We start from the raw sequence: 56,889 nt of genomic DNA on the forward strand, positions 1-56,889 counted from the left end.
CCGCCGACCGCGCGCCGGGCGCGCGCCGCTCGTCCTCCTCGTCTCGATCTGGCTCGTCTACCTCGTCGAGATCGCCGTCATCCGCCCGGTGCTCAACCGGCGCAGCGACCTCGTCATCGCGGGCGCCGAGGCGCCCGGCACCGACTGGGCGCACTACGCCTACATCGCGGCGGATGTCACGGTGCTGGCGCTCCTCGTCGCACTCGTCGTCGTGACAGCGCGCGAGGTGCTGCCCGTGCGTGAGGAGCTTGCCGCACGCGAGGTGCCCTCGGCGGGCTGAATCGCTGCGCCTTCAGAAGCGACGGCGCCGCAAGCGGCCGCAGTATTCAGGACGAGCCGGAAGACAGGGGCCGGTGAGCGGCCTGTCGGACCGCTCGTCCTGAAAACTGCGGGCGAATGCGGGTGGTCGCTGCCGTCACCGCGAATGCTCCGGCACCCAGCCGTGATCGCGGCGCGAACGACGGCCTCGGGCCCCGTTCATCTCCCGGCCACGCGCCCGCTATGTCGCGCTCCTACGGTTGCGTCCCGTCAGACCCACCCTGAAAGGACCAGCTGCATGGCTTCCGCCTCCCTGCCGGCGAGACGAGCGCTCATCTCGCTCGTCGGCGCCGGTGTCGCACTCACCGCCTTCCTGTACGTGCCGCCGGCGCACGCGGCCGGGGCCTCGCTGAGCCTCGACGTGACGACCATCGCCGCCGACGAGACGGTCGAGATCACCTTCGACGCGGGCGAGGCCGTGCACGACGACAACTGGATCGGCATCTACCGCGACGGCGTGATGCCCGGCGGGCCGGCCTCGCTCGACTGGCGCTACGTGCCCGAGCCGAGCGGCGCGGTCTCGTGGGGGCCGTCCGCACGCGACGGCTGGACGCACAACACCGCGACCATGGGCGCGGGCGACTACGACGTCTACCTGCTCGAAGACGACGGCTACGGCGTGCTCGCGGGTCCGATCGACCTCACCGTGACCGGAGCTCCGACCGAGCCGACGACGCCCCCGGCCGAGCCGAAGCCCGAGGTCGACGGGGTGAGCGAGCTCGACGTGCTCGCGTTCAACGTCTGGCACGGCGGCACGCAGATTCCGAACGGCGCGCAGGAGATCGCGGACATCATCCGCGAGACCGATGCCGACGTCACGTTCATGCCCGAGGTCGGGCAGGCGCCCGCGCAGGTCGCCGAACTGCTCGGCTACGAGCACCTCATCGCGACCGACACCGGCATCGTGTCGCGCTACCCGATCGTCTCGAGCGACACGATCGACCGCTGGTGGACGAAGGCCGTGATCGACGTCAACGGCACCGAGGTCGTCGTCTACGGCGGCCACCTGGAGTACCGCTGGTACACGACCTATCTGCCGCGCGGCTACGGCGGCGAGATCCACGGCGACTGGCCGGCCGGCTGGAACACCTGGAACAAGCTGGATGCCCCGGTGACCGATGTGGAGCAGATCCTCGCCGCCAACCTCCAGTCGGGGCGGCCGGCGACCGCGGCCGCGCTCGTCGACGACATCGCGGCCGAGCGCGAGGCAGGCCGGATCGCGATCGTGGGCGGCGACTTCAACGAGCCGTCGGCGCAGGACTGGACCGCGGCGACGGCCGACCTCCAGGACCACAACGGGGTCGTGATCCCGTGGCAGACGACGCAGACCCTGCTCGACGGCGGCCTCGTCGACGCATACCGCGAGGTGCACCCCGACCCGGTCGCGAACCCCGGCATCACGTGGCCGTCCGACAACGAGCGCTTCCCGACGTCGTCGCTGACCTGGGCGCCGGAGGCCGATGAGCGCGACCGCATCGACTACATCTTCGCGACCCCCGACGAGCGCCTCGCGATCGACGATGCGGCGGTCGTCGGCCCGCAGTCGAGCATCGTGCGCAACGAGCGGGTCGTCGACGACAGCGCCGACGAGATCCTCACGCCCGACGCGGTGTGGCCGAGCGACCACAAAGCGGTGCTCGCCGAGTTCCGCATCTGCGACGAGGGCTGCGGCACGCCGGAACCGGCGACGCCGGCCATCGAGCTCGGCGCTGGCTCCGTGGCCGCGGGCGCGACGGTCGACGTCTCGGGCAGCGGCTTCGGGCCGGCGGCCGAGCTGCGCGTCGAACTGCACTCGACCCCGGTGGTGCTCGGCACGGCGACGGCCGACGAGGCCGGTGCGTTCCGCTCCACGATGACGATTCCCGCCGACACCGCGCCGGGAGCGCACACGCTGGTCGTGATCGGTGCCGACGGCGCCGAGGCCTCTGCGGCACTCACCGTGACCGCCGCAGCCGACGGCGGCGGTGAGACCCCCGGCGACTTGAACGGCACGCCCGGTGAGGGCGACACCGACCCCGGCGCTGAATCCGGCGCGGGCTCGGAGTCGGGCAGCCTCGCCAGCACCGGCGCCGACGTCATCCCCTTTGCGATCGGGGGCGCCGTCCTGCTGGGCCTCGGCGTCGTACTGATGGTCGCGCGGCGTCGCCGCCGCAACCAGGCCGAGTAGGCCGCCGAAGTCGAGACGCCGGCATGGGATGACCTCCATGCCGGCGTCTCGCGCTGCCCTGCAGAAACACAAAAAGCCCGGAACTTTCGTTCCGGGCTTCTGGTAGCGAGGGCGGGACTCGAACCCGCGACACCACGATTATGAGCCGTGTGCTCTAACCACCTGAGCTACCCCGCCGCGAGGCTACCGGCCGATGCTTCGGCCGAGAACCAGAGCCCCGAGTCAGGATTGAACTGACGACCCCTTCCTTACCATGGAAGTGCTCTACCACTGAGCTATCGGGGCGTGTGCCGCATTCGGCAACCGTACGAGGATATCACCTCTCAGAGGGTGCTTCGTACCACCGCCGCGAGCACGCCGGCACGCGCCGTCATCGGCCCGACGAGAGCATGGAACCGCGGAGCACGGACCTGCCGAGCACGACGCCTCGACGCGTCACCACGCCGGTGCGGTGACGCCGGGCAGCAGCCACGCCCCGAACGCGGGCCCGTCGGCGATCGCGGTCACAACGCCGGCCGACGGCGCATCGGATGCCTCGAGCCGCCCCTCTCCGAACGCGACGAGCGGCTCGCCGAGCGCGACGGGCAGTTCGACCGCCGCCGCCGAGCGTGCGGCCACGACGAGCACCGATTCCTCCTCCGACTCCCGCACGAACGCGACGAGCTCGTCGGTGACCGCGAGCCAGCGGATGCCGCCGGTCGCGAGCACCTCGTGCGAGCGCCGCAGCTCGACGAGCCGGCGGTACGCATCGAGCACGGGCGCGACCGAGGCATCCTGTTCGGTGCCCCAGGGCATCGGCGTGCGCGAGGCCTCGCCGTCCTCGCCGGTGAGGCCGAACTCGTCGCCGGCCCACACCACGGGGATGCCGGGCATCGTCACGGCGAGACCGAAGCCGACCGGCACGGTGCCGGGGCGCGCGTTCGTCGCGAAGCGCGGGGTGTCGTGCGTGTCGAGGGCGTTCATGCCGCCGAGGCGGGTGCGCCACGGGTAGCCCGCGGCGAAGCGCAGGTGCGCGTCGACGAACTGGCGGCCGGTGAACACGGGCACCTGCGCGAGCGCGAAGCCGATGCCGCCGGCGGCGGGGCTGCCGGGCGCCTGCAGCCAGCTCCAGAGCGGGCGGGTGAAGGGGGTGTAGCTCATCGCCCCGTGCCACGCGTCGCCCTGGAAGTCTCCGGCGCCGTCGTTCGTCGATTCGCCGAGCAGGATCGTGTCGGGGTTCACCGCGAGCATCGTGCGGCGGATCGCGCGGCGCACCTCGGCGTTCAGGTCGACGCCGCCGAGGCGGCCCGTCATGTTCGCGACGTCGATGCGCCAACCGTCGAGCCCGAAGGGTGCCCGCAGGTACTTCGCGACGATCGAGTCGGGGCCGTCCACGAAGCGGCGGCGCAGCTCCTGCGACGACCAATCGAACTTCGGCAGGCTCGGCACGCCGAGCCACGACTCGTACCCGTTGGGCGCCGCGTCGTCGAAGTAGTAGAAGTCGCGCTCGGCCGACGCCGGGTCGGCCTGCGCGGTGCGGAACCACTCGTGCGCGTCGCCCGAGTGGTTCGAGGTCAGGTCGCCGATGACGCGGATGCCACGGGCGTGCGCCGCCTCGACGAGTCGCACCAGCGCGTCGTCGCCACCGAGCAGCTCGTCGACGTGGTCGAAGGTCGACGCGTCGTAGCGGTGGTTCGACCGCGCCGGGAACACCGGCGTGAGGTACAGCAGGTTGACGCCGAGACCCGACAGGTGGTCGAGATTCTCGCGCACCCCGTCGAGGTCGCCCCCGAAGAACTGTGCCGAACACCCGGGCGGCACGGGGTCGAGCGCATCGCCCCACTGCGCCGGGATCGCCCACTCGGGCGTCTCGCGCTCGTCGGCCGCCGCCGAGCGCGCGAAGCGGTCGGGGAACACCTGGTACAGCACGCTGCCCGAGACCCACTCGGGCACCGGCTCGTGCGCGACGAGCTTGAAGTCGTCGCGGTCGCGCGTCTCGATGCCAGAGAGCCCCACCTGGTTCAGCCAGTGCTGCCGTCCGTCGACGCCGACGAGCAGCCATCGGTAGCCGTGCACGGGGTTCTCGACCTCGACGCGCGCCTCCCACCAGCTCCAGCCGCCCTCCCCCGTCGCCACGCGCACCGCCTCGTCGAAGCGCGGCTCGCGATTCGGGTTCGAGCGCGTGCCGACCCAGGCGAGGGGGCCGAAGGCCTCGGGCACCCGCAGCCGCACGCGCACGGTCTCGCCGAGGGCGGGGCTCTGCGTCGAGACGTGTAGGGGCGATCCGTCGTGGTGGGGGGTCAGCATGGGGTCATCCTCTCGTGGGGCGGTGACACCGCGGCGCGCTGGCGCGTCACGGCGCTGATGCAGAATGGAGCGTCGCCAGCGACCGCGACGCGAAGGGAGTGAGGGTGGCCACCGGATTCGAGCTGATCGAACGCGACGGCGGGCTCGCCGCCTTCGCCGCTGCCAACGGCTGGGCCCACCGCGCGGTCGGCGACCCGCCGGCGCTCGGCGACGGCCTCTGGGAGCAGGTGTCGAACGGCACGGCGCACGACCAGGTCATCGCCGACGGCTGGCAGACGGGGCACCTGCGCGGCGGCACCCGCAGCGCCGAATCGGTGCGCTTCACGAAGTCGGGCGTGAAGGTGACGACGCGCGTGCGGTCGAGCACGTCGCTGAGCGGCATCGACGTCGGCTATCTCGCGATCGAGCTGCCGCGGTACCTGCCGAACCTGATCCTCGACGCCGGCCGAAACGACGGCCTGTTCGGGTCGAGCCTCGCGCGTCCGCCGAAGGAGAACCAGCGGCTCTCGCTCGAGGGCGACTTCGACCGGCACTTCCGCCTGTACGTGCCGAAGGGCTACGAGCGCGACGCGCTCTACGTCTTCACGCCCGACTTGATGGCCCTGCTGATCGACGAGACCGGCGACCTCGACGTCGAGGTGCGCGACGACCTGTTGATCGTGATGAGGCCGGGCGGGTTCGCGTGGGCCGAGCGCACGACCTGGGAGCGATTCGACCGTATCCGCGCGGTCGTCGGTGCGAAGTTCCACGATCGCACCGACCTGTACGTCGACGAGCGGGTGCCGGGTGCCGAGACGCCGGCCTCGCGCCTCGCGGCCGCCGCAGCCGGCGCTCCCGGTGAGATCGGCGCGCCCGGCGTCGCCTCGCCGAACACGGTCGCCCCCGCCGGCCGGCGCCTCCGCCGCAAGATGGACCGCGCGACCGCGATCGGCATCGGCTTCGGCATCGGCGGTGTGGTGATCGCGATCGCCGCGGTCGTCGGCCTCGGCATCGGTCACGAGCTCGGCTACTACTGACGGGCCGAACGGCGACGGCCACGAGGCATCCACCTCGCTTCGACAGGATGAGCCGGCCGGCACCTCGCATGCGGCGGGTGCCGGCCGGCTCATCCTGTCCACGAAGCTCTCCAGGCGCGCGCCCTACTTGACCGCGCCGGCGGTGAGCCCGCCGACGATGTACTTCTGCAGGAAGAGGAACAGCGCGACGACCGGCAGCGCCGACATCACGGCCCCGGCCGAGAAGGCGCTCCAGTCGGCGTAGCGGGGGTTCGACACGAGCTTCGTGAGGCCGACGGCGAGCGTCTGCTTCTCGGTGTCGATGAGCAGCACGGATGCCACGACGAACTCGTTCACCGAGGCGATGAACGACAGCAGCGCGACCACCGCGAGGATCGGGGCGACGAGCCGCAGGATGATCGTGAAGAAGATGCGCGCGTGGCCTGCGCCGTCGATCTTGGCGGCCTCATCGATCGACGCGGGCACGGTGTTGAAGAAGCCGTACATGAGGTACGTGTTCACGCCGAGCGCGCCGCCGAGGTAGACCATGATCAGGCCGAGGTGGGTGTTCAGGCCGATCGCCGGGAACAGGTCGCCGATGGTCGACATGAGCAGGAAGATCGCGACCACGGCCAGCAGCTGCGGGAACATCTGCACCACGACGATCGAGATGAGCCCGAACCGGCGGCCCGTGAACCGCATGCGCGAGAACGAGTACGCGGCGAGCGCCCCGAGGAACACGGTGCACACCGCGGTCGTGCCGGCGATGACCATCGTGTTCGCGAACCACGTCGCGAACGGCACCTGCGGGTCGGAGAGGATCCGCACGTAGCTGTCGAGCCCGATCTTCGAGAACAACGCGTTCGAGCCGGTCAGCGTGCCGTTGGGGTTCAGCGACGACGAGATCACGAAGACGATCGGGAACAGCGAGAACACGACCATCACGACGCCGACGATGTGCCGCCAGCCCGTCGCCGCGAACCAGCGGCCGAAGTTGAACGGGCGCTTCGGCAGCACGATCGGCGCGTCGCCCAGCGAGGAATGGGCCCGCGTCGAGGCATCCGTCATCTCTTCGATCTCGCCGGCGGCGAGACTCACGCCCGTGCCGGGCACCACCTTGCGAGCGGCCATCAGTTCAGCTCCTCGAGGCTCTTGGTACGGCGGAAGGCGATGATCGAGATCACCGCGACCACGATGAAGATGATGATCGAGTAGGCGCTCGCGAGACCGTAGTCACGCGTCTGGCCGGTGAACGCCACCTTGTAGACCATCGTGATCAGGATGTCGGTGAACCCGACCGGGATCGGCGCGTTCGCGTCGCGCGGCCCGCCGTCGGTGAGCATGTAGATCGTGTTGAAGTTGTTGAAGTTGAACGCGAACGACGCGATGAGCAGCGGCGCCACGGTGACGAGCAGCAGCGGCAGCTTGATCAGTCGGAAGATCGCCCACGGCTTCGCGCCGTCGACCTTCGCCGCCTCCTGGATGTCGTCGGGGATCGACTGCAGCGCGCCCATGCACACGAGGAACATGTAGGGGAAGCCGAGCCAGAGGTTCACGATGAGGATCGAGACCTTCGCGAGGAGCGGATCGGTGAGCCACGGTATGGATGCCCCGCCGAGCAGCACCTGGTTGATGAAGCCGAAGCTCTCGTTCATCATGCCCGCCCAGACGAGCGCCGAGAGGAACGACGGGATCGCGTAGGGCAGGATCATCAGCACGCGGTAGATCTTGCGGCCCCGCATGCGCATGTCGTTGAAGACGATCGCGAGGAAGAGGCCGAGGAAGAAGGTCGACGCGACCGAGATGATCGCGAACGCGAAGGTCCAGGCGGTCACATACAGCAGGGGGCCCGCGAGTCGCGTGTCGGTGACGGCGCGAACGAAGTTGTCGAAGCCGACCGTGATCTGCCAGCCGGGCAGCAACTGCTCGCCGTCCTCGGCGGTGAACGCCCCGACGCCGGTGTCGGAGTAGACCGTGCCTGTCGTGAGGTCGGTCATGGTGCCGGCGGCCTCGTCGTACTCGAGCGTCGAGACGTAGAGGTAGCCGGTCGAGCCGTCGGGCGTGCGGATCGCGCCGTCGTTCGGGTCGTCGGAGGCGGGCACCGCGAGCGCGGTGACCTCGTCGGTGCGCTCGAGCACGTCGGCGAACTGCAGCGTGTTCCAGCCGTCGGCCGAGACGGCGACGTCGCCGTCGAACTCGGCCCCGGATGCCTCGGTGAGCGGCTCTTCGTTGGTGCCGACGAGGGCGTCGCCCTCGGGGTCGGTGACGAGCAGGCCCAGCTCGCCGCCGCGCTCGACGACGGTGACGGGGTAGGCGGGCGAGTCCTCGACCCGCTCGAGCGAGGAGGCCATGAGCGAGGAGACGGCCTGCTCCTTCGAGCCGTTGTGGCCCGTGCCGTAGTTCGTGAAGGCGATGTACCCGGTGTAGAGGAGCACGAAGACCTGGAACACGACGAGGAAGATCACCCCGGGCGTGAGGTACTTCGCGGGGAGCTTGCGGCGCGAGAAGTAGATCCAGTTCACGAGCGCCGTCACGGCGGCGACGATGACGAGCACCACCCACTGCTCGTGCAGCGCGAGCACGAACACGGCGTACAGTGCGAGTGCGTCGACGAGGCCGAGCGCCAGCAGCTTGACCAGCAGCACCTTGATGCCGCCGGAGGCCTGTTCGGCGATGCCCGCAGCGCGACGCTGCTGCTTCGTCTGCTTCGGCGGTGCGTCCTCTCGGACGTCCTCCTCGATCACGGTGCCCATGTGCCTGTCTCTCTCATCGTCGTCGCTCGGTGATGCAACGGTGGTCGAGCCGCGAGCGAAGCGAACGCACCGGGACCCGTCGCCGGGCCCCGATACGTTCCTTCGTCGCTACTCGACCACCGGAGGGATCAACCTGCGTCGATCGCGGCCTGCACGTCGGCGGCGAGCTTCTGCCACGTGGCGACCGGGTCGGCACCGTTGATGATGGCGGCCTCGGCGATGCCCCAGTACTGCCACACCTTGCCCATGGCGGGGATGGCCGGCATCGGCACGGCGTCGGCGCCGACGGCGGCGAAGCCCTCGATGATCGGGTCGCTCGAGGCGGTCTCGGCGGCGGCCGAGTTCGCGGGGAGGATGTTGCCGGCCTCGAACAGCTCGAGCTGCGTCTCTTCGCTGCCCAGGTAGTTCACGAGGAAGTCGTTCGCGGCGACCTTGTTCTTCGACTCGGCCGAGACGAAGAAGCCCTTGACGCCGGCGAACGGCTGGGTGGCCTCACCGGTGGGGCTCGGGGTCGGGTCGATCGCGACGTTGATGCCGGCGTCGACCGCCGCGCCGACGTTCCACGGGCCGGTCAGCCAGAAGGCCGACTTGCCGGTGAGGAAGCTGTCCTTCGCGATGTCGCCGTCGATGTCGGTGTTGAACGCCTTGGTGCCGTTCTTGCCCTGCGTGCCGAGCCAGGTGGCGAAGGCCTCGCCGCCGGCGTTGCCGAGCTGGAGGTCGTCGGCGTTGTAGCCGTTCTCGTCGCTGCCGAAGACGGGGGCGCCGAACGCGGTCTGGAAGGGGTAGAGGTGGTACGGGTTGCCCTCGGCGCCCTGCTCGACGACGAACGGCTGCGTGAGGCCGGCCGCGGTGCCCTTGGCGAGCATGTCGTCGAAGCTCGTGGCGGCCTCGGGGACGAGGTCGGCGTTGCGGAGCACTGCGATGTTCTCGACCGCGTAGGGGAGCATGTAGGTCGTGCCGTCGTAGGTCGACGCGTCGACGGCCACCTTGAGGTAGTCGGCGGCCGAGTCGCCGAGCTCGATCGGGGCGACGACGCCGTTGGTCGAGAGCTCGCCGAGCCAGTCGTGGGCGCCCATGGTGATGTCGGGGCCCTTGCCCGTCGGCACCTGCTGGATGAAGTCGTCCTTGATGTCGGCGTTGTCCTTGCCGACGAGCTTGACCTCGACGCCGGTCTCGTCGGAGTAGGCCTTGGCCGCGCCCTTCAGCGCGTCGACGCGCTCGGCGTCGACCCAGACGGTCAGCGTGCTGCTCGCGCTCGACTCCGTGTCGGAGCTGCCATCGGCACCGGCGCAACCGGCGAGACCGAGCGTCGCGACGACCGCGACCGCACCGGCCGCAAGGAGGCTCTTCCTGTTCACCCTCATTGGTGTGTCCTTCTCAGTGTGCGTGAGATCGGCGCCTTCGCCTGGTGGCTCGAACTGCACACCGCCCGAAAGGCCGTTCTTCCCTGTGTCGCTCGCGATTGCAAGCGATTACAGGTATACCCTGCTTTCCCCTCAACGCCAAACCGGCCGAACTCTATCGATACCGGTTCGTGATGATCGAACATCCTGCGATTCCTGTAAGCGTTTCCACGGTGTATCAAGATGTCGTACAGTTTCCGTCATGACTTCCGAATGGTGGCGCACTGCCGCGATCTACCAGATCTACCCCCGCTCCTTCGCCGATGCGAACGGCGACGGCATGGGCGACCTGGCCGGCATCACGGCGCGCCTCGCCGACCTCGCCGAGCTCGGCATCGACGCGATCTGGCTCTCGCCGTTCTTCACCTCGCCCCAGAAGGACGCCGGCTACGACGTCGCCGACTACTGCGACGTCGACCCCCTCTTCGGTTCCCTCGCCGACTTCGACGCGATGGTCGAGGAGGCGCATGCCCGAGGCATCCGCGTCATCGTCGACCTCGTGCCGAACCACTCGAGCGACCAGCACGACTGGTTCCAGGCGGCCCTCGCGGCGCCCGCCGGCAGTGCCGAGCGCGCCCGCTACCTCTTCCGCGACGGTCGCGGCGAGAGCGGCGAGCTCCCCCCGAACAACTGGGAGTCGGTCTTCGGCGGCCCCGCCTGGACTCGCATCACCGAGCCCGACGGCACGCCCGGCCAGTGGTACTTGCACCTCTTCGACTCGTCGCAGCCCGACTTCGACTGGACCAACGAGGAAGTCCGCGAGGAGTTCCGACGCATCCTGCACTTCTGGCTCGACCGCGGGGTCGACGGGTTCAGGGTCGACGTCGCGCACGGCATGATCAAGGCCGACGGCCTGCCCGACTGGACCCCGCCCGCCGAGGGCGGCAGCATGGGCGGCGCGGCCGGCCTCGACGACGTGCCGCCCGTGCCCGCTCCCTACTGGGGACTCGACGGCGTGCACGAGATCTACCGCGACTGGCGCGCGCTGCTCGACACCTACCCGGGCGAGCGCATCCTCGCCGCCGAGGCGTGGGTCGACCCGCTCCCCCGCGTCGCGCAGTGGGTGCGCCCCGACGAGATGCACCAGGCCTTCAACTTCGCCTACCTCGAGACGCCGTGGGAGTCGGGCGCGCTCCGCCAGGTGATCGACGACTCGATCGCCGCCTTCGCGGCCGTCGGCGCCCCCTCGACCTGGGTGCTCTCCAACCACGACGTCGTGCGCCACGCCACCCGGCTCGCGCTCACCGAACCGAACCCGCAGGGCCACGGCGTCGGCCCGCGCACGCCCGGCCTCGGCGACCCCGGGACCGGCCTCCGCCGCGCCCGCGCCGCGACCGCCCTCATGCTCGCCCTGCCCGGCTCGGCCTACCTGTACCAGGGCGAGGAGCTCGGCCTGCCCGAGGTCATCGACCTGCAGGACGACGCCCGCCAGGACCCGACGTGGTTCCGCACGAACGGCGAGCGCTACGGTCGCGACGGATGCCGCGTGCCGCTGCCCTGGTCGGCCTCGGCCCCGTCGTACGGCTTCGGTCCCACGGATGCCGCGTGGCTCCCCCAGCCCGCATCGTGGGCGTCGTTCGCTCGCGATGTGCAGCGCGACGACCCAGCGTCGACGCTCTCGCTCTACCGGTCGCTCCTCGCCGGGCGCCGCACGCACGGCCTCGCCTCGGGCTCGCTCGAGTGGCTGTCGGGCGAGACCCCCGAGGTGCTGTCGTTCCGCAACGGCGACGTGGTCGTCGTGGCGAACACCGGGTCGGCTCCCGTGGCACTGCCGGCGGGCGAGGTGCTCCTCACGAGCGGCCCGCTCGACGAGGCATCCGCCCTGCCCGGCGACACCACCGTCTGGCTGCGCGCCGCCTAGCGGCCGCTGCCGCTGCCTCGAGGCGGGCTTGAGCAGGACCATCCGGCCAGCGCCCCCGTCTCGGGCCGTCCTGACCCGCTCATCCTGCTCAAGCCCCCCGGTCATGCCGCGCACACTCGCGCCAACACACGGCCGCTCATCCGCGAACAGGACCAGCCGGAGGGCCACCTCACCGGGCGTACCGACTCGCTCATCCTGTTCAAGGGGGTCGCAGGCGCTAGTGCGATGATCCGCGGCTGAACGCCCCGACCGGCGGAGCGTCATCATGCCGGTCGAGCCCGCGCAGCGCGACACCGATCCCGGACGAGGGCGCTGATCTTCCACCCCACCGGTGCTCCCCCCGCTCGACGAGCGCGAGAATGCCGCGGCTCGTCGTCGCCCACTCCTCCATGACCATGCGGTAACTCAACCGGAGCACCCGATAGCCCCGCATCGCGAGTTCGAAGTCGCGGCGGCGGTCGTTCTCGAACTCGGCGACGCCTGAGTGGAAGCGGGCGCCGTCGACCTCGACGACTAACCGGTCGCCCACGAGGAGGTCGACGCGGCCGACGCCAGGGATCGAGACCTGTGTGCGATGCCTGATGTTGTAGGCGCGCAGCAGTAGACGGACCCTCGTCTCGAGGCCGGACTCCGACCCGGCGGCGCACCGCGCGAGTGTCCGATGGAAGGCAGGACTCGCGACGGCTCGCACGTCATCGAGGCCGACCAGCCGTCGCGCGAGCGCCGAGTCGATCGTCGCGATCGCAGCTTCGGGTGTCGAGCAGCGCAGCATCTCGGCGAGTGCGAGCGCCAGGCCGTCCCGTCCGCTGACGGCCCGCGGGTCGGAGCGGTAGTGCACACAGACCCCCTCGCCCGCCGCATCGAGCGGCACCTGGGCACGACCGCACGTGCGGGCCCGCGGCGACTTCAGCCGGGAGGCCGTCCGAGGCACCCGCACGTGCAGCTGCGGGTCTTCTTGCACCCAGAGCCCCTCGATTCGGGCGACGGATGCCGCGGTCGCGGCCCCGCCCACGCGAACCGCGCGGACGACCTCGTCGGGTGCATCGGGAACCGAGTACCAGCCCCGTCGAAGGCGCACGACGGCTTCCTCGGCGACAGCGGCCTGGACCTGCTCGCGGCGCAGACCCGCGGCGTCGAGGCTGCGAAGCGGCACGGCGCCGCCGTGTCCGCGGATCCAGAGCGCGACATGTCTCGAGTCGTTCGACATGCGATGAGTCTTCGCGACGAGCGATGAGCCTCACGGTCAGCGGCGTGATCGGTGGAGAGCCGCAACGGTCACCCGCCCGGGGAGGAACGCCTGATCTGTCGCGCGCTCAGCGTGGCGCCGCATCGTCTCGCGGATCGACCAGCTTGAACAGGATCAGCCGGCGAGCTGCGTCGCAGAGCGGGGTACCGAACGGCTGATCCTGCTGACGGCGACACCGACGCCGAATCCGATGCACCGACACCGACTCACCGGCGACCGACGGCCGACCGCCGCGCCCGGTGCCCGCGCGAACCCGGTCAGTTCGTGTTGGCGTAGAGCCACTGGAGCGGGTCGACCCACTCGCCGTCCATGCCGCCGATTCGGATCTCGAAGTGCAGGTGGGGGCCGGTCGACATACCGGTGTTGCCGGTCTCGCCGATGACATCGCCGACCTCGACGGTGTCGCCGATCTCGAAGAGTCGCGAGCCCTCGATCATGTGGGCGTAGACGCTGACGATGGTCTGCCCGTCGATCTCGTGCTGGATCATGATGACGGTGCCGAGCGACCCGCCCGAGTCGGTCGACTCGACGACGACGCCGTCGGCGATCGACTGGATGTCGGCACCGTAGCCCGGGTTGAAGTCCTGGCCGTGGTGGTCGCTCGAGCAGCCCGCGCAGTCGCGGTAGCCGAACTGGTCGCCGATGTGCACGCCGACGGCGAACGGCCACTGCACCGTGCCCGCGGGGTTGTTCGTGAAGGTCGCCTCGGCGCGGATGCCCGCGGCCTCGGCGTACTCCTCGATGGTCTGGGTCTTGTACCCCTCGCTCTGCACGCCCTGGGCGAGCACGCCGTCGTTGATCTGCACGCGCTGACCGTCGATCGTGGTCGTCGACGCGCCCTCGAGGGCCAGGGCCTGCACCTCGGCGGGGGTGAGCAACGACAGCGACGGCACCGAGGTGGCGACGGCGAGCATCGCGGCGAAGCCCATGGCGACGACGCTGGCGATGCTGCGGGTGCGATTACGACGCTGGGCCGGCCGCGCCGGCTGCGAGGCGGATGCCGCGGGGCGGGCGCCGACCGCGGCCTGACGGCCGGTGGCGCGCGACGCGCCGGACGCACGGCGGGCGGATGCCGCGGGGTGCGACTCGGGGCCGTTGTCGCGCGGGCGGCGATCGGCGGTGAAGGCGTCGGCCTCGGCACCGGCGGCGGCGATCATCGCGGCGAGCTCGTCGCTCTGCCCGACGGCGCCGCGGGGGGCGAGGGGGATCTCGGTCGACGCGGCGAGCACGTCGGGCCGGGGAATCTGCACGACGACCGGCTCGGTACGCGGTCCGGCGGCGGCTCCGGCGATGAGCGAGGCGAAGTCGGCCGACGCGGTCGCCGCGGCGGCCGCGGTGGCGGCTCCGCCGGCGAGCGGAGCGGCGGAGGACGCGGGAGCTGCTGCAGCGGCAGGAGCAGCCGCGGAGGCGGCACCGCGGCGCACTCCGTGGACCTCGGGACGCGCCTTGGCGCCGAATCGGCCCTTGCCGGCCTTGGCCTGCTTCTCGGCCTTGCGATCGCCGCGGGCGCTGCGGTCGGCCCGGCCCGATCGGCGGCCGGTGTCGGCGAGGTCGTCGGCGTCGTCATCGCCGAGCCCGGCGAAGAGGTCGTCGAACCCGGCAGGCTCGGATGTCGCGGGCGCGGGCTGGGGCCTCACCGCGACGGGCCGCTCGGCGGGCTCGGCCGCGGCGGACATGACGGAGGCCGAGCGACGGGCGACCGGGTGGTCGATCGGCTCGGCCTCGATGGGCGTTGCGGGGGTGGAGCGGCGACGCGTCGGCTGGGCTTCGGCGACGTGAGACGAGGTCGGGGCGTTCACGCCCGAGAACAACTCGTCGAAGCTGGGATGGACCGGCCGCGAGGTCGCCGCGGGCTGAGCCGACGTGGCCGCGGGCTGAGCCGAGGCGTATCGCGCCGGCGCCGGCTGTGCGACCTGCGGCTGCACGGCAGTCTCGCTCGCGACGGCGGCGGTCGGTTGGGTCGGCCAGGCGGGCCGGCTCTGCGCCTGCGGCATCGGCGCGTGCGACTGCTGCTGCACCCACGGGGCCGGCGCCGCGGCATCCGCCCCGGTGAACTGCGCGGGGGCCTGAATGCCTTCGTTCGCCGACGCTGCCAGCCGTGCCGCCTCGGTCTCGCGTTCGCGCAGCTCACGACGGGTCAGGGGTCGCTCGGGCCGCACTTCAGCGCGGGTGCCTGGCGTTGATCCGTCGGGCACGAGGGGGGACTCGAGCACGTGTAGGGGGCTTTCGGCGTCGGGGGCGAGAGTTCGGTCGAAGGAGGTGCTCATCTCGGCGGCGCGCGACGAGATAACAGGTTGGTAAAGACTACCCGGAATCAGCGGTGAACGCCACGCGAAACCGCGGGATCCGTCGCGCGAACGGTCGAAGAACGGCCGTGTTCCGCGTCATCCCGGGCATCGCGGGTTTCAGGCTCCTGCTCCGGCGGCGGCGAGCGCGGCGACGAGCTCCTCGTAGAGGCCGGGCGCGGCGGCGACGACGAGTTCGTCGCTCTCGCGGCCGCCGCGCGCGCCGCCGACCAGCGCACCGGCCTCACGGGCGATGAGCGCACCGGCGGCGTGATCCCACGGCGCCAGTCCGCGCTCGTAGAAGGCATCGAGCCGACCGGCAGCAAGGGCGCACATCTCGAGTGCCGCCGAGCCGTTGCGTCGGACGTCGCGCACCTGCGGGAGCACCGCGAGCAGCACTTCGGCCTGCTCGCGCCGACGCTCGGCCGCGTACCCGAACCCGGTGCCGACCAGCGCGTGGCCGAGCGGCACACCGGTGTTGACCTGCAGCGCCTGCGATGCGCCGACCGCGCCCGCGCCCTCCCCCGCACGCAGCCGCGCTCCCCCGCCGGCGCTCGCCTCGAACACCTCGCCCGTCGACGCGTTCACGACGACGCCGACGAGGGCGTGCCAACTCGACGGCTCAGCGGGTCCCTCGACGACGGCGATGCTCACGGCCCAGCTCGGCAGCCCGTAGAGGAAGTTCACGGTGCCGTCGATCGGGTCGACGACCCAGGTGAGCGCGCTCGTGCCGATGCGCTCGGCGTCCTCCTCGCCGAGGATGCCGTCGTCTGGGCGCGCGGCGAGGATGCGCTCGCGGATGAGCGCCTCGGTGTCGCGATCGGTCGCCGTGACGATGTCGGTCGGCGTGGACTTGGTCGCGGCGACCTCGACGCCCGCGCGACGGGCCCGGGCCGCGAACTCCGCGGCCTGTACGGCGATGCCGCGCGCGAGCGCGAGCAGTTCAACGAGGTCCACGGATGCCACGTGCCCGGTCATGCCCTCAAGCTAGCGCGGCCCGCCGTCGGCCGCACGACGCCCCGTCCCGATCGCGCCGTGAGCCCCCCGGCTCGTAGCGCACCGGGGCGAAACACCGCGCGACGAGCGCGCGCAGCGACTCGAGGTCGCCTGAGGCGAACCCCTGCGCACGGGCCTGCACGAGCACGTTGCCGATCGCGGTCGCCTCGACCGGGCCGGCGAGCACGGGCAGCCCCGCCCGATCGGCGGTGCGCCGGCACAGCAGCGCGTTGAGCGCCCCGCCACCGACGACGTGGATGGTCGACACGTCCACCCCCGACAGCGTCGACGCCGCGCGGACCGCGTCGGCGAAGGCCTGCGCGAGGCTCTCGATGATCGACCGGGCGAACTCGGCGCGGCTCTGCGGGGCGGCGACGCCGTGCTCGGCGCACCACTCGGCGATGCGCCCGGGCAGGTCGCCCGGAGCCATGAACCGCGGGTCGTTCGCGTCGAACACGGCCACCGGGAACTCGACGGCGGCCGCGGCATCCAGCAGCTCGCCCAGCACCACCTGCGTGCCGTCGCGCTCCCACCACCGCACCGACTCGCTGAGCAGCCACAGCCCCATGACGTTGTGCAGGAACCGCACCCGCCCGTCGACACCGCCCTCGTTCGTGAAGTTCGCGGCACGCGCCGCATCGCTCGTCACCGGTCGTTCGAGCTCGACGCCGACGAGGCCCCACGTGCCGCACGAGATGTACGCGGCCGAGCCGGCATCCATCGGCACGGCGACGATGGCCGACGCGGTGTCGTGCGATCCGACCGCGACGACCGGGGTGTCCCCGGGCGCACCGAGCTCGGCGGCGATGTCGGCGCGCAGTCGCCCGACCGTCTCGCCGGGCGAGACGAGCGGGGGCAGCAGGGATGCCCCGAGCCCGAGCCGCGCGAGGAGCTCGGCGTCCCAGTCGCCGTCGGCGAGACCGACGAGTCCCGTGGTCGAGGCGTTCGTGCGCTCGGCGACCCTCGCGCCGGTGAGCTGGAAGGCGACGAGGTCGGGGATCAGCAGGAGGGTGTCGGCGAGCCCGAGGCATCCCGACGCCTGCTCGGCCGCGAGCTGGTAGAGCGTGTTGAACGGCAGGAACTGCAGCCCGTTGCGGCGGTAGAGCTCTTCGAACGGCACCACCGCGTGCACGCCGTCGACCGCCCGCGCAGTGCGCTCATCGCGGTAGTGGAACGGCTCGCCGAGCAGGCGCCCGTCGCGGAGCAGCCCGTAGTCGACCGCCCAGGCGTCGACGCCGATCGAGGCGATGCCTGGCTCACGGCGGAACGCCTCGGCGAGCCCCTGCGACAGGTCGCGGTACATGCCCGTGAAGTCCCAGTGGAGTCCGGACGCGAGGCGCACCGCCCCGTTCGGGAACCGCGCGAGCTGCTCGAGCTCGAGCCGCCCGGCCGACTGGTCGACGCGCCCGACGACGACCCGCCCGCTCGTCGCCCCGAGGTCGACCGCGGCGACGGCGCCCGCGTGCGACGAGCGCCCGGTCATCGCAGGAACGCGGCGGCGACGCCGGAGTCGACGGGGATGTGCAGTCCGGTGGTGCGGCTGAGTTCGGGGCCGGTGAGCACGTACACCGCGTCGGCGACGTTCTCCGGCACGACCTCGCGCTTGAGGATCGTGCGGTTCGCGTAGAACTGGCCGAGGTCCTGTTCGTCGACGCCGTAGGTGGCGGCGCGGTTCGCACCCCAGCCGGAGGCGAAGATGCCCGAGCCGCGCACGACGCCGTCGGGGTTGATGCCGTTGACCCGCACGCCGTGCTCGCCGAGCTCGACGGCGAGCAACCGCACCTGGTGGGCCTGGTCGGCCTTCGTCGCCGAGTAGGCGATGTTGTTGGGGCCCGCGAACACCGAGTTCTTGGAGGAGATGTAGATGATGTCGCCGCCGAGTCGCTGGTCGATGAGCACCCGCGCGGCGGCCTTCGAGACGAGGAACGAGCCCTTGGCCATGACGTCGTGCTGGAGGTTCCAGTCGGCCTCGGTGGTCTCGAGCAGCGGCTTCGAGAGCGAGAGGCCCGCGTTGTTCACGACGAGGTCGACGCCGCCGAAGGCGAGCACCGCCTCGTCGAGTGCGGCCTGCACGGCGGCGGCGTCCGCGACGTTCGCGGCCACGCCGATCGCGACGTCGGTCGTGCCGAGCTCGGCTGCGGCGACCTGCGCCTTCTCGAGGTCGAGGTCGGCGACGACGACGCAGGCGCCCTCGGCGGCGAGCCGGGTCGCGATGGCCTTGCCGATGCCGCTCGCGGCGCCGGTGACGAAGGCGATGCGGCCCTGGTGGGTCTTGGGCTTCGGCATCCGCTGGAGCTTGGCCTCCTCGAGCGCCCAGTACTCGATGCGGAACTTCTCGGCGTCGGAGATGGGGGCGTACGTCGAGACCGACTCGGCCCCGCGCATGACGTTGATCGCGTTGACGTAGAACTCGCCGGCCACGCGCGCGGTCTGCTTGTTCGCGCCGTACGAGAACATGCCGACGCCGGGCACGAGCACGATGAGGGGGTCGGCGCCGCGGATCGCGGGGCTGTCGGCCGTCGCGTGGGCGTCGTAGTAGGCCTGGTAGTCGGCACGGTACTCGGCGTGCAGCTCGTGCAGGCGGGCGAGCTGCTCGTCGGCCGTCGCCGTCGCCGGCAGGTCGAGGATGAGCGGCTTGACCTTCGTTCGCAGGAAGTGGTCGGGGCAGCTCGTGCCGAGCGCAGCGAGCGCGGGCGCCTTCTCGCTCGCGAGGAAGTCGAGCACGACGTCGGCGTCGGTGAAGTGGCCGACCATCGCCTTGTCGTGCGAGGCGATGCCGCGGATCGTCGCCGCGAGCGCGACGGCGCGCTCGCGGCGCTCTGCCTCGGGCAGTGCTTCGTAGCCGGGCCGAACGCCGCCGAAGGGCTGGGCGTCGCCGTGCTCGGCGAGGTAGGCGGCCGCGGTGTCGATGATCCGGAGCGAGTTCGCCTCGGCCTCGTCGGAGGTGTCGCCCCATGCCGTGATGCCGTGGCCGCCGAGGATGCAGCCGATCGCCTGCGGGTTCGCGGCCTTGATCTCGGCGATGTCGAGCCCGAGCTGGAACCCGGGCCGTCGCCAAGGCACCCACACGACCTTCTGCACGCCCGCGGTGTCGGTGAAGACCTTCGCCGTCAGCGCCTCGCCGTCGGCGGCCGTCGCGATCGCGATGCCCGAGTCGGGATGCAGGTGGTCGACGTGCGCCGCATCGACGAGGCCGTGCATGGCGGTGTCGATCGACGGGGCCGCGCCGCCCTTGCCGTGCAGGCAGTAGTCGAACGCGGCGACCATCTCGTCTTCGCGGTCGACGCCGGGGTGGACGCCGACGAGGGCCCGCATGCGGTCGAGCCGCAGCACCGCGAGGCCCGGTTCGGTGAGGGTGCCGAGGTCGCCTCCCGAGCCCTTGACCCAGAGGAGCTCGACGGGTTCACCGGTGACCGGGTCGGTGTCGGTGCCCTTCGCCGAGGTGTTGCCGCCGGCGTAGTTCGTGTTCCTCGGATCGGCGCCGAGCCGGTTCGACCGCGCGATGAGCTCGGCGGCTACGGGGTTCGTCATGGTGGTTCCTCGGGTCCGACTCGTGGTGAGTCTGATCGGTGTGTCGGTGGTGACGCGGCGGAGGGCTCAGCCCTTGACGGCGCCGCTGGTCATGCCTGCGACGATCTGCCGGTTGAAGAAGATGAACAGCACGAGCGGGGGGATCGTGATCAGCAGGATGTCCATGAACAGGAGGTTCCACTGGCTCGAGAGCTGCGACTGGAAGTTGTACAGCGTGAGCTGGACGGTCGCGTTGTTGTCGCCCGGGAGGAAGTACAGCGGCCCGGCGAAGTCGTTGAAGACGGCGACGGACTGCACGACGATCACGGTGACGACGACGGGCTTGAGGAGCGGCAGGATCACGCCGAAGAAGAGCCGGAGCGGGCTCGCGCCATCGATGATCGCCGCCTCGTCGAGCTCTCGGGGGATCGTCGACACGAAGGCGCGGAAGAGCAGGATGCAGAACGAGAGCCCGAACGTGGCCGTCAGCAGCACGTAGCCGATCATCGTCTTGAACAGCCCGAGGGCCTGCAGCGTCCAGATCGTCGGCACCAGCGCCGGCGGCACGATCAGCCCGGCGAACACGAAGAAGTTGATGAGCCCGTTCCACCGCGACTTGCGCCGCTGCAGGACGTAGCCGACCATCGCCGCGAGCACGACCATGATCGCGACGCTCACGACCGTCAGCAGCGTGCTGTTCACGAACGCGCGCAGCAGCATGAAGTCTCGCTTCTGGATGACCTCCAGGAAGTTCTCGACCGCGAACCAGCCCTCGACCGGCAGTGAGAAGTCGAGCAGCGACGCCTCCTTGGGGCTCTTGACCGCCGTCAGGGCGATGAAGGCGAAGGGGACGATGAACACGACGGTGGCAGCGGCGATCGCGACGAGGCCGCCCAGGTAGGTGCGGACGAAGCGCCGCGGCGTCATGCGCCGGCGGTCGCGGCTGCCCGTGGGCGCGACGATCGCCCTGGTGTCGAGGTCGGTCATGCTTCCACCTGCTTGCGGTTGGCGAGCCAGAACACCGGCACGACGATGAGCGTGACGACGACGAACAGGACGACGTTGCCGGCGGTGGAGAGCCCGTAGAAGCCGGCCTGGTACTGCTTGTAGATCACCGAACCGATGACGTCGCTCGTGAAACCCGGACCGCCCTTGGTCATGGCCCAGATGAGGTCGAACGAACGCAGGCCGCCGATGAGCGACAGCAGGATGACGGTGGCCATCGCGGGTCGGACGAGCGGGAGGGTGATGGCGCGGAACCGCTGCCACGCGGAGGCCCCGTCGACCTTGGCGGCCTCGTAGTACTCCTGCGGGATGGCGACGAGCCCGGCGATGAAGATGAGCGTCGCGATGCCGACGCCCTTCCACACGTCGACCAGGGCGACCGACAGCAACGCCCACTTCGGATCGGTGAGCCATGCGGGCCCATCGATGCCGACCGTCGCGAGCACGTTGTTGATGACCCCGTCGAACGGGTCCATCAGCACCTTGAAGGTGATGCCGATGCCGATCGTCGAGACCAGCACCGGGAAGAAGACGGTCGCGCGCAGGAAGCCGCGCCCGATGATCGGCCCGCTGAGCAGCAGGGCGAGGGCGAGACCGAGGACGACCTTGAGGGCCGAGGTCACGAAGCCGTAGACGAAGGTGTTGGTGAAGCCCTGCAGCAGCATGGGCTCGTTGAAGAAGGTGACGAAGTTCTGCAGCCCGATGAACTCGACGTCGAACAGTGTCCAACGAGTGAGTGCGAAGTAGAACGACGCGAACGTCGGCACGGCGAACAGGACGACGTAGAGCACGCCCGCGGGGACGTAGAACCAGCGCGGGTACATTCCGGCGATGGTGCTTCGGGCCCGCGGAACGGCGCGGGCTGGGAGTCCGGCGACCATCGGCCGGTCCTCCACTCGGGTTGCGGTCATGAGGCTCCTTCGGAGGTGAGGGGGGCGCACGCTCGGCGTGCGCCCCCCTCGTTCAGATCACCAGCCGGACAGGCCGAGCTGCTGTGCTTGCTTGATGACATCCTCGTCGTAGAGGGCGGCACCGTCCTTCGCGGAGCGGATGCCCGAACCGACCTCGACCAGGATGTTCTCGAGGTTCGGGCCCTTGATCGGCGAGAGGAACTCGAGGGCGGGAGCGTTCTCGCCGCTCTCGAAGTACGGCTCCATGTCCTTGATCAGCTGCGGCACGTCGTCGGGAAGCTCGCATCCGTCGATGGCGTAGGGGCCGGCGAGCGATCCCTTGTTCTGCAGTTCGCAGCCGGTCGGGCTGTTGACGAAGGCGACGAGCTTCTTGGCTGCCTCGAGCTCGGCACCCTGGGTGGTCTTCGGGATGTAGACCGCGTTGGGCATCCACACCGCGAGCGAGGTGTCGTCCCCGTCGGCGGCGGGGACGGCGAACAGGCCGACGTCGTCGACGTTCTCGGGGGTGTTCTGCTCCAGGATCGGCGCCGCGCCGGTCAGCATCGGGTAGTGCGCGACCTCGCCGAGCGCGAGTCGGCGCATGCCCTCGTCGAGCTTGGCGGAGGCGAAGTCCTCGTTCCACCAGCCCTTCTCGAAGCCCTCCTCGAGGTGCTCGAATCCGGCGAGTGCCGGCTGGTCGGCGAACTCGCGGTTGCCGGCGGTGAACTCCTCGGCCCAGTCGGGGTCGACCGCCAGCACGTTGGCCGCGTCGCCCAGCACGAAGAGCTGGCTGGAGAACGTGTCACCGTAGGTCTGGACGACCGGGACCTTGCCCGCCGCCTTGATCTTCTCGTTGTTCGCGACGAACTCGTCCCAGCTGACCGGGATCTCCAGGCCGAGCTCCTCGTAGATCGTCTTGCTGTAGAGGATCGCGCCGGACTGGGTGGTGCCCCAGGGTGCGCCGTAGAGGCCGTTCTCGCCCGAGACGACGGTCTTGAACGAGTCCTGCAGCCGGTCGACCCACTCTTCGCCCGTCAGGTCGGTGAGGGTCTCGTCGGGGTTGAGCGCCTGCAGCAGCGCGCCGGAGTTGTAGAGGAACACGTCGGCCATCTCGCCGGTGGACAGCTTGGTCTTGGTGAGGTTGTCGCCCTCGGTGCCGGCCGGCTGCGTCTCGAGCTTGACCGTGATGCCGTCGTTCTCGGCCTCGAAGGCGGCGACGAACTCGTCGATGGCTTCGGTGTTGCCGTCTCCGCTGACCGGGACCAGGAAGCTGATCTCGACCGTTCCGTCGGCGTTGCCGCCCGAAGCGGTGGAACAACCGGTGAGGGCGAGTGGCAGCGCGAGTGCCGCGATCGAGCCGACGAGCCAGGCTCGGGGGGTGTGCTGAGTCATTCGGGGACTACCTCCTTGTAGTGGTGACTGCATGTGGTGCACTCGGGGCAGGCTTCTGGTGGGGTGAACCGACCCGCGAGTTATTACGTTTCAATTCGGGTGCTGTTGAATCGTATCAACGGTGACCCTCCGAGGCAAGTGCTGCTTCACTCGGCCTCTCCCGCGTGCGGCGATCGCTCGCGGGCGTGCGGGCATCGGGGATGCGTGCCGTTCCGGCTGCACTCCCCCGATGCCCGCGACCGCCACGGCTACGCGGCCGCGGCGACGAAACGGTGACGGCCGCCGGTCACGGTGCTGACCCCGCCGTCGGGCAGGACGACGTCCGCCTCGATGCCGTCCGGCACCTCGACCTCGACGACGACGCCCTCGGGCTCCCGCCGCCAGCCGCTCGTCACGCGCCCGTGGCGCGTCTCGAGCGACGCACGCGCCCACGAGAGCCCGGCGCCGGGGAGCGGCTGCAGTCGCAGCCGGGCGTAGCCCGGCTCCGCCGGACGGATCCCCGCGACGACGCGGTAGAGCCAGTCGGCCACCGCGCCCAGCGCGTAATGGTTGAAGCTCGTCATCTCACCTGGGTTGATGCTGCCGTCGGGGAGCATGGAGTCCCAGCGCTCCCAGATCGTGGTCGCGCCCATCGTCACCGGGTACAGCCACGACGGGCACCCGTCTTCGAGCAGCAGCCGGTACGCCTCGTCGACGTGCCCGGTCTCGGTGAGGGCATCCGTGATGTACGGCGTGCCGGCGAAGCCGGTCGTCACACGGTAGCCGCCGTCGCGCACGAGCTCGGCGAGCCGCTCCCCCGCACGCGTGCGCAGCGCACCGTCGACCACGTCGAACGCGATCGCCAGCGCGTACACGGTCGCGCAGTCGGAGTGGATGCGGCCGTCGGCGCCGACGTACGCCTCGACGAAGGCCTGCCGGGTCCGATCCGCGAGGCCCTGCCAGCGCTCGGCGTCCGCCTCCTCGCCGAGCACGCGTGCGGCCTCCGCCGCGAACGACGCCGAGCGCACGAGGCACGCGGTCGCGACGACCGAGGGGTCGGCCTTCGCCCGGGCGGCGTCCTCCGGCGGGGCGTCGGGGTCGAGCCAGTCGCCGTACTGGAATCCCGCCGTCCACAGGCCCTCGGGGGTCAGCACGCCCTCGACCGAGGCGAGGTGCAGGGCCATCGCCGGGTAGTGCGCGGCGAGCCGGTCGCGATCGCCATAGGCCCGCCACAGCGCCTCGGGCACCCAGACCGCGGCATCCCCCCACACCGCCTTCGGCAGGCGCGGCTCGGAGAACGGCCCGCCGTTGGCGGCCCCGATGACGCGGAGGATGTCGGGCACCACGTCGGGAACCCCCTGCGCCCCCGCGGCCCGCGTCTCGACCTCGAGGTCGAGGAGCCACTTGTGCAGGAAGTCGGCGACGTCGAACTGGAAGGCGGCGGTGGACGCGTACGCGGCGATGTCACCGGTCCAGCCGAGTCGCTCGTCGCGCTGCGGGCAGTCGGTGGGCACGTCGAGGAAGTTGCCCATCTGGCTCCACACCGAGTTCGACACGAGCTGGTTCACGCGCTCGTCGGAGCATTCGAACCAGCCGGTTCGTTCGAGGTCGGAATACACGACGACGGCCTCGAGCGCATCGGCTGTGAGGTCGCCGGGGAAGCCCTCGACCTCGAGGAACCGGAACCCGTGGAAGGTGAAGGTCGGCTCGAACTCGTCCACGCCGCCCGAGAGCACGAAGGTGTCGATCGCACGTGCGGACCGCAGCGGGCGCACCCCCAGCTCGTCGTTCTCGAGCACCTCGGCGTGCCGGAGCACGATCTCGTCGCCCCGCGCGCCCTGGGCGCGCAGCCGCACCCAGCCGACGAGGTTCTGCCCGAAGTCGACGAGGGTCCTGCCGCTCGGCGAGCTCCAGATGCGCTTCGGCTCGACCACCTCGTGACGCACGGTCATCGGTCCGGCCTGCGGCACGAGCGTGGAGAGGTCGACCTCCACGGCGCGGACGGACCGGGGCGCCGGAGCGGCGTCGCGGACCCGGGCGTCGATGCGCTGGCCGTGGTACAGGCTGTTGTCGCTCGTGGGCGAGTCGATCGCCTCCCACGTCGTGTCGGTGTGGATCCGGTGGACCCCGCCCGCCCGGTCCCGCACGGTGAGGGTCGCGAGGAAGGCGAGGTCGTCGCCGTACTTGCCGTCGGCGCCCTCCCAGCCGAGCCCGCCGCGCCACCAGCCGTTGCCGAGCGTCACCTCGATCACCGAGTCGGGCTTCACGAGGGGCGTGACGTCGTACTCCTGCACCTGCAGGCGCCATTCGTAGGCGGTCCAGCCGGGCGCGAGCACGGCCTCGCTGATCGGCACGCCGTCGATGCGCACCTCGTAGATGCCATGGGCGGTGGCCTGCAGCACCGCCCCGGCGAGGTCGATCCCGTCGAGCTGCAGCTTCGTGCGCAGGATGACCGCAGCGCGGCCCTCGGTGTCGGCGGTGATGGGGGTGGCGTCGGCGAGCATCATGCGCCCCATCCTGCCTGCACGCCGCCGACCCGATCGGCCGCGATCTGCTGCAGATGGCCGGAGTCGAGGTACGCGGTGAGCGGATCGGCCGCGAGTCCGCGCGCTTCGCGCCAGGCCGCGAGGGCCGGGCGCACATCGGTGTAGAAGGCGTCCATGTAGATGCGGTTGGCTTCGAGCACGTCGCCTGCGCGCTGCGCCGCGGCGAGGGCCTCACGGTCGACGAGCAGGGCCCGGGCGGTCATCTCCTGCACGTTGAGGACGCTTCGGATCTGGCCGGGGATCTTGTCCTCGACGTTGTGGCACTGGTCGAGCATGAAGGCGACGTCGGGATTGTTGAGGCCGCCGCCGCGGATCACCTCGAAGATGATGCGGAACAGCTGGAACGGGTCGGCGGCGCCCACGATCAGGTCGTCGTCGGCGTAGAAGCGCGAGTTGAAGTCGAAGGAGCCGAGCCTGCCGACGCGCAGCAGCTGCATGACGATGAACTCGATGTTCGTGCCGGGCGCGTGGTGGCCCGTGTCGAGGCAGACCATGGCCTTGTCGCCGAGGGCGGTGACCTGGGCGTAGCTCGTGCCCCAGTCGGGAACGTCGGTGTGGTAGAACGCCGGCTCGAAGAACTTGTACTCGAGCACGAGTCGCTGCGCGTCGCCGAGGCGCGCGTAGATCTCGGTGAGCGAGTCGTGCAAGCGGTCCTGCCGGCCGCGCAGGTCGGCCTGGCCGGGGTAGTTCGAGCCCTCGGCGAGCCAGATCTTCAGGTCGCGGCTACCCGTGGCGTGCATGACGTCGATGCACTCGAGGTGATGGTCGATGGCCTTGCGGCGCACCGCGGCGTCCTCGTGGGTGAGCGCACCGAACTTGTAGTCGTCGTCCTGGAAGGTGTTCGAGTTGATCGTGCCCAGTGCGACCCCCTGGTCCTCGGCGAAGCGGCGCAGCTCGTCGTACGAGTCGACTCTGTCCCATGGGATGTGCAGGGCGACCGTCGGGGCGAGGCCCGTGAACCGGTGCACCTGCGCGGCATCCGCGATCTTCTCGAAGGGATCGCGCGGGGTGCCCGGGGTCGCGAAGACCTTGAACCTGGTACCCGAGTTGCCGAACGCCCAGCTCGGCAGCTCGATGGCCTGCGCGGCCAGCTGCGTCTCGATCTCGGCGGTGAGTGTCGTCATTTCGTGTCGCTTTCGTCGGTGGTTCGTCGTTCAGTGAGCCGGATGCGCCGTCAGGCGTCGAGGGCGTCGAGCTGGGCCTCGAGGTTGAACACCTCGGGGAGTCTGGGTGCGCCCTGGTCGGGGCGGGCTCCGTCGAGTGCGACGAAGAACGGGGCCATCTCGGCCTCCCACGCGGCAGTGCGCGGGTCGGCGGCGAGGGCCTGCTGCGCGGCGACGTCGTCGTCGGTCTCGTAGTAGCCGATGAGCATGCCGTCTTCACGGAGGAAGAGCGAATAGTTGCGGCGGCCGCACGCCTCGATGGCGCGGAGCATCTCGGGCCGGACGGCGGCGTGGCGTTCGCGGTACTCGTCGAGCCTCGCGGGGTCGACCTGCAGCTGGAAGCAGACGCGCTGGAGATGGTCGGCACGGCTCATCGTCGAACACTCCCCTTTCCTTCGGACTCCGTTGTGCACCGGGCGGATCGACTCGAAACATGAATCGATTCAAAGCTCCCTCATTGCCACTGTAGGGTCGATCCGCCCGAGTGGTCAAGCTCGCAGTTGAATCGTCTCATCCGCCTGCCGCCGTTCGACGAGACCATGGGCTACGATCATGATCGAATCGATTCATTTCCGCCGATGGCGACGGGGGCCCCGAAATGACAGTGAGTGTGCGCGACGTCGCGGCCGCGGCATCCGTCTCGGTCGGCACAGTCTCGAACGTGCTGAACCGACCCGACAAGGTCGCACCCGCGACCGTCGAGCGCGTGCTCGCCGCGATCGACGATCTGGGCTTCGTGCGCAACGACGCCGCCCGCCAGCTCCGCGCCGGCAGCAGCCGCTCGATCGGGCTCGTGGTGCTCGACGTGCGAAACCCCTTCTTCACCGACGTCGCCCGCGGCGCCGAGACCCGCGCGGCCGAAGACGGCATGACCGTGCTGCTCGGCAACAGCGATGAGAACGCCGAACGCGAGCGGGCCTACGTCGACCTCTTCGAGGAGCAGCGCGTGCACGGCGTGCTCATCTCACCGCTCGCCGACGAGATGCCGCAGCTCGAACGGCTGCGCTCGCGCGGCACGCCCGTCGTGCTCGTCGACCGCGAGGCACCCGACCACCGCTTCTCCTCGGTCGCCGTCGACGACGTCGCCGGCGGCCGCCTCGCCGCCGAGCACCTACTCGGCCTCGGGCGGCGTCGCATCGCCTTCGTCGGCGGGCCCACCGGCATCCGCCAGGTCGCCGACCGCCTCGAGGGCGCCAGGCAGGCGGTCGCCGCCGTTCCCGGCGCCACGCTCGAACTCATCCCGACCGAGAACCTCACCGCCCTGCAGGGCCGCACCGCCGGCGAGGCGCTGAGCGCCAGGCCCGCGGCCGAACGCCCCGACGGGGTGTTCGCCGCGAACGACCTGCTCGCCGTCGGCGTGATGCAGGCGCTCGTCATGCAGGGGCGGATGCGGGTGCCCGAGGACGTCGCGCTCGTCGGCTACGACGACATCGACTTCGCCGCCGCCGCCGTCGTGCCGCTCACCTCGATCCGGCAGCCGGCCGCCCTCATCGGGCACACCGCCGTCGACCTGCTGCTGCGCGAGGCATCCGACCCCGAGTTCACGGCGGAGCACGTGGTCTTCCAACCCGAACTCATCGTGCGCGCCTCGGCGCGGGCGTGAGCGGGCGGATCGGAACGGGCCTGCTGCCCCACCCCCAGGAAACACGAAAACCCCGGCGAACCGGGGCTTTCACTGGTGGCGAGTGAGGGATTCGAACCCCCGAATGCTGAGCAGTCTGATTTACAGTCAGATCCCTTTGGCCGCTTGGGTAACTCGCCGTCGCACCCGACCACGTTCTGCACACAACCGGGGGCCTGTCAAGGATACCCGTCGAGGCCCCGTGGCGGAAATCGAGCTCAGGACGGGTTCGACGGGCCGGATGGTGGGCCCGATGCAGGGCTCGCGGGAGGGCCCGACGACGGGTCGCTCGGCGCCCCGTCGGGGCCAAGCGACACGGGTGCGGCGCGGCGGCGCCGGACCGCCGCGAACACCACTGCAGCGGCTCCGGCGAGCAGCACGCCGGCCGCGATCGCGATGAACGGCGCGACGTTCGCCCCGGATTCGGCGAGCTCGCCCGTCGCGGCCGGGGCGGGCGTCGCGGTCGCCGGTGGCGGCGAGGCGGGCGGTGACGACGGCGGCACCACGACGACCGGCTCGACAGTGATCGGCGGCACCTCGACCTCGGCCTGCGAGCCGTCGACGGTCACGGGTTCGGGCGGCGTGTAGCCGGCCGGGGGCACGACGACGAGCGTGTACTCGCCGACCTGCGGGAGTTCGATCGTGAAGCCGCCGTTCTCGTCGACCGGCACCTGCAGTTCTTCACCCAGGACGTCGCGCACGGGTTCGCCGTCGGCATCGTCGACCGCGACGACCGTTCCGGGCGGGGGCGGAGCGCCGTCGTCGAGCACGACGGTGCCCGTGATCGTGGTCTTCGTCGCGGCGGCGGCAAGCCACAGCTGGTACGAGGGCGAACCGTTGACGGCGCCGTAGAGGAGTTCGATGCGGCGCACCGCTGGGTCGGGCCGGAACCCGAGGTAGGCGCCCGTCGTGTCGTCGAAGTTGCCGACGAGCGTGCCCGCCACGAAGTCGATGCCGAAATCGTTGAGGGTGCCCGTGCTCACCCAGCGCGGGACGTCGGTGAACGGCCCCGGCCCAGTGCACGTGCTCGGCTTCGGCGATCCGGCCGCGCAGTAGTTCGCGGGCGTCATCGCACCGAGCGCGGAGACGGGCAGTTGCACGCCGGCGTCGTCGAACGCCGTCACGAACACCCAGTCGGCGTCGACGTCGCCGAGCGCGAAGCCCCAGTCGTCGCCGCGCGTGGCGCCCAGGTCGACGACGGTGCGCGACGGCGGCGGGTTGTCGACGGCCGGCGGATTCGGCGCGAGCGCACCCGTCTTCGGCCTGATCGTGAGGTACGGCTGCAACCGGCTCGACCCGTACTCGGTGCCGAAGTCGGTCGAGGCGTTGAGGAACGCGCTCGCGCCCGAGGCCTCGGTCAGGGTGATGGAGTCGCTCGTGACGCTGATCGGCCCCGCGAATCCGGTCGAGGCCGGAAGCATCCCGGTCGCGGTGAACGCGCCTGCGGCGCCGCCGACCGTCCAGTCCGCGTACGTACCGATCTCGGTCGCCGGGTCGACGGCGCTCGCGGGCGCGGCAGCGCCGACGAGCACGAGCCCGATGATTGCGATTCCCCCTGCGAGCGACTTCCGTCGATTCGACATTCCGCCATGCTCGCACACCGGTCGAGCACGGGCCACCCTCAGTTCGACGAACGCCACCACGGCATCTCGGCCGTGTCGTTGTGGTCTCGCACGCCGTCGGGCTCGCTCGACGACTCCCTGGCCAGCGCGGCACTCTGCCGCTGCTCGTGGGTCGAGAGCCAGCCCTGGTGGCCCTGCGGCGCGGTCGCCTGCACCGGCACCGGCTCGGTGTTGGGCTCACGGGCTCCGCCGGCGTCGCGACCGCCACGAGCGTGCTGCTCGCGGTCCCACTCCTCGCGAGCCCGGGCGCGCTCGTCGAGGGCGGCCTGCTCGGCCCGCGCCCGTTCGGCGCGCTCGCGCGAGATGCGAGCCGGCTCCGCGCGGCGCTCTTCGGTCGTGGGGCGCGCTCCTCCGCGGAGGCCCGCACGCTGGATGACCCGCTGGATCGTGAGTCCGCGCTGGTTCGGCGCGGCAACGAAGCGGATCTCGCGCAGGCCCTGGTCCTGCGCGGCCGACTCGAAGATGAAGTGCCCGTAGTTGAAGACCCGCCCGAGGATCGGCACGTGCACCGAGATGTCGAGGATTCGCGCGATCGGCATGGTCGCGATGCGCTGCGAGAGGATGCCGTGCACGCGGAACACGCGCATGTTCGTGATGACGAAGCGGTCCATGCGCCGGCCGAGGATGCGCCAGCCGCCGTGGATCACGAGGAAGAGCGAGAGGAAGAACGGCACCCAGTAGAGCTGCGACGGCAGCCACGCCAGCAGGAACAGCACGGGCACGGCGGCCAGCATCTCGAGCGCGGCGAAGACGTTCGACACCCAGTGCTTGCGCACCTCGTCGATGATCACCTCGCCGTCGTCGGCGATGAGGTGCCGCTCGACGTGCGGATCGAACAGGCTCACGGCGCGCTCCGGGCTATGACGAGAGCGAGGTGAAGAACGTGACGACCGATCCCGCGGCGTTGAAGACGGCATCGACCGCGCCCTGCACGGCGTTGGCGGCGTCTTCGGGCCGGGTGATCAGATAGAACGCGGCGAAGACCACGACGAGGCCCAGGACGATGCGCTTGACCCACTTCACGGTTGCGGTTCCCTTCGAGTGACGGATGGGCATGCCAACCACCCCTTGGGCAGACCCTGACCAAGGCATTCTTGCCTGAACCCGCCGTCCGAGACAACGCGCCGCGCCGCACTCGGGCGGGTGCGACCGGTAGGATTCCAACCGATTACGGGGAATGAGGGCCCATGGCCGGCATCGAAGAGGTCGCGAAGCTCGCGGGAGTCTCCACCGCGACGGTCTCGCGCGCACTCAGCGGCCGCGGCCACGTCTCGCCCGGGTCGAAGGCGAAGGTGCAGGATGCCGCGGCCCGCCTCGGCTATGTCGTCTCCTCGAACGCCTCCTCCCTGGCCTCGGGCCGCACCCGCAACATCGGCGTCGTCGTGCCGTTCCTCAACCGCTGGTTCTTCTCCTCGGTGCTCGAGGGTGCACAGCAGGCGCTGCTCCGCCGCGGATACGACCTCACCCTCTACAACCTCTCGGGCGACGGCCAGGAGCGCTCGAGCGTGTTCGAGCACTTCCTGCTGCGCCAGCGCGTCGACGCGGTCATCGCCGTGTCGCTCGAACTCACCGAGCCCGAGGTCGCCCGGCTCCACGAGCTCGGCAAGCCGCTCGTCGGCGTCGGCGGACCGATCCCCGGGGTGCGCACGCTCACGATCGACGACGTCGCCGTGGCCCGACTCGCCACCGAGCACCTCATCGGTCTCGGCCACCGGCGCATCGCCCACATCGGCGGCGACCTCGAGTTCGACGTCGACTTCCACCTGCCGACGAACCGGCGCCTCGGCTACGAGGGTGCGCTGCGCGACGCCGGCATCGAGCCCGACACACGCCTCTTCGCCCCGGCCGACTTCACCATCCGCGGCGGCTACCACGCGACGAAGCAACTGCTCGGCGCGCCCCACGACCGGCCGACCGCGATCTTCGCCGCGTCCGACGAGATGGCGATCGGCTCGATCCTCGCCGCCCGCGACCTCGGCCTCGTCGTGCCGCGCGACGTCTCGATCGTCGGCATCGACGACCACGACCTCTCCGACTTCTTCGGCCTCACGACAGTCGCCCAGTTCCCCCGCCTGCAGGGCGAGCAGGCCGTCGACATCCTCATGGACGCGCTCGAGCCGCCCGCCGACGCGACGACCGCGCCCGCCGCGACCCAGCTCCCCTACGAGCTCCGCGTGCGATCCTCGACGGCCCGCCCGGCCGAGTAGCGGCGAGGATGCCTCGCGCGTGCGCCGTGGCATCCGTTCGTCTGATTTCGCGCCTCGGTAGACTGACCCGCATGGCAGATTCAACGTTCGACATCGTGAGCAAGGTCGACCACATGGAGGCCGAGAACGCCGTCAACCAGGCGCGCAAGGAGGTCGAGCAGCGCTACGACTTCAAGAACGTGGGCGCGTCGGTCGAGTGGAGCGGCGAGAAGATCCTCCTGAAGGCGCAGACCGACGAGCGGGTGAAGGCCGTGCTCGAGGTCGTCGAGTCGAAGTTCATCAAGCGCGGCATCACGCTTCGCGCGCTCGACTCGGGTGAGCCGTACGCGTCGGGCAAGGAGTTCCGCATCGAGATCGCGCTGAAGAACGGCATCGACAGCGAGAACGCGAAGAAGATCTCGAAGATCATCCGCGACGAGGCGCCGAAGAGCGTCAAGAGCCAGATCCAGGGCGACGAGCTGCGCGTCTCCTCGAAGAGCCGCGACGACCTGCAGGCGACCATGGCGCTGCTCAAGGGCAAGGACCTCGACGTCGCGCTGCAGTTCACGAACTTCCGCTGAGCGGAGCGCCGCATCTCGACGAGCGCGGTTCGGGCTTCGGCCCGACCGCGCTCAGCCGTCGGCGTCGAGCGGAGGCATGACGGCGTCGGCCTGACGCACCACGAAGACGATCCCGACGACGGCGATCAGCGCCGCGACCGGAAACAGCAGCTGCGGCACCATGCTGTCGTCTGGTTCGCCCCAGATCTCACCGACGGCGACGATCACGGCGGGCGTCACCGCGAGCAGCGCACCCCACCAGCGGCGACTCAAGACCCAGCCTGCGGCGAAGACCAGGATCGACAGCCCCAGCCCGCTCCAAAGCCAGTGCATCGCGTTCGCCCGGGCGGCCAGCGCGACGGTGTAGGTGAACGTGAACATGGTCTCGAACATCCAGATGCCGAGGCAGATCATCGCCCCAAGCGCGAGCGGCACCCAGACGACCAACCCGACGGCGGTCGGCCAGGCTCGTCGACGACGCGGGCGGTTCATCTCGCCGGGCCGTAGCCGCGCAGCCAGCGGGTGATGTCGGCGTAGGCCTCGGCTCGCACCGGCTCGCGCGAGAGGAACACGTCGTGCAGGGCGCCGTCGATGCGGGCGACCGTCACCGAGGGCCCGAGCTTCAGCGCCCGCTGGGCGATCTCGTCGACGACGAGCACGCTGTCAGTCGAGCGCATCGCCTCGTCCCACCTGGCGAGGATCGTCGACCGTGCCGACAGCAGCGTGAGCACGGGCGCCCCGACGTCGATGCCCGCGTCGACCGTGGCGTGCCCCGCGAGGATCGCCATGAGCCAGGCCGGCGACGTCGCGAACCCGCGGTCGGGCCGCCACTCGTGGTCGTACTCCCACTCGCCGCCCTGCTCGCGGGCGACGGCGCGCGTGTAGAACCCGAGGTCGACGTTCGGCAGCGGCGCGAGCGGGTGCACGCGTGCGCCGAGCTCCATCATGGGCGCGAGCGCCTGCCGACCCACCTTGCTCAGTTGGAACTCGAGCCACGGGCTGTTCAGCACCAGCGCCGCCGCGCGGCCCGGGTGCCGCGCGGCCCAGAGCGAGAGCGTCAGCCCACCGGTCGAGTGCCCGAGCAGGATCAGCGGGCGGCCCGAGGCCGGGCTCGTGGCATCCGGTTGCCCCATCGCGGCGAGCGCCGCCTCGATGTCGGCGTCGTAGGTGGCGAGGTCGGCCACGAAGCCCGGCACCTGGCCTGGTCGCAGGCTGCGACCGTACTTGCGCAGGTCGAGCGCGTAGAAGCGGGCGCCGAGGCCCGCCCAGAATTCGGCGAGCTCCCTGTTGAAGAAGTAGTCGCTCCAGCCGTGCACGTAGAGCACATCGGCCCCGGATGCCGCGCCCCGCGTGAGCCGCGGCCGCCACCTCGGGCGGTACCGCACGAGGGTCGCGACGACCTCGCCCTCGTCATCGCTCCCGAGCGGGAGGGTGAGGTGCTCGAAGCGGTCGCCGAGGAGGTCGGGGCGCCAGGTCTGAGGCTGGGCGGACGCGGTCGACTCGGCGGGGCGCAGGCTCGCTTCGGTCTCCCCCACGCCGCCCTCCCCTCGTCGCGAGGCCAGCCTATCGATCGGAGCCTAGAGCCCTCCGATCCCGCTTCCGAACGACGTCATCATGTTGATCGCCGCGGGCGTCAGCAGCACGATGAACAGCACGGGAAGGAGACAGAAGACGAGCGGGAACAAGATCTTGACGCTTACCTTCATCGCCTGCTCTTCGGCGCGCTGCTTGCGCTTGAGGCGCATCTCGCCCGACTGCACCCGCAGCACATCGCCGATCGAGACACCGTACTGGTCGGCCTGGATGACCGCCCGGATGAAGCGACGAAGGTCCTCGACGTTCGTCCGTCGCTCGAGCTCCATGAACGAATCGCGGCGCGTGCGGCCGATCGACATGTCCTGCAGGACGCGGATGAGCTCCTCGGCGAGCGGACCCTTGCCATTGCGTGCGGCCTTCGCCATCGCGGCGTCGAAGCCGAGGCCGGCCTCGACAGCGATCGTCATCTGATCGAGTACGTCCGGCAGGGCGAGTTGGATCGCCTTCTGCCGGTCGTGCGCGCGGCTGTTGATCATCACGTCGGGAAGGAAGAAGAGCAAGACCGCCGCTGCGATTCCGAGGAGCACCTTCCACGGCTGCATCCCGCCGTTGAGCGCGAACACCGATCCGAAGATGATCCCGACGATGCCGAGCACGATCTTCCAGACGACGATGCCGTTGAGCGACCAGCCGTTCGGTCGCCCGGCGAAGACGAGCTGCTTCTCGAGCCAGGCGATGTATCCACTCGGTGCCGCGGCAACGAGCGAGGTCCCGAGCGAGCCCTGTTGGACGGGCCCCAACGCGGGATGCTCTTCGACTGCCGGGTCGATGGCGGGGCGGCGCTCCGGGAAGAGCAGGAAGACGAAGACGCCGAAGGCGATCGCGGTGACACCGATCAGCACGAGGACGAGCACGTTCGAGATCTCCATCAGAACTTCACCCTCACCGTGAACGCCGTCCAGATCGAACCGATGATCAGCAGGATGACAGCGAAGACCAGCCCTACGATGCCGAGCGGGTGCGTGAAGAAGGTGCTGAAGTACGTCGGCTGCACGACGAGGAGGAAGAGGAAGACGACGATCGGCAGCGCCACGAGCACGATCGCCGAGAGCCGGCCTTCGGCGCTCAGCGCACGCACCTGCCGACGGATCTCATTGCGATCGCGAATCGTCTTGCCGACCTGATCGAGCACCTCGGCCAGGTTGCCGCCGGTCTCCTGATTGATCGCGATCGCCTGCGCGACCCACTCGAAGTCGTCGCTCTTCATGCGTTCCGCCGTGGTGTGCAGGGAGTCGGCGAGGTTGCGACCGAGGCGTACCTCATTCACCACTCGCGCGAGCTCCTCACTCGTCGGAGCGTCGGCTTCACTCGCGACCGCCCCGATGCTGCGATTGAGTCCGTGTCCTGCGCGCAGGCTTCCGGCGATGAGCTGCACGGTGTCGTCGACCTGATCGGCGAATCTTCTTCGCCGTTTTGCAGTTCGATTCGAGATGACCAGTTTCGCGACGAACGGTGTCATCAGCGCGAGCAGGATCGCCCAGAGCAGCCACGTGCCGTTCGCGAGGCCGAGCAGCACGCCGATGAGGGCCGCGACGCTGGCGCCGGAGGCGACGAGCACGACGAAGCTGGACGGATCGGACTTGATACCCGCGAGTTCGAGCTCTTCCGGACCGAACATGCGGCTCTTGCGCTTCGAACCGGCCGCCTCGATCGCGGCCGTCGTCTTCTGCGTGAGCTTGGTGATGCCCGACACGTGTTCGACCCCGGGGGCGAGTCTCCGGTCGCGCGCGACGCGCGGAGCGGGCGGCGCGATGACGAAGAGGAGGAGCACGAGCAGCGCGAGCATGACCACGCCGATGCCGAGCCCGAGCACGAAGGGGTTCATCGCATCTCCCCGAGCATCTCGCGCAGGTCGGGCTGGAAGAGCGAGATCGGCAGGGCGATGCCGTAGTCGGCGATCCGCTCCGCGAACCGGGGGCGGACGCCAGTCGGCTCGATCCGCCCGAGCAGTCGCCCGTTCTCGTCATAGCCCGCGGAGTAGTCGAAGGTGAACGCGTCCTGCAGGGTGATGATGTCGCCTTCCATCCCGTGCACCTCGGTGACGTGCGTGACCCGACGGACGCCGTCCTTGTGGCGGCCGATCTGGACGATGATGTCGATGGCCGAGGCGATCTGCTCGCGAATCGCCCTCAAGGGCAGGTCCATGCCCGCCATGAGCACGAGCGTCTCCATGCGCGAGACCGCATCCCGCGGCGAGTTCGCGTGCAGCGTCGAGATCGAGCCCTCATGGCCCGTATTCATCGCCTGCAGCATGTCGAGCGACTCGGCACCACGGACCTCGCCGACCACGATGCGATCGGGCCGCATGCGCAGCGAGTTCCGCACGAGGTCGCGGATCGTAATCTCGCCGCGACCTTCGATGTTGGCCGGGCGAGATTCGAGACGTACGACGTGCTCCTGCTGCAGCTGGAGTTCGACCGCGTCCTCGATCGTGATGATGCGCTCATCGCCGGGAATGAACGCCGACAGCACGTTGAGCAGCGTCGTCTTGCCGGTGCCGGTTCCGCCCGAGACGAGGATGTTCATCTTCGCGCGAACGGCCGCGTCGAGGACGGTCGCGACCTCGCGGGTCATGCTGCCGAAGTTGATGAGGTCGTTGACCGTGTACGGCGTGCCCGCGAATTTGCGGATCGTGAGCGAGGCGCCATCGACCGCGAGCGGCGGGATGATCGCGTTGACGCGCGATCCGTCTTCAAGTCGAGCATCGACGAGCGGCGACGACTCGTCGATGCGGCGACCGACCTTCGCGACGATGCGCTCGATGACCCGGCGCAGCTGCGGCTCCCCCGTGAATCGATGCGGTGTCTCCTGCAGCCGGCCGTTGCGCTCCACGTACAACCGGTCGAAGCGGTTGACCATGATCTCGCTGACACTCGGATCGGCGAGCAGCGGTTCGAGCGGCCCGTACCCGAGCACGTCCGCGCCGATGTCATCGATGAGCCGGTTGCGTTCGGCTGTCGACAGCGCGAGCTGTTCCCCTGCGACGATGTCGGCGAGCTCGGCCCGCGCGAGGAGGTGCAGTTGCTCCTCGGTGAGCGATGCATCGTTCATCCGAGTGCCGATGCGACCGAAGAGCTCTTCGGCTGCTTTCTCCTTCACTCCGGCGAGCGGGTCGACCGAGGCAGACGGTCGAGGCTGCGGCGCCCGCGGCGCCGACGGCGGATGGAAGAACGCCTGCGCGGCATTCTGCGTGTCGAGTCGCTCGGTCGATGCCGCCCCGTCGAGCGCGACGGGCGGCGTGTTCGCATCATCCGGCGTCGCAGGTTCCTGTGGTGTCGCCTGCGCGGCCGGCACGAAGGGCTCCTCGCCCTGCTGAGCACGAAGGGCGTTCAGCCGATCATTCAGGTTCATTCGATCGCCGCCTTCTCTGGATCTTGGTGCGCTTCGGGAACGCGGCGGGTGCGATGCGAAGCACGATCGATCTGATCGCCTTCGCCGCAGGGTCGCGCACGTCGTCGTGGATGAGGGGAACGCCGCGGTTCGACGCCAGCAGCACTGCCGACGACTTCGGAACCTCGACGTCGATCGGGGTGCCGATGATGTTCTCGACGTCCTTGATCGTGAGGCCGCTGTTCTTGTCGGTCTGGTTGACCACCACGTGCCGGTTGCCCGGCATGAGGCCGAGCTTCCTGAGCAGTTCGAACTCGGTGCGCATGGCCCGCAGACTCGGCACACCCATGTTCGTGACGAACACCGCATCGGTGACGTGCTCGAGCGTGACGAGCGTGTGCTCGCCGAGACCCGGGGTAGTGTCGATGATCACGTATCGGAATGTCGAGCGAAGGCGATCGATCAGTTGTGCAAGGGCGGCCGGGGGCACTTGATCCCCGAGTTCGGGCGACGCGGCGCTCGCCACCACGAAGAACCCGTCCTCATGGTGGGTGAGCGTGGTCTTCAGCACCAGCTCGTCGGCCGCGGCATCGGCGACTGCATCGACGATGGTCCGATCAGGCGAAAGCGCCAGGGCGGCGGTGATATCGCCGAACTGCAGATCGGCGTCGACGAGCACGACCGAATTCGGTGCGACCTCGGCGAGGCCGGTCGCCAGATTGATCGCGATGGTCGTCTTGCCCTGTCCGCCCTTCGGAGCGACGACGGCGATCGCCTCGGTCGGCACGCCGGCCTCGATCGGCGGAAACTCCCACTCCGGCACCTCGGGCTCGGGCTCGGGCTCGGCCTCTTCGGGATCCGGCTGACCTTCTGACGCGATGTCGACGAACGGCATGTCGTCGATCTCCAGCGCAGGCGGCGCGTCGAAGTCATTCGCGTCGGCGTGCCCATGCGCGACAAGCCAAGCCCCGAGCCGGTCGAGCAGAGCCACGGTCGTCTCGTCGCTCGCATCGGGGTTCAGCACCGCGTGCAGTGCGAGCTCGTCGACCCAGTCCTCGAGGTCCGAACGCTGCTCACGCACGACGATGAGTCCGAGATCGCGGTGCTTCGCCGTCAACGCCACGACCAGTCCCTTCGTCTCCTCGTAATTGAGTACCGGCCCGAGGAGGGCGATGCGCGGCTCCTCCGGGACACGACTCACGACCGCTTCCGGCCCGAACGTGAGGAATTCGCCCGGAATCACGGCGAGCCGCTCGCCGAGCAGGGCCCGAAGACGGGTCTCGTACTCGGCGGAGCGGCTGACCAGGACGTAGGCGGTCACTAGAACGCGTTGCTTCCAGTCACCGGCGCTGTGCCGTCGTTGTCGGTCTGCGCATTCTGAAGTGTGAGCCACATACTGGCGTAGCCGCCGGCCTCACCTTCCGTGAACCAGACCCAACGTTCGATGTCGTGCGCGGAGAGTGCGATCGTGACCATGATGGCGTCGCCGGAGCCCTGCTCGATCTGCTGCTCGGAATCGGTGGTGCTGTCGACGAGCACCGCACCCTGGACGTTGGTGACGAGGACATCGTGGAACGCGAAGCTCGTCACCGGGTTGATGACATCGTCTTCCTCGCCCACCTCATCCGGGTCGACGGTACCGACGAGTCCGATGAGATCGCCTGCGCGCACCTGGCCACCGACGACGCGATCGGCGGGCAGGGTGAACGAGATGAGCTGCATGCCCTCGGGGATCATGACGTCACCCCCCGCTGCAAGGTCGGCCGGGTCGATGAAGCGCCCGACCAGCAACTGCTCACCGGGCAGGATCTCGGCGTCGGCCACGAGCCCGGTGAGCTGGTCGAGGTCGGTCACGCTGTCTTCCGGGACGTTGCGCGTCGGCATCGTGTCCACCTTGACGGAGTCGGCCACCGACTCGCCAGGGGTGCCCTTGGCGATGGTTTCCTGCACGATGTACACCTCGGTCAGCTCGGCGCCTTCGGCTGCGCGAGCGTCAGCACCGCGGACGTATCCGACAAGCAGTACCGCGCCGATCCCGGCGAGGAGGAGGGCGACGATCGCGCCGATGATTCGGGTCTTCATGATTGCCTTCGGTAGGGACGGGTTGGCTGTGATGGCTAGTCGATGAGATGGACGGCGATCGGATCACCGGGGCTGCCGACCGTCGTCAGTTCGAGGGCTTCGGCAACGGAGACGTACTCGATGAAGTAGCCCTGCAAGCCGCGCTCGCTCCCCGTGAACTTGTAAGGGGTCTGGTTGTACGGCGCCCCGATGTACTCCCTCGTCGCGCCACCACCCGGGATCACTGCGGAGTAGCCGGTGATGTGAAATGCCGCGAACTTCGAGATCGTGTACTCCCCATGCGAGCCCGAACCGGTCAGGCCGTCGACGTGGTCGTACAGCGCAACCAGAACCGTTTCGCCGAGCAGGTCGTGCAGGAAGTTCACGGGGCACCCCGTACCGCCGGTGTTGTTTCCGGGTGTGCCTTCGGCCACGTTGTCGGGGTTGAGCGTCACCGTGCAGTTGTCGTCATCGAGCCAACTGAACCCACCCGGGTAGTCGGCGTCCAGACACGGATTCGCCGCGGGGTGTCCACCGCCTCCGCCCGAAGGCGTCGCATCGGTGAGCAGCTTGAACGGCGTACCGGTCGAGCCTGCGTCGGCGATGCCGCGTTCGATCTCGCATTCCGCGATCGCGAGGGGGATGAACTCTCCACCGCCGACGTAGCCCCACGCGGCGGTCGCATCGGTGCTGACCGTCGTGGACGACGGATCGTCGTCGGTGTCGACCAGACCCGCGAGGAAATGCGGGAAATCGGCCGAGGCCGTGACCTCGACAGTCTGAGCCGTCGCGTTGATTGCGACGCTCGCCTCACCGTCGACGGGGATGGCACCGTTGCCGTCCAGGAAGCCCTCGGCAGTCGAATCCGCTGAGCCTCCGCAGGCTGTCGCGTTGTTCGCGCAGTCGAATGCGACGGCGACGGCTGCTGCGTCCGCTCCGTGCTGCAGTTGGCCGAGTTCAGCGTGCTGCGCCGAGACGTCGAGCGCGACGGCGCCGAGTCCCAGCATCGGCACGACGAGGAACGCGATCAGGACTGCATTCGCCCCGCGCTCTTGCCGGACGAGCCGGCGAAGTCGGATCTTCAACCCCCGCATGGCATTTCTCCAGTCGCCTTCAACGTGATCGGATCGCCGAGCGCCTCAGTGAACCAGGATGAGAATGATCCCGGCACAACGATGACCTCGCTCGTCGCGGCGCCCGTGGTGTCGCAACTGATCGTGATGTTCACCGTGGCACTCGACCAATCGACAAAGCTCGGGATCCCCGTGGCATCCGCCTTCGCCTTCGCGATCACTTCGGAATCGTCGAGATCGGGATCGTTCGAGTAGACCGCGGCAGAGCGTGCCGCGATCCGGGCGCTGTCGGAGATGGTGGCCTGGATGTTCCAGAGCCGTGAGAATTCGATCACCGTCAGGAGCAGCATGATGACGAGCGGGAACACGAGGGCGAACTCGACCGCCGCCGCTCCTCGTTCGCTCTTTCGCCTACGCATCTTCACCCTCAACCGCCAGTGGGGTTCGGGAACATCGAATGCGCCCGAACCCCCGACGTGTCTTCTCGGCCGTCTTAACCGACGCCCTGCGAGTCCATCCAGCTGCCGATCTCGGCGACGTAGCTGTCGAGGATCGGCGTAAGCGCGATAGCCGCGATGACCAGGGCGATGGCGACGAGCCCGAGGACGAGCGCGTACTCGGTCGCCGTCGCGCCTTCTTCGGAGCGGAGCGAGTTGATCCGCGCCTGGAGCGCGGCGTATGCCTTGAGCATGAGGGAACCCTTCGGGTTAAGGTGCCTGCACCACCGGGGAGGGATAGTGCGCTGTATGCGGGTACATGCAGTGGAATGAAGCTATACACCGCCCCTCAGGTCACCTATGCCCCACTTTGGGGGAGCCGAACCGTCTTCGACGCAACGAATGCCCCGCATCGGCCTGATACCGCGCAACATGCGCTCGCTGTACCCCCGATCTGGGGGTACAGCACCGGGGTACATTGGGGTACACGTGTCCCCTGCAGACGGGGTACATCTGTACCCCGTCCCCGCAGGGCCGCCCGTGCTCGACCTACTCATGCACCCAGAGCGTGTAGCCCTGACTCGACGCCACGCGCGCCCATTGCCGGTCGCCGTCGAGCGCCTCCGTGAGGCGACGGCTCATCGCATTGGCCGGCAGCACGACGCACTCCGTGGCTTCGGGCAACGGGTCCTCGGTCGACAGGATTCTGAGGTACTCGAGCAGGTGATCCCGCCCGTAGAAGTCCGCTCGCCCGTCGATCCACACCTCGGCATCGGGGCGCAGGAGCAGGATCGGCCCCGCGACCGGGTCTGTGGACCACACGCGGCATCCACGAGGGAGTTCGGCCACGACATCCGCCTCCGACGGTGTCGCGCCCCTGGCGGTGTTGATGATCACCCACGGCAGTGCCATCACGAGAAGTCCGGCGAGGATCACCGTCCAGAAGCGTCCGGATGTGTACTCGACGACCTTCGGATGCGAGAGAAGGCGGCGCTTCGTGCTCCCCTGCGCACGATACATCCGCCGCATGGCGCTCGTTGCGACGCACGCCGCGACCGGAAGGAGCACGAGCAGGCCCATCAGCGTGAAGCGCAGCGAGTCGAGCCCGAGCAGCACGGCGGGGGCCCCGAAGAGCGTCAGCGGGGCGACGATCCTCGCCCGGGGGTCGAACCTCCCGCCCCGCCGGAGGAGACGGATCGTCCAGATCGATGCCACGATCGCGATGAGGATCGCCGCCACCACGAAGGGGATGAAGCGGACGCCCTGCATGCGGATCAGGTCGATGATCGAGAGCCACTCGCTGATAAGGCCCCTGCATGCTTCCGCGACGACCCGTGATCGCTCGAGCGTCGCAGCGATTCCGTAGGGCGAGGCCACACAACCGAGGAAGAGGCCGAGAGTCCCGGTCACGGTCATCAGGAGTCGTCGTCCCCGGTCGATCCCAGGGCTGGCCCACCATGCGACCGCCCACATCACGGCGATCACGGCCGCCATCAGCATGAACGACAGGTGCACCCAATTGCCGACCACCGACAGCACGAATCCCACACCGGTCACGACCGACGCCGAGACGACGACGCCGCGTCGCTGCACCTCTCCGCCCCACCACCACGCGAACAGGATTGCGAGGAACAGCATGGACTGGACGACGACGGTCGCGCGCGGTGTGAAGGCAGAGAAGGCGAAGACGAGCACCGGCGCGAATCCGATGAGCGTCGGGAGGGCCCGCGCACCGGCCAGTCGGGCGAGCAGCAGAGCGAGCGCGAAGAACACGCTGATCGAGACGAACGCGACCCAGAACAGCCCCCAGAACCCGCCGGACTGCCAGCCGAGTCCGAGCACGATGTTCCAGACCGGGGAGTTGGGCACCCAATCGCCCTCCTGCGACCAGCTCCACGCATCGGCCCGGATAAGGGGCGCTCCTTCGAGGTTCTCGACGCCGGCCCGGGCCGACCAGTACTGATCATGCTCATGCGGGGCAGCGGCACGGACCACGGCCACCATCTCCAGCACCACGAAGACCATCCACCATCGGAACCGCTCGGTCGACATGACGGATCGGAGACGGCTGGCGCGAGCTTGCGCCTGGTGGCGGTCGGACATCGGTAGGGCGTTCCTTCATCCGGTCGTCCGTCGGAACGACCCGGTCGGCGACCGAGCGGGGGCGGACGGTCAGTTCAGAGAACACGCCGAGCGGTGGTCCGGGACAGTCCCCTTTCGGGTGGCGAACCCCGCGCCCCTCGCGAGCCCGATCGAACGCTCGTCGTCTCGACTCGAGAAGCCGCCCGCTATCTCACCCGACCGGCCCCGCAAACAGCACCGCTACGAGCGCCCCAGCCAGCATCGACGGCCCGAACGGGATCGATCCGCGGAGCGTCACTCGTTTCAGCGTGAGGGCAACGAGCGAGATGAGTCCCCCGATCACGAACGCGGCGAGCAGGGCGACGAACCAGGGCGACAGTCCGAACCAGCCGGTGAGCAGCCCGATCACGAGGGCGAGCTTCACGTCGCCCATGCCCATCGATGAGGGCGAGATGAGGGCGAGCACGAAGTAGACGGCGAACATCGCCGCGGCGCCGGCGAGCGCCCAGACCAGCCGCATCCATTCCCCCGTGGCCCAGGTCGCCGGCACCAGCAGCACCGCCACGGCCGCGAGCGCCGGGAACACCACCGCGTTCGGCAGCCGCTTCTCGACGAGGTCGACGATCGAGAGCACCGTCGCGCATGCGGCGAACGCGAGCAGCGCGGGCAGCAGCCAGTCGAGGCCGAAGCGCAGCCCGAGCAGGCCGAAGGTCGCCGCGGTCGTCACGGCGGCGGCGATGCGCAGGGTCGTGCGCCGGGGCATCCGCTCGCCCGTGATCGAGTGCGCCGACCACGCGGCCAACGGCCACCACCCGAGCGCGAAGCCGGCCACCGCGAGGGTGAGCGCGGTCAGCGGTGCGAGCATCGGCATGGTGAGCAGCGTAGCGCCGACCGGGTGCGCGCTGACAGCGCCGTGCACAGCGCCGTCTCGCTCCGCCGCCGCGACGGTCACGATCGTCCAAGGCGCAGACTGTCGATCCCGCGTCGAAGCTGCTATCTCTATGGGAGGGTGACGGCATTTCCGCCGTCGCTCGATGTGTAGGTAGAGAGGCATCGATGGCGACCTCACGCGCAGCGACCCACACGTTCACAGCGATCGTCAGTATCGCGGTCACTGCGCTCTTGGTCGTCAACCTTCCGATGGCTGCACAGGCCGCAACCGGTGCGGATCCCAGGGCCGCGGAGTCGCCCTCCTCAGCATCCGAGCCGATCGCCGACGGCACGATCTCCGGTGTCGTGACTCACTCGACCGGTGAGCCCGCGCACGGTCAGGTGCCGAAGATCCATCGGCTCTCCGCGGACGGGACGCTCGAACTCGTCGGCGTCGTCGCGGAATCGCTCGACGACGGGGCGTACGTCGTCTCCGAGCTGCCGCCGGGTGAGTACTTCGCACTCGTACCCGCCGACGACCCCCGTGCCGTGCCCGAAGGCAGGCCCTTCGCAGCCGCAACCTGGTTCGGCGGGGCGACGATGCCCGGCTCGGCGAGCGCGATCCACGTCGACGCCGGGCAGTCGGTCACCGGAATCGACATCGAGAGGATACCGGCCGCGACCATCACCGGCCGGGTCACGACGATCGACGGGCCCCTCGAGGGCGCCGTCGTCTCCGCCAGCGTGGCTGCCGTCAGCAGGGTCGATGTCGCGTGGGCGAACCGGAACATGCTGCTCACGTACGCCATCACCGATGCCACGGGGTGGTACACACTCACCCTCGCTCCCCTCGTCGACTACGGCTTCAGCTTCGGCGCACCGCGAAACTCCGTCATTCCGGAGTTCTGGGACGACGTCCCGCAGGGGCTCGGCCTGCCGACGAATCGCCTCAATCTCGCACCGGGCGAGTTCAGGCACGGCATCGACGCCGAACTCGAGAAGCCCGCCGCGATCATCGGCACCGTGCGCGACGCCGACGGCAACCTGGTCTCGGACGCGGAGATCAACCTCTACCCGTTGCAGATCAGGGGGCCCACGCCCATCCTCGGCACAATCCGGACCGGCCCCGACGGCGCGTTCGAGATCACGTACCTCGAGCCCGGCACGTACGCGCTCGCGATCATGGGCCCGCACCCCCTCCGCAGGGAGTTCTGGAAGGACCAACCCGACTTCACCAGCGCCACGCCCATCGTGCTCGGCAGCGGCGAGCGATTCGATCTCGAAGCCGAGCTCAACCCGATCCCATCGACTCCGTCGGCGATCCCGACGATCTCCGGCTCGGCCGTCGTCGGCTCGAAGCTCTCGGTCACGACCGAAGGATGGCCCATCGGCGCGAACCTCAGCCATCAGTGGCTCGCCGACGGAGCCGAGCTCATCGGGGCGACCGCAGAAACTCTCACGCTGCACGCAGGTCTGGGCGGCAAGTCCATCTCGGTCCGCACGACGGGCTTCCTCAGCGGCCATCTGGCCTCGGCTCGGACGTCGGCGGAAACGCTCCGGGTGATGCAGTGGGCGAAACCGACGATCGGCGGCCTGGTCGGCGGCACCGCATGGGTCGACCGAACGCTGACGGCGGTTCCGGGGGCCTGGAGCCCCTCGACCGTGTTCACCTACCAGTGGTACGCCGATGGGAGCCCTGTACCCGGCGCGACGTCGTCGAGCTGGAAGGTGCCGAGCACGATCGCAGGCAAGTCGCTCAGTGTGATGGTGACCGGCAGCCAGATCGGCTACGACTCGTTCTCGGCCATGTCGGCCACCACGCCGAACGTCGCAATCGGGTCGACGCCGCAGATCTCCGGTACCGCCTATGCCGGTGCGAAGCTGACCGCCGTGCCCGGGCCGTGGACGCCCGGTACGACACTCAGCTTTCACTGGCGCGCGAACGGATTCGGTATTCCCGGTGCAACGGCGTCGACCTTCACGATCCCCTCGTCGCTCGTCGGTCAATCGATCAGCATCGCCGTGGTCGGGAGCGCCGCCGGGTATCCGACGACGGTCCGCACCTCAGCGGCAACGCCCAAGGTGGCGCTCGCTCCGGTACCCAGGATCACCGGGACCCCGTATGTCGGAGCGAAGCTCACCGCCTCACTCGGGACTTGGACCGCCGGCACCATCTTCACGTACCAGTGGTACGCGAACGGCGTCGCGATCACTGGTGCAACCGGGGCGAGCTACGTGATCGCCTCCGCTCACCGCGACAAGACCATCACGGTGAAGGTGACCGGCGCAGTCTCAGGCCATGCGACCGTCGCCCGCACCTCCGCGGCGACGCTCAAAGTCGCGCTCACCGCCGTACCGACCATCACCGGTACCAGAGCGGTCGGATACACCCTCACCGCGGTCCGCGGCACTTGGACGACGAACACGACGTTCAAGTACCAGTGGTACGCGAATGGAACGGCGATCAGCGGCGCGACGGTCGGCACCTTCAAACTCACCACTTCGCAGCGCGGCAAGCCCATCACCGTCAGAGTGACCGGATCGAAGACCGGCTATCCGACAGTGACCCGCACCGCCGCCACGACCGCCGTGATCAGGTAGAGCGATCCGCAGCCGGCGGGGGCACCGCCCGGTCATGACGTGAGGTCATCGACACTCGACGGGGGGGGTCTGCGGCGAGCTCGCCGGCGTCGGTCGTGACGACGAAGAACCGGTCGGTCATGGGCGCTCGTCTCGAACGCCCGCCCCTACGCGACGTCACCGCGCGAGATGTCGACCATCTCGTCGCGAGGCACGACCTTGATGCGTTTGCGCCCCTCGGCCGAGCCGAGCTCCTGCTCGTGCTCGTCGAGGCGGTGCCAGCCGTCGAGGTCGGTCCAGCGGATTCCGCGCGACTCGAGCATCTCCATCACCGACTCCTCCGACGGTGACTCGGGCCGCCACCAGTTGCCGAGGTCGTTGATGACGTGCTTGATCGTCTCCATCGCGTCGGACTTGGTGTGGCCGATGAGGCCGACGGGGCCGCGCTTGATCCAGCCGGTCGCGTAGACGCCGTACATCTGGCGCGACTCGCCCGTCTCCTTGTCGCGCATGAGCACCTGGCCCTCGTGGTTCGGGATGACGCCGAACTTCTTGTCGAAGGGGATGCCCGGCAGCGGCGACCCGAAGTACCCGACCGCGCGGTACACGGCCTGGATCGGCAGCTCGCGGATCTCGCCGGTGCCGACGACCCCGCCGGCGCCGTCGGATTCGGTGCGCTCCCAGCGGATGCCTCCGACGTGCCCGTTGCCGTCGTCGACGATCTCGAGCGGCTTCGCGAAGAAGTGCAGGTGCAGGCGGCGCGACGCCTGGCCGACCTCGCGCTGACGCCACTGGTTCAGCACCTTGTCGATGACGAAGACCTGCTTGTTGCCCGACACGGCCGCGCGGGCGGCGTCGTCATAGTCGAAATCTTCGTCGTAGACGATCATGTCGACGTCGCGCAGCTCGCCGAGCTCGCGCAGCTCGAGCGGGGTGAACTTCACCGAAGTCGGACCGCGGCGGCCGAACACGTGCACGTCGGTCACGGGCGAGGCGGCGAGGCCGGCCGCGACGTTCGCGGGGATCTCGGTCGGCATCAGGTCTTCGACGTGCTTCGCGAGGATGCGCGAGACATCCAGTGCGACGTTGCCGTTGCCGATGACCGCGACCTCCCTGGCCTCGAGCGGCCACGTGCGCGGGAAGTCGGGGTGCCCGTCGAACCAGCTGACGAACTCGGCGGCCCCGTACGAGCCCTCGAGCTCGACGCCCGGGATGTTCAGCGAGGCATCCCTGACCGCACCGGTCGCGAAGATGACCGCGTTGTAGTGCTTCTTGAGGTCGTCGAGCGTGATGTCCTCACCGAAGCGCACGTTGCCGAAGATGCGGATGTCGCCGCGGTCGAGCACCTCGCGGAGGGCGGTGATGATGCCCTTGATGCGCGGGTGGTCGGGCGCGACGCCGTAGCGTACGAGTCCGTAGGGTGCCGGGAGGTGATCGAACAGGTCGATCGACACGTCGAAGTTGCGCTCGGCCTTCAGCAGGATGTCGGCGGCATAGATTCCGGCGGGACCGGCCCCGACGATCGCCAGCCGCAGCTTGTTCCTCGTCACATCTCTCCTCGTGTTCGAACCTCGGAGACGGCGTGCGCGGTCGGCGCGGCCGTCAGCTCTGGCGCTCGACGATCGTCTCGGCGAAACGCGTGAGCGCCTTCTTCACACTTCCTTCGGGCAGCGGGGCGAGCGCCGCGACCGCCTCGGCGGCCCAGCGGTGCGCCTCGGCGAGCGTCGACCGGGTGGCCTCGTGCTCGCGCAGCTCGGCGACGATCGCGTCGACCGTCGCACGCGACGGCACGATACGCGAGGCGAGCGTGTTCGTGTCGAGCGGATCGCCGAGGTCGGCGGTCGCCGCGGTCACGGTGATCACGTCGCGCTCGATGCGCGCGAGCAGGTCGGCGGATGCCTCGTCGGTCTTCGCCAGCTCGGCGAGACGCAGGAGCGGCAACGTGACGACGCCCGCACGCAGGTCGGTGCCGGGCACCTTGCCGGTCTCCTCGGGCTGCGGCGACAGGTCGATCACGTCGTCGATGAGCTGGAACGCGACGCCGATCTTCTCGCCGAACTCGACGATGGGCGCCTCGTAGGCGGGGTCGGCGCCCGAGAACACGACCCCCGACTGGGCGGCCGCCGCGATGAGCGAGCCGGTCTTGTCGGCGAGCACCTGGATGTAGTGCTCGATCGGGTCGTCGGCCTCGGTCGGCCCGACCGTCTCGTGCAGCTGGCCGAGCACGAGCCGCTCGAAGGTGTCGGCCTGCATGCGGATCGCCCGCTCGCCGAGGCTCGCCATCAGTTGGCTGGCCCGTGCGAAGAGGAGGTCTCCCGTGAGGATGGCGACGGAGTTGCCCCACACCGCGTGCGCGGCGGGCACGCCGCGGCGGCGGTCGGAGTCGTCCATGACGTCGTCGTGGTACAGCGAGCCGAGGTGCGTGATCTCGATCGCCTCGGCAGCGGTGATCACGTCGTCGGTCGCGCCCGCGCCGAGCTGCGCGGTGAGCAGGGTCAGCATCGGGCGCACCCGCTTGCCGCCGGCTTCGAGCAGGTAGCGCGTGGAGACGTCGGCGATGGAGTCGGCGAACTGCACCTCGCGGACGAGGCCGGACTCGACGCGTTCGATGCCGTCGTCGATCGCCCGCGCCATGGCCTTGTCGGCGGCGGACGCGAAGACCCGCTCGCTCAGACCCAGGTTGGCGGCGAGCGCGGAGCCGCGACGGGCGACCGGGTGGCTCGGATTCACGTCTCCCAGCCTACCTGTGCCCGCATGCGGGCCCGTGTCAGCGACGGCGAACGGATGTCACGGGCTTCGCCCGAGGGGCGAGCGCCGAACCGCTCAGGCGAGCGGCTTGCGGCCGCGGTGCAGCGCGACGACGCCCATGGTGAGGTTGCGCCACGCCACGCCGGTGTAGCCGGCCTCGCGGATCCACGCGGCGAGCTCGGGCTGGGCGGGCCAGGCGTTGATCGACTCGTTCAGGTACTCGTAGGCGGTGTCGTTCGAGCTCGAGATCTTGACGAGCGGCGGCATCACGTACTGCTGGTACACGTTGTAGCCGAAGCGCACGAAGGCGACCGGCGGCTTCGAGAACTCGCAGATCACGAGCCGGCCGCCGGGCTTCGTCACGCGGAAGAACTCGGCGATGGCCCGCTTCGGCTCGTTGACGTTGCGCAGGCCGAACGAGATCGTGACGGCGTCGAAGGAGTCGTCATCGAAGGGCAGCTTCGTCGCGTCGGCCTCGACGAAGACGAGGTTCGGTACGTGGGCCTGCCGCTTGCGACCGACCTCGATCATGCCCGGCGAGAAGTCGGCGGCGACGACCGAGGCGCCCGACTTCGCGAGGCTCGCGCTCGAGGTGCCGGTGCCGGCAGCGACGTCGAGGATGCGCTCGCCCGGCTTCGGGTCGACCGCGCGCGTCGTCGCGACCCGCCAGAGCGGGGCGTTGCCGACCGAGAGCACGTTGTTGGTGCGGTCGTACGCGGCGGCGACGCGATCGAACATCGCCGACACCTCGCGGGGGTCCTTGCCGAGGTCTGCGCGGGTCATCCCTCGATTCTACCGGGGGTCTCCCGCCGATCGGCTGGGCGCGACCGCCCGGATGCGTCTACCCGCCGAACGCCTCGACGATCGGCCGGAACTTCATGTCGGTCTCGGCGAGCTCATCGGCGGGCACCGAGTCATGCACGATGCCGCATCCGGCATACGCGGTCACCGTGCCGTCGAGGTCGACCTGCGCGCAGCGCAGCGCGATCGCCCACTCGCCGTCGCCGTCGCCGTCGACCCAGCCGACGGGGCCGGCGTAGCGACGGCGGTCGAAGCCCTCGAGTTCGAGGATCGCGCGCAGCGCGACCTTGCGCGGCGTGCCCGCGACGGCGGCCGTCGGGTGCACGGCCTTCACGAGGTCGAGCGAGTTCGAGCCGTCGCCGAGGGTGCCCTTGAGGTCGGTCGCGAGGTGCCACAGGTTCGGCAGCTGCAGGGTGAACGGCTCGGGGCTCGTGTCGAGCCGGGTCGTGTGCGGCTCGAGCCGTTGCACGGCGCTCGCGACGGCGAGCGCGTGCTCGGCGAGGTTCTTCTCGCTGGCTGCGAGTGCTGCGGCGTGATCGCGGTCGGATGCCTCGCCGGCGCCCCGCGGCGCCGTTCCGGCCAGCACGCGGGCCGAGACGGTGCCGTGGTCGACCCGAACGAGCGTCTCGGGGCTCGCGCCGATGAGGCCGTCGACGGCGAAGACCCAGGTGTCGGGGTAGTCCTCGGCGAGGCGGTTGATGGTGGCTCGCAGGCCGGCGTCGTCGCTCAGCGTGCCGACGAGCTGCCTCGCGAGCACCGCCTTCTCGAACTCGCCGGCGTCGATGCGGCGGACCGCCTCGGCCACGGCCGACTCGTAGGCCTCTGGCGGCAGCGACCCCGGCTCGAACGCGACTCGCGGCACCTGCCGCTTCGGCGCCGGCTCGGGGATGGTCACCTCGGCGGGCGTCTCGAACCCGATGCGGGTCACCCAGGCGCGCCCGTCGCGGCGGCCGATGACGAGCTCGGGCACGATGAGCACGCTCGTCGCCGCCGACTCGTCGGCGAACGCGAACGCGCCGAACGCGACGAGGCCCGTGCCGGGCAGGCCGACGCGGTCGTCGATGTCGGCGGCGGCGGCGATCGAGGTCCACGCCGACGCGGCGTCCTCGATGCGCGACGAACCCGAGGACTCGATGCGCAGCACCTCGCCGAGTCCGACGATGCCCTCGCCGCGACGCATCCAGACGAGCGGGTGCCGCGGATCGGTGCGCGGAATCAGCGGTTCGGTCTCATCGACGGCCACCGTCCTGACGACGAGGCGCGCCGGGGCGTGCGTCTGACTCACCGGTACAGCCTACTTCGCGCCCTCGGTCGGTCGAGTAGCGCGAAGCGCGTATCGAGACCACCGGCACCGAGGCAACCTGGTCTCGATACGGCGCTGGCGCGCCTACTCGACCGACCGGAGGGTTCAGCTCGCGGCGAGGCGTGCCTGCTGCTCGGCCACGTCGTAGTCGGCCGTCGGCCAGCTGAGCTCCATCGCCTCGAGCGCGTCGATGAGCAGGTGCTGCACGGCGAGCCGCGCGTACCACTTGTGGTCGGCGGGAACGACGAACCACGGGGCATCCGGCTTGGACGTGCGGTCGAAGACGTGTTGGTAGGCCTCGCGGTACGCGGGCCAGAGCAGGCGCTCGTCGATGTCGCCGGGGTTGAACTTCCAGTGCTTGTCCGGGCGCTCGAGCCGGGCCTGCAGTCGCTGCTTCTGCTCGTCGGCCGAGATGTGGAGCATGACCTTGATGACGGTCGTGCTGTTCGCGACCTGCCCGCGCTCGAACTCGTTGATCGCGTCGTAGCGGCGCTCGATCTCCTCGGGCGGGGCGAACTCGCGCACGCGGCCGATCAGCACGTCCTCGTAGTGCGAGCGATCGAAGACGCCGATCATGCCGGGGCCGGGCGTCTCCTTGCTGATGCGCCAGAGGAAGTCGTGCCCGAGCTCCTCCTCGGTGGGCTTCTTGAAGGCCGCCAGGTGCACGCCCTGCGGGTCGACCGACCCCATCACGTGCTTCACGATGCCGCCCTTGCCCGCCGTGTCCATCGCCTGCAGCACGAGCAGGATGCGCCGCCTGTGGCCGCCCATGCGGCTGCCCGCGAAGAGCTGCTCCTGCAACGCGGCGAGGATGTCGGCGCCTTCGGCGAGCGCCTTCTTCGCCTCGCGCTTGCCGCCGTCGAACCCGGGGTGCGACCGCGGGTCGACGTCGGCCAGGTCGAACCCCTCACCGACGCGGAGGAGGTCGGCGGGATCGGCGGTCCAGAACGATTCGCGGCTCATGGCGTCCCCTCTCCAGCGGCGCGGCGCCGCGGTGCTCCTCACATCCTGCCGAGCCCGGATGCGCCGGGCAAGGCCCCTCACCGTGCGCACTACGTCACTGATACGCGCCTGGCATCAGCGATGCCGCACGCATATCAGTGACGTAACGGTGCGCAGGAAGGGTACCGATGACCGGCGGAGCAACGCGAAGGTCGCGCGACGAAGCGGTGCGACGAGCGGGCGGCGGTCAGCGCGGCAGCGGAACCTCGAGGATCGTCGGGCCGTCGATGCGCGTGCCGAGCGCCTCGTCGAGTTCGGCGCGGGTGGTCGCCCGCGAGTACGTCCAGCCGTAGGCCGCGGCGAGCGCCGCGAGGTCGACCTGCTGGGGCGTGAACTGCACCCGGTCGAAGGCGTCGGCGGGCGCGGTGCCCGCGACCTCGAGCGCGTCGAAGATCGTGCCGCCGCCGTCGTTGCCGACGATGAGCAGCAGCCGCGGACGTGTCTCGCCGGCGCCGAGCAGCAGCGAGCCGACGTCATGCAGCAGGGTCAGGTCGCCGATGAGGGCGCGGGTCGCCCCGGCCGACGCGACCGCCGAGGCCGGGCGCGCCGCGACGGTGCGCTCGACGGCTTCGGCGTGCGCGAGCTCCGCCGCGAACCCGGTGGCCGGGCCCCGAGGGGCCGACTCGCCGGCGGCCGGTGCCCGATCGTGCTCGGGGGCACGGGATGCCTCCGTCTCGGGGGCGTGCGCGGGGGCATCCGCCTGGCTCGCGATCGCGATGCCGAGCGCGGTGGCGACGGTGCCGTCGATGCCCGCGAGGCCGCGGTTGGCGTGCGCGGCGATGCGTCGGCCGGGCACGGCCCGGTCGGCGTCGCGAATGAGGCGGGATGCCCCGAACACGAGCCGGTCGTGCGGCCACGTCGCACCCCAGATTGCGTCGACGAGCATGCGGCGCGTGATCGGTGCGCGGGCGGCGGCGAGCTGGGCGCGCATGAACTCGCGGTGCAGCTCGACGTCGCCGACGTGCCCCGTCTCGTCGATGCCCTCGGCGACGGCGGGTGCGGCGGGCGGCAGGCCCGACTCGACGATGATGCGGCTCGCGTGCACCCAGCGGCGCACCCAGGCGCGCTCCTCGGCGGTCTGCGGTGCGGCGGGGGTGACGGGATCGGCGTGCACGGCGCGCTCGAACCGGCGAACGCGTCGGCCGGGGTTGAACCACTCGATGCCCGACGGGGCGACCACGATCGTCTCGACGTCGTCGCGCTGCACGAGCGCGGGCACCTCGCGCGACAGCGTCGGGTGCCCGAACACCACGACCCGCTCGACCGCGTCGCCGAAGCCGGGTTCGCGCAGCAGCTCGCGGTAGGCGACGACGAGGTTGGGCCCGAAGTGGGCGCCGCTCGTCACCTCGGCGGCGAGCGGCCAGTCGCCGTCGCGGGCGAACGCCTCGGCCTCGGGGCCGGCGCCCGCCCCGGCGACGACGAGGGTGCGCGGTCCGCGGGCGATCAGCGCACCGGATGTTCCGTGGTCGACGTGCTCCTCCCGTGCCCCGCTGCCGCCCTGCGGATCGAGGGCGGCCCCGGATCGGCCGAGGTCGGCGAGCTGCGCCGCCTCCATCGGCGACGAGAGCGGCTCGCGCAGCTGCACGTTGAGATGCACCGGGCCCGGACCGGGGTGGGCGATGGACCCGCCGTCGGCGTCGCGACCGAGAGCCGCGGCGACGACCTCGCGGGCGAGCCTCGCCGCCGTCTGCGTCTCGCCGGGAGCCCCCTCGGGCGGAGTGACATCGCGCTCGAGGCGCACCGCGCCCGCGAAGATGCCGGGCTGCATGGTGGTCTGGTTCGATCGGATGCCGCGCAGCTCCGCCGGCCGATCGGCCGTGACGAGCACGAGCGGCACGCCCGAGTGGTGCGCTTCGAGCACCGCGGGGTGCAGGTTCGCGACGGCGGTGCCCGAGGTCGTCACGACGACCGCCGGACGGCCCGATTCGATCGCGAGCCCGAGCGCGAGGAATCCGGCACCCCGCTCGTCGATCCGCACGTGCAGGCGCACGAGCCCCTGCCGCTCGAACTCCGCCGCGGCGAGCGCGATCGCCTGCGAACGCGAACCGGGAGCGACGACGACGTCGAGCACCCCCGCGCGCACGAACTCCTCGAGCAGTGCGACCGAGAACGCGGTGGCCGGAGCCGTCGGCGCGGTGGGCACCGACGCAGCGGTCGGTGCCGTCGGCACCGGCTCAGGCATTCGGGCGGGGCGACGGGCCGGTCTCGCCGGGGGCGTCGGGGTTGTCGGGTCGCTTGCCGGGGTCGGCCTTGTGACCGGCGCCGGGGCCGGGGCCGCCGGTCGAGGCATCCGTCTCGCCGTCGAGCTCGGCGAGCTCTTCTTCGAGCCGGCGGATGCGCTCCGCCTGCACGGCGTCGTCGCCGAGGCGACGCAGGAACTCGGTGTCGTCGTCGGGGGCCACGGTGCGGTTGCGGCCGGCGGGACGGTTCAGCGAGCCGCCACGGCCGACGAAGAACCAGAGCAGGCCGCCGATGACGGGCACGAAGAGGATCACGACGATCCACCAGCCGCGCTTCAACCCTCGGATGCGCAGCCGGTCGAGCAGCGCGCAGTCGACGACCGCGTAGACCGTGAAGATCACGACAGCGATGCCGAGTCCGAAGAGCAGTCGGGCCATGGTGCCAGTCTAGGCTCGCCGGGTCACGGCTGGCTGGGAGCCGCCCCCAGACACCCCGCCTACACTGTCAGGGTGAAATCCGTGCCCGTCTGGATCTGGTACACGGCGATTCGAGTCATCCTCTTCGCCGTGCCGCTCGCCGTCCTCCTGATCGCCGGGGTGACCCCGTGGATCGCGGCGCTCGTCGCAGCGGTGTTCGGATTCAGCGCCTCCCTGCTGTTCCTGCGCCGCCCCCGCGAGTCGATGTCGAGCGAGCTCTACGCCGCACGCCACCGCGAGAAGCCGGTCGTGCGCGAAGACGACGAGGCCGAGGACGCGGCGATCGCCGCCGCGGCCGAGCCGGCCGCCGAGAAGCCGGTCAAGCCCGCCGCGGAGTAGTCGCCGCGCGGCTCGCCCGCATCTCGCATCCGACGCGTCAGAGCGCGAAGGCGAGCCCCAGCCCGACGCCGTAGAGCAGTGCCGTGATGCTCGTGAGCTGCAGCGCGAGGATGAGCTCGCGCGGCGTCTTCGCCGTCAGCACGATGATGCAGGCCGGCACTGCGGCGAGCAGGGCGAAGAGCACGAGCCACGCGGTCGGGTAGAAGAGCGCGAAGAACACGGCGATGCCGAACGGCACGAGCGCGAACAGCACGAACAGGATGCGCCCCGCGAGCGGCCCGATGAGCACGGCGAGCGTGCGCTTGCCCGCGACCCGGTCCTGCTCGACGTCGCGCAGGTTATTCGCCATGAGCACGGCGCACGCGAGCAGCCCGACGCCGACGCCGCCGAGCCAGGCCTCGAAGTTCACCGTGAGGGCCTGCACGAACGCCGAGCCCGCGGTCGCGACGAGCCCGAAGAAGATGAACACGAAGAGCTCGCCGAGCCCCGCGTAGCCGTACGGGCGCTTGCCTCCGGTGTAGAACCAGGCCGCGACGATCGCGGCGGCGCCGACCGCGATGAGCCACCACTGCTGGGTGATGACGACGAGCGCGAGTCCGGCGAGCGCGGCGAGCGCGAAGAACGAGAGCGCGACGACGAGCACGTGCCGCGGGTTCACGGCCCCCGAGGCGGTGAGCCGCGCGGGTCCGACCCGGTGGTCGTCGGTGCCGCGCACGCCGTCGGAGTAGTCATTCGAGTAGTTGACGCCGATCTGCAGGGCGAGCGCGACGACGAGGGCGAGCAGCGCACGCGCCGGATGCCACGCCCCCTCGGCGATCGCGATGACCCCGGCTCCGGTGCCGAGCGCGACGGGCGCGATGGCGAGCGGGAGCGTGCGCAGGCGCGCACCCGAGATCCAGTCGGCGGCGGTCGCGGGGCCGGCCGCACCGGCGGGGGCGGCGGCGCGCGGGCTCGAGGCCTTCGCGGGGTTGCCCGATCGGCCGTGCGTGCGCGAACGCTTCGCGAGGTCGTCGGCGGGATTCATCCGTTGGGGTTTCGGGCGTGCCACATGGCAATGCTAGTTCGGCACCCTATGGCCCCGCTCGGTGGCGGGCGCATCGACGGCGAGGCCGGCGCCGAGGTGCTCAGCGCACCTCTCTGACGGCGTCGAGGTAGCGCGCGACGACCTCGAGCTCGTCGGTGGTGAAGCCCTCGTGCACCCGCTGCATGCCCTCGAGGATCTCGCG

49 protein-coding genes and 3 tRNA genes (2 of these 52 running past the window's edge) are annotated in these 56,889 nt (G+C 70.2%); 10 read left to right on the forward strand and 42 right to left on the reverse strand.

The window, feature by feature from the left end; translation table 11 throughout:
• Positions 1-280, forward strand: partial view of a hypothetical protein gene (locus ACFVTR_RS18125; protein ID WP_387039595.1) — the 3' portion only. 206 nt of this gene lie to the left of the window's left edge; the window shows 280 of its 486 coding nt (coding positions 207-486); its start codon lies beyond the left edge, outside the window; it ends in the stop codon at positions 278-280.
• A gap of 276 nt (positions 281-556) precedes the next feature.
• Complete coding sequence (locus ACFVTR_RS18130; protein ID WP_387039597.1) at positions 557-2,485, forward strand: endonuclease/exonuclease/phosphatase family protein; 1,929 nt, start codon at positions 557-559, stop codon at positions 2,483-2,485.
• A gap of 100 nt (positions 2,486-2,585) precedes the next feature.
• On the opposite strand, the gene ACFVTR_RS18135 is transcribed toward ACFVTR_RS18130, so the two are convergent.
• The 3 genes from ACFVTR_RS18135 to ACFVTR_RS18145 all read right to left on the reverse strand — a co-directional run bounded on the left by ACFVTR_RS18135 (position 2,586) and on the right by ACFVTR_RS18145 (position 4,771).
• Positions 2,586-2,662: transfer RNA gene (locus ACFVTR_RS18135), tRNA-Met, on the reverse strand.
• A 36-nt stretch (positions 2,663-2,698) separates the two neighbouring features.
• Positions 2,699-2,770 (reverse strand) — tRNA-Thr (locus ACFVTR_RS18140).
• Positions 2,771-2,920: 150 nt separating this feature from the next.
• Positions 2,921-4,771: a glycoside hydrolase family 13 protein gene (locus tag ACFVTR_RS18145; protein ID WP_387039599.1), complete on the reverse strand. Its 1,851-nt coding sequence runs from the start codon at positions 4,769-4,771 to the stop codon at positions 2,921-2,923.
• A gap of 104 nt (positions 4,772-4,875) precedes the next feature.
• On the opposite strand from ACFVTR_RS18145, the gene ACFVTR_RS18150 reads away from it, so the two are divergent.
• On the forward strand, positions 4,876-5,787 hold the full coding sequence (locus ACFVTR_RS18150) for a hypothetical protein (RefSeq protein WP_387039601.1): 912 nt from the start codon (positions 4,876-4,878) through the stop codon (positions 5,785-5,787).
• A gap of 123 nt (positions 5,788-5,910) precedes the next feature.
• Here the strand turns inward: ACFVTR_RS18150 and ACFVTR_RS18155 are convergent, their stop codons facing one another.
• From ACFVTR_RS18155 to ACFVTR_RS18165, 3 genes are all read right to left on the reverse strand, one after another.
• Entirely contained in the window at positions 5,911-6,834 is a 924-nt protein-coding gene (locus tag ACFVTR_RS18155; RefSeq protein WP_387039757.1) for a sugar ABC transporter permease, read from the reverse strand.
• Between the two features lie 62 nt (positions 6,835-6,896).
• The gene (locus ACFVTR_RS18160) at positions 6,897-8,519 is read right to left on the reverse strand and encodes an ABC transporter permease subunit (RefSeq protein WP_387039602.1); all 1,623 of its coding nucleotides are present in this window, start codon (positions 8,517-8,519) and stop codon (positions 6,897-6,899) included.
• A 128-nt stretch (positions 8,520-8,647) separates the two neighbouring features.
• Positions 8,648-9,883 carry an extracellular solute-binding protein gene (locus ACFVTR_RS18165; protein WP_387039604.1) on the reverse strand — a complete coding sequence of 412 codons (1,236 nt, stop codon included), beginning with the start codon at positions 9,881-9,883 and terminating at the stop codon, positions 8,648-8,650.
• A gap of 241 nt (positions 9,884-10,124) precedes the next feature.
• Between ACFVTR_RS18165 and ACFVTR_RS18170 the strand changes: the two genes are divergently transcribed.
• The gene (locus ACFVTR_RS18170) at positions 10,125-11,783 is read left to right on the forward strand and encodes a glycoside hydrolase family 13 protein (protein WP_387039606.1); all 1,659 of its coding nucleotides are present in this window, start codon (positions 10,125-10,127) and stop codon (positions 11,781-11,783) included.
• A gap of 217 nt (positions 11,784-12,000) precedes the next feature.
• Here the strand turns inward: ACFVTR_RS18170 and ACFVTR_RS18175 are convergent, their stop codons facing one another.
• The 11 genes from ACFVTR_RS18175 to ACFVTR_RS18225 all read right to left on the reverse strand — a co-directional run bounded on the left by ACFVTR_RS18175 (position 12,001) and on the right by ACFVTR_RS18225 (position 27,169).
• A complete protein-coding gene (locus ACFVTR_RS18175) occupies positions 12,001-12,990 on the reverse strand; it encodes an endonuclease domain-containing protein (protein ID WP_387039607.1) in 990 nt (329 codons plus the stop codon).
• 296 nt (positions 12,991-13,286) lie between these two features.
• A complete protein-coding gene (locus ACFVTR_RS18180; RefSeq protein ID WP_387039608.1) occupies positions 13,287-15,242 on the reverse strand; it encodes a peptidoglycan DD-metalloendopeptidase family protein in 1,956 nt (651 codons plus the stop codon).
• A 192-nt stretch (positions 15,243-15,434) separates the two neighbouring features.
• Positions 15,435-16,292: an inositol monophosphatase family protein gene (locus ACFVTR_RS18185; RefSeq protein WP_387039610.1), complete on the reverse strand. Its 858-nt coding sequence runs from the start codon at positions 16,290-16,292 to the stop codon at positions 15,435-15,437.
• Between the two features lie 4 nt (positions 16,293-16,296).
• Positions 16,297-17,793, reverse strand: a complete 1,497-nt coding sequence (locus ACFVTR_RS18190; protein ID WP_387039612.1) for a rhamnulokinase family protein — start codon at positions 17,791-17,793, stop codon at positions 16,297-16,299.
• Complete coding sequence (locus tag ACFVTR_RS18195) at positions 17,790-19,841, reverse strand: bifunctional aldolase/short-chain dehydrogenase (protein ID WP_387039613.1); 2,052 nt, start codon at positions 19,839-19,841, stop codon at positions 17,790-17,792. Before ACFVTR_RS18195 ends, ACFVTR_RS18190 begins: the two co-directional genes overlap by 4 nt.
• 66 nt (positions 19,842-19,907) lie before the next feature.
• On the reverse strand, positions 19,908-20,747 hold the full coding sequence (locus ACFVTR_RS18200; protein ID WP_387039759.1) for a carbohydrate ABC transporter permease: 840 nt from the start codon (positions 20,745-20,747) through the stop codon (positions 19,908-19,910).
• A 56-nt stretch (positions 20,748-20,803) separates the two neighbouring features.
• Positions 20,804-21,736: a carbohydrate ABC transporter permease gene (locus tag ACFVTR_RS18205; protein WP_387039615.1), complete on the reverse strand. Its 933-nt coding sequence runs from the start codon at positions 21,734-21,736 to the stop codon at positions 20,804-20,806.
• A gap of 57 nt (positions 21,737-21,793) precedes the next feature.
• Positions 21,794-23,107, reverse strand: coding sequence for an ABC transporter substrate-binding protein (locus tag ACFVTR_RS18210; RefSeq protein ID WP_387039616.1), 1,314 nt, complete (start codon positions 23,105-23,107; stop codon positions 21,794-21,796).
• A 248-nt stretch (positions 23,108-23,355) separates the two neighbouring features.
• Positions 23,356-25,593 (reverse strand): family 78 glycoside hydrolase catalytic domain, encoded by a 2,238-nt coding sequence (locus ACFVTR_RS18215; RefSeq protein ID WP_387039618.1) that lies wholly within the window; start codon positions 25,591-25,593, stop codon positions 23,356-23,358.
• Entirely contained in the window at positions 25,590-26,756 is a 1,167-nt protein-coding gene (gene rhaI / locus ACFVTR_RS18220; protein WP_387039620.1) for an L-rhamnose isomerase, read from the reverse strand. Before rhaI ends, ACFVTR_RS18215 begins: the two co-directional genes overlap by 4 nt.
• Before the next feature lie 50 nt (positions 26,757-26,806).
• A complete protein-coding gene (locus ACFVTR_RS18225) occupies positions 26,807-27,169 on the reverse strand; it encodes an L-rhamnose mutarotase (protein WP_387039622.1) in 363 nt (120 codons plus the stop codon).
• Positions 27,170-27,393: 224 nt separating this feature from the next.
• Here ACFVTR_RS18225 and ACFVTR_RS18230 point away from each other — a divergent pair, with 224 nt between their 5' ends.
• Positions 27,394-28,398, forward strand: coding sequence for a LacI family DNA-binding transcriptional regulator (locus ACFVTR_RS18230; protein WP_387039624.1), 1,005 nt, complete (start codon positions 27,394-27,396; stop codon positions 28,396-28,398).
• 73 nt (positions 28,399-28,471) lie between these two features.
• Here the strand turns inward: ACFVTR_RS18230 and ACFVTR_RS18235 are convergent.
• From ACFVTR_RS18235 to ACFVTR_RS18250, 4 genes are all read right to left on the reverse strand, one after another.
• Positions 28,472-28,556: transfer RNA gene (locus ACFVTR_RS18235), tRNA-Tyr, on the reverse strand.
• 78 nt (positions 28,557-28,634) lie between these two features.
• A complete protein-coding gene (locus ACFVTR_RS18240) occupies positions 28,635-29,999 on the reverse strand; it encodes a hypothetical protein (RefSeq protein ID WP_387039626.1) in 1,365 nt (454 codons plus the stop codon).
• Between the two features lie 38 nt (positions 30,000-30,037).
• Positions 30,038-30,883, reverse strand: coding sequence for a PH domain-containing protein (locus ACFVTR_RS18245; protein WP_387039628.1), 846 nt, complete (start codon positions 30,881-30,883; stop codon positions 30,038-30,040).
• Between the two features lie 13 nt (positions 30,884-30,896).
• Positions 30,897-31,094 carry a hypothetical protein gene (locus ACFVTR_RS18250; RefSeq protein WP_376941867.1) on the reverse strand — a complete coding sequence of 66 codons (198 nt, stop codon included), beginning with the start codon at positions 31,092-31,094 and terminating at the stop codon, positions 30,897-30,899.
• A gap of 131 nt (positions 31,095-31,225) precedes the next feature.
• Here ACFVTR_RS18250 and ACFVTR_RS18255 point away from each other — a divergent pair, with 131 nt between their 5' ends.
• Both ACFVTR_RS18255 and ACFVTR_RS18260 read left to right on the forward strand, forming a co-directional pair.
• Positions 31,226-32,245 carry a LacI family DNA-binding transcriptional regulator gene (locus ACFVTR_RS18255; RefSeq protein WP_387039629.1) on the forward strand — a complete coding sequence of 340 codons (1,020 nt, stop codon included), beginning with the start codon at positions 31,226-31,228 and terminating at the stop codon, positions 32,243-32,245.
• A 71-nt stretch (positions 32,246-32,316) separates the two neighbouring features.
• Positions 32,317-32,805 (forward strand): YajQ family cyclic di-GMP-binding protein, encoded by a 489-nt coding sequence (locus ACFVTR_RS18260; protein WP_157425297.1) that lies wholly within the window; start codon positions 32,317-32,319, stop codon positions 32,803-32,805.
• Between the two features lie 51 nt (positions 32,806-32,856).
• Here the strand turns inward: ACFVTR_RS18260 and ACFVTR_RS18265 are convergent, their stop codons facing one another.
• The 6 genes from ACFVTR_RS18265 to ACFVTR_RS18290 are packed head-to-tail and all read right to left on the reverse strand — an operon-like array spanning position 32,857 to position 38,701.
• Positions 32,857-33,276, reverse strand: coding sequence for a hypothetical protein (locus tag ACFVTR_RS18265; RefSeq protein ID WP_387039630.1), 420 nt, complete (start codon positions 33,274-33,276; stop codon positions 32,857-32,859).
• On the reverse strand, positions 33,273-34,319 hold the full coding sequence (locus tag ACFVTR_RS18270) for an alpha/beta hydrolase (protein WP_387039631.1): 1,047 nt from the start codon (positions 34,317-34,319) through the stop codon (positions 33,273-33,275). Before ACFVTR_RS18270 ends, ACFVTR_RS18265 begins: the two co-directional genes overlap by 4 nt.
• A gap of 42 nt (positions 34,320-34,361) precedes the next feature.
• Positions 34,362-35,249: a type II secretion system F family protein gene (locus tag ACFVTR_RS18275; protein WP_387039633.1), complete on the reverse strand. Its 888-nt coding sequence runs from the start codon at positions 35,247-35,249 to the stop codon at positions 34,362-34,364.
• Positions 35,249-36,205, reverse strand: a complete 957-nt coding sequence (locus ACFVTR_RS18280) for a type II secretion system F family protein (RefSeq protein WP_387039635.1) — start codon at positions 36,203-36,205, stop codon at positions 35,249-35,251. The genes ACFVTR_RS18275 and ACFVTR_RS18280 overlap by 1 nt, the downstream gene beginning before the upstream one ends.
• Positions 36,202-37,731 (reverse strand): CpaF family protein, encoded by a 1,530-nt coding sequence (locus ACFVTR_RS18285; RefSeq protein ID WP_387039637.1) that lies wholly within the window; start codon positions 37,729-37,731, stop codon positions 36,202-36,204. The genes ACFVTR_RS18280 and ACFVTR_RS18285 overlap by 4 nt, the downstream gene beginning before the upstream one ends.
• Complete coding sequence (locus tag ACFVTR_RS18290) at positions 37,718-38,701, reverse strand: CpaE family protein (protein WP_387039638.1); 984 nt, start codon at positions 38,699-38,701, stop codon at positions 37,718-37,720. Before ACFVTR_RS18290 ends, ACFVTR_RS18285 begins: the two co-directional genes overlap by 14 nt.
• Between ACFVTR_RS18290 and ACFVTR_RS18295 the strand changes: the two genes are divergently transcribed.
• Positions 38,660-39,034, forward strand: a complete 375-nt coding sequence (locus ACFVTR_RS18295) for a hypothetical protein (protein ID WP_387039640.1) — start codon at positions 38,660-38,662, stop codon at positions 39,032-39,034. The genes ACFVTR_RS18290 and ACFVTR_RS18295 overlap by 42 nt on opposite strands.
• Here ACFVTR_RS18295 and ACFVTR_RS18300 read toward each other — a convergent pair.
• The 6 genes from ACFVTR_RS18300 to ACFVTR_RS18325 form a co-directional block, all read right to left on the reverse strand.
• Entirely contained in the window at positions 39,031-39,669 is a 639-nt protein-coding gene (locus tag ACFVTR_RS18300) for a hypothetical protein (protein WP_387039642.1), read from the reverse strand. The two genes, ACFVTR_RS18295 and ACFVTR_RS18300, sit on opposite strands and share 4 nt — an antisense overlap.
• Before the next feature lie 158 nt (positions 39,670-39,827).
• Positions 39,828-40,865, reverse strand: a complete 1,038-nt coding sequence (locus tag ACFVTR_RS18305) for a pilus assembly protein TadG-related protein (protein WP_387039643.1) — start codon at positions 40,863-40,865, stop codon at positions 39,828-39,830.
• Entirely contained in the window at positions 40,853-41,263 is a 411-nt protein-coding gene (locus tag ACFVTR_RS18310; RefSeq protein ID WP_387039645.1) for a TadE/TadG family type IV pilus assembly protein, read from the reverse strand. Before ACFVTR_RS18310 ends, ACFVTR_RS18305 begins: the two co-directional genes overlap by 13 nt.
• Positions 41,264-41,337: 74 nt before the next feature.
• Positions 41,338-41,535 carry a Flp family type IVb pilin gene (locus ACFVTR_RS18315; protein WP_387039647.1) on the reverse strand — a complete coding sequence of 66 codons (198 nt, stop codon included), beginning with the start codon at positions 41,533-41,535 and terminating at the stop codon, positions 41,338-41,340.
• 295 nt (positions 41,536-41,830) lie between these two features.
• Positions 41,831-43,333, reverse strand: coding sequence for a hypothetical protein (locus ACFVTR_RS18320; protein WP_387039648.1), 1,503 nt, complete (start codon positions 43,331-43,333; stop codon positions 41,831-41,833).
• A 241-nt stretch (positions 43,334-43,574) separates the two neighbouring features.
• Positions 43,575-44,234, reverse strand: a complete 660-nt coding sequence (locus tag ACFVTR_RS18325; protein WP_387039650.1) for a prepilin peptidase — start codon at positions 44,232-44,234, stop codon at positions 43,575-43,577.
• 269 nt (positions 44,235-44,503) lie between these two features.
• Between ACFVTR_RS18325 and ACFVTR_RS18330 the strand changes: the two genes are divergently transcribed.
• Complete coding sequence (locus ACFVTR_RS18330) at positions 44,504-46,834, forward strand: hypothetical protein (protein ID WP_387039652.1); 2,331 nt, start codon at positions 44,504-44,506, stop codon at positions 46,832-46,834.
• 146 nt (positions 46,835-46,980) lie between these two features.
• Here the strand turns inward: ACFVTR_RS18330 and ACFVTR_RS18335 are convergent, their stop codons facing one another.
• The 7 genes from ACFVTR_RS18335 to ACFVTR_RS18365 form a co-directional block, all read right to left on the reverse strand.
• The gene (locus tag ACFVTR_RS18335) at positions 46,981-48,363 is read right to left on the reverse strand and encodes an FAD-dependent oxidoreductase (protein ID WP_387039654.1); all 1,383 of its coding nucleotides are present in this window, start codon (positions 48,361-48,363) and stop codon (positions 46,981-46,983) included.
• Positions 48,364-48,415: 52 nt separating this feature from the next.
• The gene (locus ACFVTR_RS18340; protein ID WP_387039656.1) at positions 48,416-49,543 is read right to left on the reverse strand and encodes a polyprenyl synthetase family protein; all 1,128 of its coding nucleotides are present in this window, start codon (positions 49,541-49,543) and stop codon (positions 48,416-48,418) included.
• A 93-nt stretch (positions 49,544-49,636) separates the two neighbouring features.
• Positions 49,637-50,344: a class I SAM-dependent methyltransferase gene (locus tag ACFVTR_RS18345; protein WP_387039658.1), complete on the reverse strand. Its 708-nt coding sequence runs from the start codon at positions 50,342-50,344 to the stop codon at positions 49,637-49,639.
• 58 nt (positions 50,345-50,402) lie between these two features.
• A complete protein-coding gene (locus tag ACFVTR_RS18350) occupies positions 50,403-51,647 on the reverse strand; it encodes an isochorismate synthase MenF (protein WP_387039660.1) in 1,245 nt (414 codons plus the stop codon).
• A gap of 123 nt (positions 51,648-51,770) precedes the next feature.
• Entirely contained in the window at positions 51,771-52,628 is an 858-nt protein-coding gene (locus ACFVTR_RS18355; RefSeq protein ID WP_387039661.1) for a PPK2 family polyphosphate kinase, read from the reverse strand.
• 226 nt (positions 52,629-52,854) lie between these two features.
• Entirely contained in the window at positions 52,855-54,837 is a 1,983-nt protein-coding gene (gene menD, locus ACFVTR_RS18360) for a 2-succinyl-5-enolpyruvyl-6-hydroxy-3-cyclohexene-1-carboxylic-acid synthase (RefSeq protein ID WP_387039663.1), read from the reverse strand.
• A gap of 4 nt (positions 54,838-54,841) precedes the next feature.
• Positions 54,842-55,285 carry a PLD nuclease N-terminal domain-containing protein gene (locus ACFVTR_RS18365; RefSeq protein WP_387039664.1) on the reverse strand — a complete coding sequence of 148 codons (444 nt, stop codon included), beginning with the start codon at positions 55,283-55,285 and terminating at the stop codon, positions 54,842-54,844.
• A gap of 72 nt (positions 55,286-55,357) precedes the next feature.
• On the opposite strand from ACFVTR_RS18365, the gene ACFVTR_RS18370 reads away from it, so the two are divergent.
• Positions 55,358-55,663: a DUF4229 domain-containing protein gene (locus ACFVTR_RS18370; protein WP_387039666.1), complete on the forward strand. Its 306-nt coding sequence runs from the start codon at positions 55,358-55,360 to the stop codon at positions 55,661-55,663.
• A 37-nt stretch (positions 55,664-55,700) separates the two neighbouring features.
• Here the strand turns inward: ACFVTR_RS18370 and ACFVTR_RS18375 are convergent, their stop codons facing one another.
• On the reverse strand, positions 55,701-56,687 hold the full coding sequence (locus tag ACFVTR_RS18375; RefSeq protein ID WP_387039761.1) for a 1,4-dihydroxy-2-naphthoate polyprenyltransferase: 987 nt from the start codon (positions 56,685-56,687) through the stop codon (positions 55,701-55,703).
• Positions 56,688-56,787: 100 nt separating this feature from the next.
• Positions 56,788-56,889 carry the 3' portion of a MarR family winged helix-turn-helix transcriptional regulator gene (locus ACFVTR_RS18380; RefSeq protein ID WP_387039667.1) on the reverse strand. It continues 345 nt past the right edge of the window, so 102 of the gene's 447 nt are visible here — the last part of the coding sequence; the start codon falls outside the window, past its right edge; its stop codon occupies positions 56,788-56,790.

The organism is Agromyces sp. NPDC058126 (assembly GCF_042884595.1).
In the GTDB taxonomy this organism is placed as follows: Bacteria; Actinomycetota; Actinomycetes; order Actinomycetales; family Microbacteriaceae; genus Agromyces.

Bases quoted from the DNA above. Each gene is read 5' to 3' on its own strand.
- ACFVTR_RS18130 (WP_387039597.1), top strand. From the start codon at position 557: ATGGCTTCCGCCTCCCTGCCGGCGAGACGAGCGCTCATCTCGCTCGTC.
- ACFVTR_RS18145 (WP_387039599.1), bottom strand. From the start codon at position 4,771: ATGCTGACCCCCCACCACGACGGATCGCCCCTACACGTCTCGACGCAG.
- ACFVTR_RS18155 (WP_387039757.1), bottom strand. From the start codon at position 6,834: ATGACGGATGCCTCGACGCGGGCCCATTCCTCGCTGGGCGACGCGCCG.
- ACFVTR_RS18160 (WP_387039602.1), bottom strand. From the start codon at position 8,519: ATGGGCACCGTGATCGAGGAGGACGTCCGAGAGGACGCACCGCCGAAG.
- ACFVTR_RS18165 (WP_387039604.1), bottom strand. From the start codon at position 9,883: ATGAGGGTGAACAGGAAGAGCCTCCTTGCGGCCGGTGCGGTCGCGGTC.
- ACFVTR_RS18170 (WP_387039606.1), top strand. From the start codon at position 10,125: ATGACTTCCGAATGGTGGCGCACTGCCGCGATCTACCAGATCTACCCC.
- ACFVTR_RS18175 (WP_387039607.1), bottom strand. From the start codon at position 12,990: ATGTCGAACGACTCGAGACATGTCGCGCTCTGGATCCGCGGACACGGC.
- ACFVTR_RS18185 (WP_387039610.1), bottom strand. From the start codon at position 16,292: ATGACCGGGCACGTGGCATCCGTGGACCTCGTTGAACTGCTCGCGCTC.
- ACFVTR_RS18190 (WP_387039612.1), bottom strand. From the start codon at position 17,793: ATGACCGGGCGCTCGTCGCACGCGGGCGCCGTCGCCGCGGTCGACCTC.
- ACFVTR_RS18195 (WP_387039613.1), bottom strand. From the start codon at position 19,841: ATGACGAACCCCGTAGCCGCCGAGCTCATCGCGCGGTCGAACCGGCTC.
- ACFVTR_RS18200 (WP_387039759.1), bottom strand. From the start codon at position 20,747: ATGACGCCGCGGCGCTTCGTCCGCACCTACCTGGGCGGCCTCGTCGCG.
- ACFVTR_RS18205 (WP_387039615.1), bottom strand. From the start codon at position 21,736: ATGACCGCAACCCGAGTGGAGGACCGGCCGATGGTCGCCGGACTCCCA.
- ACFVTR_RS18210 (WP_387039616.1), bottom strand. From the start codon at position 23,107: ATGACTCAGCACACCCCCCGAGCCTGGCTCGTCGGCTCGATCGCGGCA.
- ACFVTR_RS18215 (WP_387039618.1), bottom strand. From the start codon at position 25,593: ATGATGCTCGCCGACGCCACCCCCATCACCGCCGACACCGAGGGCCGC.
- rhaI (WP_387039620.1), bottom strand. From the start codon at position 26,756: ATGACGACACTCACCGCCGAGATCGAGACGCAGCTGGCCGCGCAGGCC.
- ACFVTR_RS18225 (WP_387039622.1), bottom strand. From the start codon at position 27,169: ATGAGCCGTGCCGACCATCTCCAGCGCGTCTGCTTCCAGCTGCAGGTC.
- ACFVTR_RS18230 (WP_387039624.1), top strand. From the start codon at position 27,394: ATGACAGTGAGTGTGCGCGACGTCGCGGCCGCGGCATCCGTCTCGGTC.
- ACFVTR_RS18240 (WP_387039626.1), bottom strand. From the start codon at position 29,999: ATGTCGAATCGACGGAAGTCGCTCGCAGGGGGAATCGCAATCATCGGG.
- ACFVTR_RS18250 (WP_376941867.1), bottom strand. From the start codon at position 31,094: ATGCCCATCCGTCACTCGAAGGGAACCGCAACCGTGAAGTGGGTCAAG.
- ACFVTR_RS18255 (WP_387039629.1), top strand. From the start codon at position 31,226: ATGGCCGGCATCGAAGAGGTCGCGAAGCTCGCGGGAGTCTCCACCGCG.
- ACFVTR_RS18260 (WP_157425297.1), top strand. From the start codon at position 32,317: ATGGCAGATTCAACGTTCGACATCGTGAGCAAGGTCGACCACATGGAG.
- ACFVTR_RS18265 (WP_387039630.1), bottom strand. From the start codon at position 33,276: ATGAACCGCCCGCGTCGTCGACGAGCCTGGCCGACCGCCGTCGGGTTG.
- ACFVTR_RS18275 (WP_387039633.1), bottom strand. From the start codon at position 35,249: ATGGAGATCTCGAACGTGCTCGTCCTCGTGCTGATCGGTGTCACCGCG.
- ACFVTR_RS18280 (WP_387039635.1), bottom strand. From the start codon at position 36,205: ATGAACCCCTTCGTGCTCGGGCTCGGCATCGGCGTGGTCATGCTCGCG.
- ACFVTR_RS18285 (WP_387039637.1), bottom strand. From the start codon at position 37,731: ATGAACCTGAATGATCGGCTGAACGCCCTTCGTGCTCAGCAGGGCGAG.
- ACFVTR_RS18295 (WP_387039640.1), top strand. From the start codon at position 38,660: ATGCGCGACAAGCCAAGCCCCGAGCCGGTCGAGCAGAGCCACGGTCGT.
- ACFVTR_RS18305 (WP_387039643.1), bottom strand. From the start codon at position 40,865: ATGCGGGGGTTGAAGATCCGACTTCGCCGGCTCGTCCGGCAAGAGCGC.
- ACFVTR_RS18310 (WP_387039645.1), bottom strand. From the start codon at position 41,263: ATGCGTAGGCGAAAGAGCGAACGAGGAGCGGCGGCGGTCGAGTTCGCC.
- ACFVTR_RS18315 (WP_387039647.1), bottom strand. From the start codon at position 41,535: ATGCTCAAGGCATACGCCGCGCTCCAGGCGCGGATCAACTCGCTCCGC.
- ACFVTR_RS18320 (WP_387039648.1), bottom strand. From the start codon at position 43,333: ATGTCGACCGAGCGGTTCCGATGGTGGATGGTCTTCGTGGTGCTGGAG.
- ACFVTR_RS18325 (WP_387039650.1), bottom strand. From the start codon at position 44,234: ATGCCGATGCTCGCACCGCTGACCGCGCTCACCCTCGCGGTGGCCGGC.
- ACFVTR_RS18330 (WP_387039652.1), top strand. From the start codon at position 44,504: ATGGCTGCACAGGCCGCAACCGGTGCGGATCCCAGGGCCGCGGAGTCG.
- ACFVTR_RS18345 (WP_387039658.1), bottom strand. From the start codon at position 50,344: ATGACCCGCGCAGACCTCGGCAAGGACCCCCGCGAGGTGTCGGCGATG.
- ACFVTR_RS18355 (WP_387039661.1), bottom strand. From the start codon at position 52,628: ATGAGCCGCGAATCGTTCTGGACCGCCGATCCCGCCGACCTCCTCCGC.
- ACFVTR_RS18365 (WP_387039664.1), bottom strand. From the start codon at position 55,285: ATGGCCCGACTGCTCTTCGGACTCGGCATCGCTGTCGTGATCTTCACG.
- ACFVTR_RS18375 (WP_387039761.1), bottom strand. From the start codon at position 56,687: ATGAATCCCGCCGACGACCTCGCGAAGCGTTCGCGCACGCACGGCCGA.